The sequence below is a fragment of the Algoriphagus aquatilis genome (assembly GCF_042657405.1).
Taxonomy (GTDB): Bacteria; Bacteroidota; Bacteroidia; order Cytophagales; family Cyclobacteriaceae; genus Algoriphagus; species Algoriphagus aquatilis.
The window spans coordinates 1-57671 of the sequence record NZ_JBHSKS010000016.1; the positions used below are offsets into that span (position 1 = coordinate 1).

Sequence of the window (57671 nt, forward strand, 5' to 3'; positions counted from 1 at the left end):
TAATGTTCATGGTCAAAACCGTCTATTTTGACCTAATTTAAAGCAAGTTGAAACCCAACTAAAGCAATTGTCACTAACTGTCAGTAAGAACTTATTTGGCTACTGGTATCATTGCGGATATACATAATAAATTTTAATGACCTAGATTCAATTAATCTATTAAAATTTATTTCATCATAGGTATAATCAGGGGACCTCGTGTAAGTATAAAAGGAACTCATAAGCCTATCTCTTTCAGATCTATTTTCATATTTTTCAGGCAAATTAATTTCTTTTGGAAAGTCAGGAATTACACCTAAAACCTCGGTTAATTGCTTATCTCTAACCTCGAAATTGAAGCCTGAAAAAAACCTCACCGATTCATCTTGAATAAATTGCAGTTGACCTTCAATTTGATAGATTAATCCTGTTGGAGCACGAAAATCGCGTTGTTTAATTTCAATTCTTTGTGGGCTACCATCTTGATTTAGATAAACCTGTAATCTGTGACTATCCAAATTGAAAAGCTCTTTTGAAGAACCCTCCGAATTCACTCTACTCCAATCTTTGCTCTTGGATTTCAAAATTTCAAAAAGTAAATCTTGAGTCAGAGTGGAAACCACAGCAATTCGGGCACTAAAAGGAATTTGATCCTCATTCACAGCCCAAAATCTGGCGTATTGAGGCAAGAAGCCTAAATTTCCACCTTCAAAGCGGTGATCCTTCTTTGTTCGATCCTTCAATCCACCCAGTGTTATTACTCCCAAACTTTCCAAAAGAAAATCATCGGATTTTTCAACGACAAAAGCTCTTGATACATTGAACCTGTCAACCATTTCTGCTATATAGCGCTTTAATCGAATAATTAACTCTTCGTCCGAAAGACCTGTAATTGTAGCTTCAGGCAACTCAAGCATTCCTAGTTTGAGTAAAATCCTATTCTCCCCAGGTTTCAAATCACTCAAGCAAAAATGATGAACTTGATATCCCAAATAACGAATGTAAAAGCCACAATTATCTGTCTTTTTTAAACTTTCCAATGATATCCGACCGTCATTCCCTCCAATCAAAATCCTATTCTCATTTTTCAAAAAAACAGTAAAATGAGAAAGCGGATTACCTTTCTCATCTGATACAACTAATACCTGCCCAACTAACTCAGTACAAAATAGAAATGTAATTAAAAGTAGAAAGCTCTTCATTTCAAGTCCAGTTTAAATGTGTAGATTCCTAAACGGTCGTTTAGCTCTTCTATAATTCCGTCGGCATAATAAGTATCACCTATTTTGCCAATCACATGAAAACGTGCCGGAACCAAAACGTCTCCAATCAGCACGTTGTTTTCATAAATCTGTAATCTTGCATTTCCTGCTTTCGATCCTGTAGGATAATATGTTCTAAAAGTTAAACCATTAGATTCATCCGAATAAATAGCATGATAAAATCCCGCCTTTTCTAAATCTACCTTATAATTATCCAGAGCATCGTCAATTGTATTTGTGATGGGATAAGTTGACTGAATTCCTTCTCCTTCCACCCCAAATTTATATTTCAAAGTACCTTCAGAATCAAAAACATGAATAAGTGGGTCGATAGCAAAGGAAGCTAGGATTTCATCTTTCCGTTTGGTGAAAAATGAAAAATCAAAATTTGGAATATACAGATGTGACAAGTATTTCTCTGACCTGATTCCAAACCCTTCTATCACTTTTCTTTTTGAAAGGTCGTATCTTCCAAATACTGAAACACTCTTATAATATTCTTCAGAAATGTACCCATTTAACCTTGGGTGACTCATAGTGACAGGGAGTATAACTTCAGCAGCATTACCTAGAGTCAAAAATGAAGTATTATTTCCTTTAGAGGACCAAGCTATTTCATAAAGTCCAAGCATCGATCCATGTGGATTATTCAACATATCTTGATAGGACTCCGAATAGTCCCATTCAATCGGATAAGAACTTACTTTCTGGAAGTCTTGATCAAATACCACAAACTCAAAATTATCCAGCACCATATGATTATCTCCTGTTGCGTATGGAAGAAATCCATGAATATTATTTTGCTCATCAGGTCCATCCCCTTTACCTAAAAAGGTGCCTTTAGAGTGCCCATTTTTGTCAAAAGCGATCACTGTACTAAAAACTTGATCCACAAAGAATAACTCATCTCTACCAACTGAAAAAAAACCTACTCCAGAAAAGTAGTCTTTGTCAAAAATTAATGAGTCAAATTCTATTGAGTTGAGCGTTAGGTTCTTTTCTTGAAACAGAGGTACATTACTTTGGCTTTCTCTTTGGCAGGAAAAAATGAAAATTCCGATAACAACTAAAACAAACTTATTCATATAAATAAACATCATTAAAAGGCTAGGGAAATTCCTAGCCTTTGGATTAAACAATAAATCAATCTGGGCAATTTGAAGTAGATGCAGAACAATCCCCTTGGCCACATCGCGGCCTAAATGAAATTAAATTTCCTCCATAGCAGCCATCAGCTCTGCATCTACAAAGATTTTCCTCAGGCGTAGATGGCCATTCCGGTATCTCAATTGTTTGAGAATAAGAAGGGTAATAACCCATCTAACTCAGCGTAAGCATGAGTAAAATTAACTTTAACTTTTTCATTGAATTAAAATTTAAGTAAACAAATTGATTAAAAAGCTCGGCGCGCGTTGAACTTGAACTAAATATCCTGCCGACAATTCAAATTGTCAAGTCTTTAACTGAAAATTAATTCTTATGAAATCATAACTAGTTGATTTTCAATGAAATCATTTCTAATTTCTTAGTAGAACACAAATTACAACTTGCTGTTATACAATATGTTATTAAATAGTGAAATCTTAGTTTTAAAAATTAGATTTCTCCTAGAAATAAACACGAAAATCCCCGACCAAGGCCGGGGATTGGGATAAAAACCTTTGAGGTTTTAGAAGCCTCAAAGGTTTGATATCTAAAAAGACCTTCGGGTCCCGATACCTATCGGGACCCAAAGGTCTCTCACATCAAATCATCTCCACACTTCGCTTCACAAAGGCAGTCAAGTCCTTACCGGTCAGCAAGCCCTGAGACAACAAAGACAAATCAAATGCTTGCTTGGCTAGTTTCAGTTGGGCTTCTTCGCCATCCGCTTTGAGGATTTTGTCAACTACAGGATGGTTGCCGTTGATGGCGACTTTGTAGCTGTCCGGCAAGCTGCCGTAGAAGCTCATTGGTCCTCCTCCGGTCTGTGCCATGTCCTTCATACGACGCATCCACTCTTCCATGGTGATGGTCACGGGCATCTCCTCAGGACTTAGGCCTTCGATCTCCACGCTGTAGTTTTTGTTGTTGATCGCCTTTTCGAAGAGTTCCTTCACGGATTTGCTCTGATCTTCGGTGAGGAGATTGGCGTAGGTGGAGTCTTTTTGGATGAGCTTTTCCACCACATCGGCATCCACTCGCTTGAGTTGGGTCTTCTCGATCTTAGTCTCGATATGTTGGATAAAATGGCTGTCGATCGGAGAGTCAAGCACGAGCACATCGTAATCCTTCTTATTGGCCGAATCGATGAAGCTGTCCTGTTTGTTGAGGTCGGTGGAGTAGAGGAAGATGGTCTGCTCGTTTTTATCCGTTTGCACAGCTTTCACCTTTTCACGGTATTCATCCAGCGTGAAATATTCGTTTTTGGTGTTTTTGAGCAGGGTGAATTCCTTGCCTTTTTCGTAGAATTTCTCCTCGGAGATCATGCCGTACTTTACAAACAGTCCGATGTCGTTCCACTTTTCCTCGTAGGCTTTGCGATCCTTTTTGAAAAGTTCGGACAGCTTGTCGGCTACTTTTTTGGTGATGTAGTTGTTGATTTTCTTCACGTTGCCATCGGCCTGCAGGAAGCTTCGGGACACGTTGAGCGGAATATCCGGAGAGTCGATTACCCCGTGAAGCAGCATGAGAAACTCCGGAACAATGTCCTTGACCTCGTCGGTGATGAACACCTGACGGCTGAAGAGCTTGATTTTATTGCGCTGCAGTTCGAATTCGTTTTTGACCTTGGGGAAATACAGCACTCCCGTCAGGTTAAACGGATAGTCCACATTGAGGTGAATCCAGAAAAGCGGATCCTCACCCATAGGATACAGACTCTTGTAGAAAGCCAGGTAGTCTTCGTCCTTCAGGTCGCTTGGAGACTTGGTCCAGATCGGAGAAGTGGTATTGATGATGTTGTCCACTTCGATGGACTTCCACTTTTTATCGCCTTTGTCATCGACTCCGTCTTCTACTGATTCAGATTTGGTGCCAAACTTGATCGGCACGGGGAGGAACTTGCAGTATTTGTCCAGAATTCCCTGCAGCTTCCATTTGTCGAGGAATTCTTCAGAATCCTCGTTGATATGAAGAATAATTTCAGTACCTCGTTCTTTCTTCTTTCCTTTTTTGATTTCAAACTCAGTGCTGCCATCGCAAGTCCAGATGGCAGGTTCTGCGCCATCCTGATAGGAAAGGGTGTGGATTTCCACGTTTTTGGCCACCATAAAGGCGGAGTAGAAACCCAAACCAAACTTGCCGATGATCTCATTGGCATCTTTGGCATCTTTGAATTTCTCCACAAATTCTGTTGCGCCGGAGAATGCAATCTGATTGATGTATTTTTTGATCTCCTCGGCGGTCATCCCGAGGCCTTTGTCGGAGATGGTGATGGTCTTCTTTTTCTCGTCAAAAGCCACCTCCACGGTGATGTCACCGAGTTCGCCGGTGTACTGACCAAGGGTAGCCAGTCTTTTTATTTTCTGCGTAGCGTCTACCGCGTTGGAGACGAGTTCCCGAAGGAAAATCTCATGGTCGGAATAGAGGAATTTCTTGATAATCGGGAAAATGTTCTCGGTATGAATCGAGATCGTGCCTTTTTCCTGCATGGGTATAAATCGGTTTAGTTGAACACAAAATTTGACAAGAGGGAGGTATCAATGCCCGTTCCAAGAGTAAAAAAGTGACAAGATGGCATTTGAATGTTGCCACAAAGACACGAAGGCGGAAGGTAAAAGTGATCAGTAAGCAGTCACAGTTGGCAGAATAGAAAAAGAGATATGTTGCACGAGATACAATAGAAATATGCTCCCTGCGGTCGCGGGATATGATGGAGATATTATTATTGAAAGATGATTTGCGAAATAAAGCGTAGATAGGCTGCATGAAATACTATGGAAATAAGCCCTCCTTCGTCGGGCGAAAAAAGAGAAATAACTATCTATAAAATTCAAGTCCAGAGGTGCTAGTGACAAAAATAGTTAGCTACCGCAGGTAGCTTTATTTCAAATGTATTTCAACCATGTTTCAACTGTATCTAAATCCCAAAGGATCAGGATAATCAAACTCAAACCCTGTCTTAATGATCTTGCCGGAATCGATCAATCGGTCATTGCCTTCAGGTTCATTTTGATAACTGGCAGGCGGGGCAATGCCAAGATCAATGGCATTTTTCTCATAAATCTCCCTTCGCAGCGGATGGATTGGAGCTACTCCATTAAAGGTCTTATTCCAAAGTTCTTCTTCCATCACCCAGGCCAGCATGCGAACGGCATCTTGACGGTGGATAAAATTGACCCGGGTATGTCCTGCTACGTTTTCCTTTACAGAAAAATACTTACCCGGTACTCTGTCATCTCCCATTAAGCCTCCAAAGCGAACGATGGTCAAGTCGTACTTTCGCCTTTTCTCCATCAGTTGCTCTGCCTGGAAAATCGTGTCATTACCAGTATTTACCAAGGAAATCGGGAAATCCTCCCCATATTTTTCGGGAGAAGTCACTTCAGGATACACTCCAGTACTGGAAACAAAAATCACTTTCTGAATCGGCGAATTATCGATCAAGCTTCTCAGGTATTTGAGTTGTTCCAAATGAAAAGCACCGTTTACACTTCGAGTTCTCGGAGGAATATTGACCACCAAAATTTCGGATTGAAAAAGTGCATTAAATCCTACCCCTTCAGGATGGGGATTGAGTAAAAAACGAATGGCTTGAAGTCCTTCCTTCAAAAGCTTTTCCTGCTTTTCTGATGAGGTCGTGGAGCCAATGACATGCATGCCTTTTTCCTGCAGGTAAAAAGCCAATGGCTCGCCAATCCAGCCTAGACCGATGATGGATATTGTTTTCATGCTATTTTCTTCATCATTCGATGTTCGAAGTTCAGTGTTCGGTGTTCTGTCAACCTTCATTATTTGACATTTAAAGTTCGGAGTTCGAAATCCACTATTCAATCTCGAATGTCGAACATTGAATAATGATTTTCGAAGTCTTTACACCTTCCTTAGAGTCCTTGCGTCTTTGTGGCTGATCCCAAAAACAAAAAACCTCCCCGAAGGGAGGCCATTTTTAGTCTTTTTTAGGCATGGTACCCAGGAGGTAGTCCCAAAGCGGAGAACTTACTCCAAATGAAGTATCCGGATCTTTATAATGATGGATGGCATGATTGACCCATAGAATTTTCAGGAAGTTCTTTGGGGGGTTGTACGCATGCACAATGTAATGCACACCCAAATAGGCCGAGTATCCTATCAAAAAACCAGGAAGAAAGTACAGGGAGTAGTCTCCCATGATCAGCTGAAACACCAGATAAAAAATCGCTGCATAGGCGGCACTCACAAATGGAGGCATCGCCAAGCGATCTTTGTCCTTAGGATAATCGTGATGCACACCATGTATAGAATACTGAAGCTTATCCTTGAAGGGTGTGTCAGGCTCCATGTGGAAGAAGTGCTTATGCATCATATATTCCACAAAAGTGAAGGCAAAGATTCCGAGGAGCATGACTGGTAATCCTACTGAAAGGCCGATGGAAGTTGCCGTCAATGCATAGTAAAAAGATACCGAAGAAATCGCGAAAAAAAGCGTGATCGGAACCATAATGTGGGTTCTGGAAATTCTTTCCAAAATCGGGTTAGAAAACATCTGGGCTGAACCGAAATTATCCGGTCTGTCCAATCGCCCAATCTTTTTCATGTTTGTAGTTGGTTTAACAGTTGCTTGCATGAGTTCGTGGGTTAACTTCAATCCGTAAACTGCAACGCAAAGATAAGGGTTTCAAAAAACCAAAGAATATTCTTAAAACTGATTTAGCTCAGAAAATCAAACTGCACTCAGGGTAGTCGCAATGGTTTTCTCATAATAAGCTACATACTTTGGTAGGATCTGATCGATATCAAATTCCTTAGCTCTAGCCAAAGCACGCTCTTTGAATCCGGGGAGATTTTCATCGGAAAGGATGAATTTGGCTTTTTTGGTCATATCCTCTACCTCTCCCACCTCACAGGCAAAGCCTGTAATTCCGTCCAAATTAAGCTCGGGTATTCCTCCTGCATTGGAAGATAAAACAGGGACTTCGCAAGCCATAGCCTCCAAAGCCGCTAATCCAAAACTTTCTTTTTCCGAAGGCATCAAAAACAAATCGGCAACCGAAAGCACTTCCTCTACGGCTTCCAACTTGCCCAAAAACCGAATATCATCACAGGTCCCCAAAGTACGGCATAGACGCTCCATACGATCCCTTTCCGGTCCGTCACCGACCAAAAGAAGTTTCGCAGGAATTTCCTTTCGGACATTGTAAAAGACATGAATAACATCCTCCACCCGCTTCACTTTTCTAAAATTGGAGGTATGGACGAGGAGTTTTTCTCCATTAGGGCAGATGGCCAGCTTGAAATGCTCTTTACGCTGCTTCTTGAAACGCTCCAAATCAATAAAATTTGGAATCACCTCAATGTCCCGCTTGATGTCGAAATGCTCAAACGTTTCCTTTTTCAAATCTTCTGAAACGGCTGTCACGCCATCGGATTGATTGATAGAGAAGGTCACCACTGGCTCGTAGCTTGGATCTTTTCCCACTAGGGTAATATCTGTACCATGTAGTGTCGTCACCACAGGAATCTGAATTCCCTCGGTCTTTAGAATTTGCTTGGCCATGTAGGCAGCCGAAGCGTGCGGAATCGCGTAGTGCACATGCAGCAAATCCAGGTTTTCGTATTTCACCACACTAACCATCTTACTGGCCAAGGCGAGTTCGTAAGGTGCAAATTCAAACAATGGATAGCTCTTGATATCCACTTCATGGTAGAAGAGATTTTCGCTGAAAAAATCCAATCGCATGGGCTGCTTGTAGGTGATAAAGTGAACCTCATGCCCCACTTTGGCCAGACCTTTTCCAAGCTCAGTAGCCACTACACCACTCCCACCAAAGGTGGGATAACAGACAATTCCTATTTTCATTTAATGCCGGGATAAGGCGGATTCGATTTGCACTTTAACACGCTTGTCCTGTGTTTTTGTTCAAAATAAAAGATTTTTATGATTCGAATTATGAATGAAAGGTTGTTGCATCCTTCGAGCGGTTCTTTTTGCATGTCAAAATCCTGATTAATTTACCAAAGAATTACAGCCAATCTATGCAAAAGAAACTTCTACTCTTTGGGTTTATGGCAGCTCTTTGGGCCTGCCAACCCAACGCGGAAACCACCTCGGAAAAACAGGAAAAAATAGACCCTGTCACCTATTGGGGAGAAAATCCTTGGCCTGAAATCCGAAAAAAACGGATTAATCATCTCCTACCCACTGCGCTGAAAAACGCAGGAGTGGATGTATGGCTGGTCGTCTGCCGGGAAAATTACAATGATCCTATTGCTACCCATGTAGGAGGTGAAAATGCAAGCGGAACTGCCGCATTCTTGTTTTTCAATGACGAAAGTGGGTTTCATTCCTTGGTATTTTCTCCCGAGGGAGAAGCTACGGCTCTTGATGATCTCGATATTCACGAAAAGGTAGAACGTGTTCCGCGTGGAGAATCTGCTGTCGCCAAAGCTGTGGAATTTATCAAATCCAAGGGCTTCCAAAAAGTAGCCATCAACTCCTCCGCTAGCAATGAAATGGCGGATGGCATCACACACAGTCAGTATCAAGAACTAGCTGGTCTGATGGGCGCGGATGAGAAAAAATTGATTTCCTCAGACGAACTCGTGTACGAATGGCTATCCATTAAACTTCCTGAAGAAGTGGAAATCCTCACCAAAGCAGCCCAGTTGGCTTCCGACTTCCAGCATGAAGCCTATGCGATGATCGAGCCTGGAAAAACCACCGACGCTGACGTAGCCAAATTTCTCAAAGCCAAGATGGCCGAGTACGGAGTCACTGACGCTTGGCATCCCGACCAAAACCCCAATGTCAACTCAGGGCCTGACCGTGGTCACTCCCATGCCACAGACAAAGTCATCATGCCCGGAGATGTGATTCAAACCGACTTTGGAGTAAAACTTTACGGCATTTGGGTGTCAGATATTCAGCGATTTGCTTATGTCTTGAAGGAAGGAGAAACTGCCGCTCCAGCAGCTATTCAGAAATATTGGGGAAATGGAAAAGCCGGCAGCCGTGCCGCACTCGGTGCGATGAAGCCGGGCGTGAAAGGGGAAGATGTAGACCGGGCCCAGCGCGACTTGATGGACGCAGCGGGTTCCCTCTATGTGCCTTGGAGTACCGGTCACCCGGTCGGCTACGTGGCACACGACGTAGGACCAAACCTAGGCGGTGCCCGACTGCCTCAACCACGACCTGCAGCACAAAAGCTACTCAAAGAAGGAATGGTCTTCGCATTTGACGGATTTCATTGCTGGAAGCAGCCTGATGGTACAGAAAAAACCATCTCAGTCGAAGAAATGGCGGTAGTCACAGCTGACGGGGCGAGATACCTGATTACTCCTCAAGAAGACTTGATCTTGGTTGGAAAAAAATAAAGATCGCAAAGATTGAAAAGGCTGGGCAACCACCCTTTTTGATTTACGAATTTCGATTGACAAATTACGGCGTTAAAAGAAAGATTGATCCTTTTGAGGATTCTCGATGTTTTGAAATTCTAAAATAAAAATCTGTGCTATGCTGTGGCAAAAAAGTTTTGATTCTTGTGTCTTGATTCTAATGTCTTGAAGATCTCATTTCGTCCAAATTTCCCTCCCATTTAAACTTACCTCTAAGCTCTTTGATTATTTCCTGCTTTTTTAATGATACCATTTGTCGTAGCGCTTCTTCCACTGCAGCTTTTTTGGTGGTGATCCCGGTAAGCTTCATCGCCTCCTGAATCAGGTTTTCATCAATATCGATATTGGTTCTCATGTGTATGTTTTTGATAAATACACACCTCATTCGGAATTAAAGTTTTGACAGTTAAGTGCAATAATCAACTTAAACCATCAAAGGCAGCCAAACCCTAGAATTTTCGATTATTTCCCTCTTTCAATTTTTCAACCCGGATTTTGCATTAGGGTCCGTTTTGAGAGGAAAAAATGCAAGAAAATCAAGTATTTAACGAATGAGGCATAGCCACGCTATGGTGAATGAGTTAAATGCAGCGCAGCGATTGATTTTAAAGCATTTTTGCCTCGTAATAGGAATTCTAATGCATATTCCGGGTTCCATTGGCTACCTTTGCCCCAACCAAATCTTTCCTCCGCTATGAACGAGCGCTACATGCAGCGCGGTGTTTCCGCATCCAAAGAAGACGTCCACAACGCCATCTCCAAGTTGGACAAGGGCCTTTTTCCCAAGGCTTTCTGTAAAATCGTCGAAGACACGCTAGGCAATGACCCGGACTTTTGCAATATCATGCATGCAGATGGGGCGGGCACCAAGTCCTCTTTGGCCTACCTCTATTGGAAGGAAACCGGCGACCTCAGCGTGTGGAAAGGCATCGCGCAGGACGCCATTATCATGAATACCGACGACCTGCTGTGTGTAGGCGCCATCAATAATATTCTCGTCTCCTCCACCATTGGAAGAAATAAAAATCTGGTACCTGGCGAAGTCATCTCTGCCATCATCCAAGGCACAGAGGAAGTACTCCAAATGCTCCGAGACAACGGAGTCAATGTCGTACTTACTGGAGGGGAAACTGCCGACGTAGGAGATTTGGTAAGAACCATCATCGTGGACAGTACGGTGACTTGCCGAATGCGCCGCGATGAGGTCATCTCCAATGACAAAATTCAAGCGGGTGACGTGATCGTAGGGCTTTCCTCCTATGGTCAAGCCAATTACGAATCCGAATACAATGGCGGTATGGGGAGCAATGGACTAACTTCCGCCCGTCACGATGTATTTAATAAATTGCTGAAGACCAAATACCCTGAAAGTTTTGATCCGGCTGTTCCGGACAGTTTGGTTTACACCGGCAAATACAACCTCACCGATCCGGCTCCAGGTGCGCCGGTGAACATGGGTAAATTGGTGCTTTCGCCTACCCGAACCTATGCCCCCATCATGGTAGACGTGCTGAACTACATGCGTCCAAACATCCACGGCTTGGTGCATTGCTCCGGAGGTGCACAGACTAAGGTGCTGCACTTTGTGGACAATGTCCATGTGATCAAAGACAACCTGTTTGAGACGCCGCCCTTGTTCCGAATCATCCAGGAAGAAAGCGGTACCGATTGGAAAGAAATGTACAAGGTCTTCAACATGGGCCACCGCATGGAAGTGTACCTAGACGAGCGCTATGCCGAGGAAATCATCGACATCGCCGAGTCTTACGGGGTGGAAGCACAAATCATCGGCAGAGTGGAACCTCATGAAGGCAAAAAAGTCACGATTCAGAGTCCACACGGGACGTTTGAGTATTGATCCCATCGGGGTTCTACATTCGATGTTCGGAGTTCGACATTCGACATTCGATATTCAGTTATTGGTTATTGAGTTATTTGTTCGGCGTTCAATAATCTGTTGCTTTAAGTAGCTCAACAATCCGTGAGTGAGGACACTCACTGGGGCATTTAGTATTGATCCGTTCAGAGTTTAGTATTCGATGTTCGGCATTCGATATTAGCTATTGGATAAAGGTTAATAGTTATTGATTTATTGGTTCGGAGTTCAAGGTTTGTTTGCTATCCTTGAGTGAGGGCACCCTCGGAGGCGTCTAAGTCAAAAATCACTTTCTAAGTTTAATGATGTTTGATTTCCTAAAAATGATCTGAAGTTCAAGCAAATGTCGTCACTCGTAAATCGTAATTCGTAAATCGTAATTCGTAAATCCCTTGCCTCGTCTACTCAAATTCCTCGCCTACTTCCTTGGAGTGATCGGTTTGATCGCCTTGGCGACGATCACCACGGTGGACCGAAGCCCGATAAAAGAGCAGGATTTTTACCGGGAAACCTTCGACAGACTATCTTCCACACCATGGGAAGGATCGGAAGGCGAAACTTGGCTTGCAGGATGGTCCAAAGCCAATGTCACTCCCCCCAAACCCGTCGATCTGGTAGGTTACGCCCCGAGAGGGCCCTATGAGTTTGTTCAAGACTCCAGCTATGTCAAAGCTATTACGCTGAGCAATGGCAAAACCCGGATCGCCTGGCTCAATTACGAGTTACTGATTGTTCATCCTGCCTTGGCTCAAGCGGTAGAAAATGCGGTAAAAGAAGCAGGAATCCCGACTAACCAAATCATTTTCACTGCCACGCATACCCACTCCGGAATGGGTGGCTACATGCCAGGCCCCTTGGGAGAGTTGGCTTTTGGCGGATATGATCAAAAAGTAGTAGACCTCTTAGCTGCAAAAAGTGTCCAAGCCCTCCAAACAGCCCTTGCTTCCGAGGATTCGGTGTCGATGAGCTTTCGAAAAACCAAAGCAGAAAACTTTGTCGCCAACCGATTTGTCAAAGACGGACCATTTGATCCCTTTGTCCGGCAGGTCATTTTCACCAAAAGGGATGGAAAAAAGGCGGTATTCTTCACCTACGCTGCACATGCTACTTGCTTGAGTTCGAAGTTTATGGGACTGTCAGGAGACTACCCCAAGGCACTTACTCAAAAAATGGAAGCTCGGGAATACGAACTCGCCCTTTATGCTGCGGGAACGGTGGGAAGTCACCGGCCACTTTCGAAAGGAAACACACCCGAAAAAGTAGAGGAATACGCCACAGCACTGGACTCGGTCATTTGGTTGCGGATGACCAATTTTGCTTCCAACAAAATCCCAAGAGTCCTCCATTCCCGATTGGATCTTTCCCTTCGCGAACCGCATTTGCGGATTTCGGATAACCTGAGAATACGACCTTGGCTGTTCAACTACTTATTAGGCGAGACCAATGCTCACTTGGACATTACCCAAGTGGGTCGGATTCTATTTATCTCCTCAAGCGGCGAACTGTCAGGCGTCTTCTATGAAGAATGGGAAAAACTCGCCGATCAACAGGGCCTTAAGCTCATGGTGACAGTCTTCAATGGAGGATACATCGGGTACATTACCCCCGATGAACTCTATGACGAGCACTTTCATGAAGTCCGAGAAATGAACTGGTACGGCCCCGGAAATGGAGCTTATTTCGATCAACTCATCCGCCAAATCATCACCAAAGCAGGCAAATAAACCCCATGCTCAAGTCCATTTTCACCTTTCAATGTCCCCGCTGTCGAAAAGGCAACCTTTTTCAAGAAGGAAACCTCCTGCGTCCGGGAAGCTTGTTTAAAATGCATTCCCATTGCCCGCATTGCCAGCAATCCCTCGAGCCAGAGCCCGGTTTTTACTTCGGAGCCATGTTTGTAAGTTATGCGATCAACACCGCGTTATTCATAGCAGCTTGGGTGGCCTTAACAATCCTTTATCCTGATTACACGCTCAGCATGTTGCTGGGCTTACTTACTGCCGTGGTGACCTTGGCACTTCCGCTGACCTACCGCCTAAGCCGCTCGATTTGGCTGGCGATTTTTGTGAGATTTGACCCTCAGGCTTCGCAAAAAAAGAGTTCAGAGTAGCATCAAAAGCCAAGGAATTGAAAATGCGAGTTCCATTCGTTGCCTTTTCTGATGAACCGGTAAACCACTTTGGAAAAAGCTCACATAATGAACCAAAGCCATCAGTACTACCACACAAGAAAATGGCCGATAAAAAGAGGGTAAAAAGATAAATCCTGCCAAAGAAAGGAAAATCAACCCAAAGGCGACTTGACGGATGAGTTGGATGATTTTTTGGGTAGGAAGCGTGCTTGCCACAGAAAAAAAGCCCGACTTCGCATCTTCATCCCGATCCAAAAAGGATAACATCAGCAGATTCAAAAATGCCAACAGGATATAGCCCGGCAAAAAAAGCAGGGAACTCCTGGTAATATCGATTGCCTCAGCCCGCAGGATGGGCAGCCAAACAATGCCTACCACATAGAAGACAGCAATCGAAAATTCTTTCATCCATCCGGGACCAATTTTGCGGATCATCACCCGGCTTCCCAATATCAGCAGGGCCAGAATCAAGGTAAGCTGAAGCTCTTTTCCCCATCCAAACCAAGTAAACGCACCAACCAAGCCAATTAAAACTGACAAAATCAACAGGCCACAAAGCGCTTTTCTGAATTTTCGGTGAAATTCCCTTCTAGGGACTAATTCAGTCCGTACAGTTTGCACATCGATCAAGTGATCAAGCGTATAGATACTCCACACAGCCAATCCAAGCAAGGCAAAAGCGGGCCATTGCAAATGCACATGAAATAGATCCATAAAAAAATACATCCCCGCCATCGCACCGACCACCACGTCAAGCGATAGCCAAGAAAGGTATTGAAATGTCCTTTGCAAAAATCCCATGGACGAAATTACACGGGAATTTTAAAATGAAAGGAATTGCCACAGATTCACAGATAAATCTTTTATATCTGTGCATCTGTGACCACTTACAAGATTTCCTTTTTCCTTTGGTAAAAAATCTCCGCGTTCTCTGCGCCTTCGCGGTGAATCAAAAAAGCTTTAGCTTTTCTCAGTGAGCTCGGTAGTTAACTAACCCTTGGGGTCCTATTCATTTCACTTTGTGGCCAAAAAATCCTTCGTGCCCTCCCATGTCCTTCGTGACCTTCGTGGTTAAAAATCCTTTGCGCCCTCTGCGTCCCTACGGTGAATAAAAAAGCTTTAGCTTTCCCTCTGAGACCTTTAAAATGGTAGTTAAAAAGATAAAGGATTGAAGTTCAAGAAATGTCTAATTCTCCATCTTCCTTGGTGGCCTTTGTGGTAAAAAATCACCAATTTCCCTATCCAAACCCCAAAAAACCATGCATAAACTCTCCCTCCTATTCTTGGCGCTTTTCGCCAGCTTTTCCGCTTTTTCCCAAAGCCCCATCAAAGTAGCCTTCGTCGGCAACAGCATCACCCAAGGCCCCGGTAGGGACAATCCCGATTCCTATCCTCTTCAGGTAGCCGCCCTACTCGGGGATTCCTATGAAGTCAAAAACTTCGGCGTCAGCGGTCGTACCCTGCTCAAAAAAGGAGACTATCCTTATTGGAACGAGCCCCAATTCCAGCAGGTCAAGGATTTCCAACCCGATGTAGTCGTCATCAAGCTGGGCACCAACGATTCCAAACCTCAAAACTGGGCTCATAAAGCCGATTTTGTGAAAGACTACCTTGATCTAATCGCGGAGTTTCGTGCACACATGCCCAAGGATGGCAAAGTCTATGTCGTGATGCCTGTGCCTGTCACCCGGGTCAACTTTGGCATCAATCCCGAGGTGATGAACAACGAACAGCGGCTCATGCTGATGGAGATCATCCAAAAATCCGGTGCGGAACTGATCGATCTCTACACCCCGCTGATGGACAAACCCGAACTCCTGCCCGATGGTGTTCATCCCAACAATGAAGGCCTCCGCATCATGGCTGCTGTGGTCGCGAGAAGGATTAGGCTGTAAGGGGAAAAACCAAAAAAAAACCTGTCAGGTCTTGAAGACCTGACAGGTTTAATCTAACCTTCCCCTCAATTAACTTTTAGTAAATTACCTTTGGTAAATCACTTTTGGTGAATTACTTTTGAGTGATACCAAAAGAGAAGCCATGGCCATGCTATACAAAAAACCTCTGAATCCGTTTCCCACCTCGGGATACTATGGCCCTGCATATTTTTGCAACCGAGAAAAGGAGACACTACAACTCACACAATTCCTGCAAAACGGGCAGTCTTGCCTGCTGATGGGAATCAGAAGGCTTGGAAAAACGGCCTTGATTCAGCATGTGAGGCATTACTTACCAAGCAATTGGGAATTTATCTACCTCGATATCCTGCCTACAGAAAATGAATCCCAACTCCTCAACTCCATCGGTACAGCCTTGCTTCAGCACTTCTCTGAAAAAGACAAGATCGGAAAGCGGGTTTGGGAATTTGTGAAAACACTTCGACCCATCATCTCCTTCGATCAGCTAAGCGGCATTCCTCAGGTGAGTTTTCAACTCTCACAGGCCGAACGGCCCGTAATTGATATCCTGACCTTTCTTTCCCAATTGGAAAACCCTGTAGTCATCGCTATCGACGAGTTTCAACAAATTCACTCCTATCCGGAAAAAAACACCGATGCTTGGCTTCGGGCAGCCATTCAACAGCTGCAAAACGTGTTCTTTCTGTTTTCGGGAAGTCAACAATCGATTCTTAACGAACTTTTCTCTAATCCTTCCCGACCTTTTTACCGAAGTGCCAGCCCTATCCAATTGGGTAAAATAGACGTTTGGGAGTACCGGAAATTTATCGTGGGCCAATTTGCTTCGCATGGAAAAAAGCTAAGCGAGCAAACCGCAGAGCAAATCCTCGAATGGACCAAGTGTCACACCTACTACGTACAGCTATTATGCAATCGTCTGTATCAATTGCCCGCGACTGAGTACTCGGCAGAGGATTGGCAGACTTGTGCCCAACAAATCCTGAAGGAAAGCGAAACCTTCTTCCTTCATTACCGCACCCTGCTGAGTACACAGCAATGGAAACTCGCCGTGGCAATAGCCAGAAGCGGTCGCGTCTCTGCCCCGACCTCCAAGGACTTTATCGGTGCCTATCAGCTAGGAAGTGGCGCTACGGTACTCAAATCCCTGCACGCTCTTTTGGAAAAAGAACTGATCTACAAAGAACACGATGCAACAGGCAATCCCTATTACCAAGTCTATGATGTCTTTTTTGAACGATGGATTCAGGGGATATATTAAACCTGAAATAGGCATTAGAAAATCTACTACGAGCCCAAAATAAGTCAAAATCAGCCGTTTCACTTCACTTTTCGATCTCACCGTAGCGGTCCTACGACTCGATCTCCAAAGTGCCTAATTTTCTTTCATTTTGAATTCTCGCTACGAATTCTAATGCATAATCCAGGTTAAAAAAATTCTAAAACAAGTCCCTGATAGTCGCTGCGCCTAAACAATACGCGCACCACAAGCCAAAAAAACAGTCTACAAACCCAAGGTCAGCTGATCTACCACATCGTAGGTCACCGGTGTGCGCTCGTTCCTTCGGGTCATGGCTTTTAGGTTACCATTTGAGTCGTAACTCATCCCATGGACGGAATCTGCGAAAATCCGCGACTTTTTCAGTGGTAATCTGCGGGAGTATTTTAAAAACAAAAAAACCACAACCCTTTCGAGCTGTGGTCCTGATTTGGGATCTATTGTTGGTTACTTACCGGCAAGGGCATTGGCACCAGCTACGATCTCGAGGATCTCGTTGGTGATAGCCGCCTGACGGGTACGGTTGTACATTAGTTTCAGTTCTTTTAGCAATTCCCCGGCGTTTTCAGTCGCCTTGTCCATTGCAGTCATTCGCGCACCATGCTCGGAGGCGTTGCTTTCCAATACGGCCTTGTAGAACTGAATCTTCAATGACGTAGGAACCAACTCTTCGATGATGTAAGAACGAGAAGGTTCAAGGATATAGTCAGTCTCTGCAGCTTTTACTTCGTTGGACTCTTGAGGTGCCATCGGCAAAAACTGCTCGGTCCGTACGATCTGCGTTGCTACGTTTTTAAACTCGTTGAACACCAAAAATACCTGATCATAATCCCCTGCCACGAATCCGTTCATCGCAAACTCCGCCGCTTCCTTTACCACATCAAAGGTTAGGTTATGATACACGCCGTAGTAAGCATCTATCAAGGTGTAAGAAGACTTCTTGAAGTACTCGTAGGACTTTTTGCCCAAAGGAAGAATGCTGATCTCAGCACCTACAAACTGCTCCTTGATGGCAGCATTGGTGGCCTTGATGATGTTGGTATTGAACGCACCGCAAAGTCCCTTGTCTGAAGTCACAGGCACCAAAAGCACCTTTTTGCCTTCACGCTTTTGAGCATAGGCAATATCCGCTGCACCTTCACTAGCTGCAGAGACATTGTTGAGAATGGTGGTCAACTTTTGGGAATAAGGACGCATCTGTACGATCTTGTCCTGTGCCCTTCTCAGCTTGGCAGCGGAAACCATCTTCATGGCTTTCGTAATCTGCTGCGTGGAGATTACCGAGTTGATCCTTTGCTTTACTTCCTTAAGATTAGCCATCAGCGAATGCTTTGTCAGGTATAATGACCCCGTCGGACCGAAGCCCAACGGGGAATGAAATCAAATTACTTAGCGTATTTAGGAGCGAGTTCAGCAGCTGCAGTTGCCAAAATCTTACCTGCGCCGTCGATGTCTCCCTTGAGAATCAACTGCAATGCTTCAGGATAAGAGGCATCCAACAAGGTGTAGAATTCTTTCTCGAATGCTCTTGCCTTTTCTACAGGCACGCTATCCATCAAGCCCTTGGTAGAAGCGTAGATGATCGCTACCTGATGTGCAACAGATACCGGAGAGTACTGAGGCTGCTTCAGGATTTCCTGATTACGACGACCTCTCTCGATGGTACGCTTGGTAGAAGCATCAAGGTCAGAACCGAACTTAGCAAACGCTTCCAATTCACGGAACTGCGCTTGGTCAAGCTTTAGGGTACCTGCCACTTTCTTCATGGATTTGATCTGCGCGTTACCACCTACTCGGGATACAGAGATACCCACGTTGATCGCAGGACGGATACCGGAGTTGAATAGGTTGGTCTCCAAGAAGATCTGACCGTCGGTAATAGAGATCACGTTAGTCGGGATATAAGCAGATACGTCACCTGCTTGCGTCTCGATGATTGGAAGAGCGGTCAACGAACCACCACCTTTTACCAACGGACGGATAGATTCAGGAAGATCATTCATCTGCTGCGCGATAGCATCAGACTTATTGATTTTCGCAGCTCTTTCGAGCAATCTTGAGTGTAAGTAGAACACGTCACCCGGATAAGCTTCACGTCCCGGAGGTCTTCTCAAAAGCAGAGACACTTCACGGTAAGCTACTGCCTGCTTAGAAAGGTCATCATAAACTACCAAGGCAGGACGGCCGGTATCACGGAAGAATTCACCGATCGCAGCACCGGTAAATGGCGCAAAGAACTGCATGGGTGCAGGGTCTGAAGCAGCAGCAGAAACTACTACCGTGTAAGGTAGGGCTCCGCCTTTTTCCAAAGCAGCAACTACACCGGCCACAGTAGAAGCCTTTTGACCTACGGCCACGTAGATACAGAATACTGGCTCACCTTTGTCGTAAAATTCTTTTTGGTTCAGAATGGTATCGATTACCACAGCAGTCTTACCCGTCTGACGGTCACCGATGACCAATTCACGCTGGCCACGACCGATTGGAATCATCGCATCAATAGACTTGATACCTGTTTGAAGCGGTTCAGTTACCGGCTGACGGTAGATTACGCCCGGCGCTTTACGCTCCAAAGGCATTTCGTATAGGTTGCCTGCGATAGGTCCTTTCCCGTCGATAGGGTTACCCAAGGTATCCACTACACGGCCAAGCATGCCTTCACCCGCCTGGATCGAAGCGATCTTTTTGGTACGCTTTACGGTATCTCCTTCTTTGATTTCTTTGGAGTCACCAAAAAGTACTGCACCCACATTGTCCTCTTCGAGGTTAAGCACCATGGCCTTGAGACCATTGTCAAACTCCAGCAATTCACCAGCCTGAGCCTTGGAAAGTCCATAGATACGGGCTACACCGTCACCCACTTGGAGGACTGTACCCACTTCTTCTAGTTCGGCTTCGGTTCTGGCACCGGAGAGTTGTTCTCTCAAGATGGCCGAAACTTCATCAGGTCTTACTTCTGCCATGATATGATACGATTAGATATATTCGTTAAAACTGTTTTTCGTAATGATTTTGAGAAAACTGAACGCGAAGTGCTTTCAGTTTGCTGCTGATGGATTCGTCCAGCTGACGGTCATTGACCTTCAGGATAAAACCTCCGATCAGATCAGCATTGATTTTCTCTACCAACTGCACGGTTTTCATTCCGCTGATTTGCTTTACAACTTCTACCAATTGGGTGCGCTGTGCCCCTGTCAACGGAGAGGTGGTAGTGACTTCAGCCACTTGGATAGACTTGTACAGATTGTACTGTGCGACAAACTCCTTAGCAATGTCTACGAGGATATTCTCCCTGTTTTTGCGGGATACGATCTCAAAGAAGGGAATGGTGAGTGCACTGGATTTTTTTGCAAAAAGAGCCTTAAGGACTTTAAGCTTTTTATCTGAACTCAATACAGGATTGCTGAGTGCTAGCCCAAGTTCACGGTTTGCCTTGGCCATTGCAGCCAACGCGTTGAAATCTTCAAATACCTCCTCCAGTAGTCCTTTCTCTATGGACAGATCCAAAATAGATTTGGCATATCGGGATGCTACTCTATGATTTGACATGGAGGAGATTAGTTAAGCTTTAGGTCTTTGATAAACTCATCTACCAGCGCAGACTGTGCTTTGTCATCAGACAAGTTCTTTCTGAGCAATTTCTCCGTTACTTCCAGGGTAAGCATCGCCACCTGATTTTTCACCTCAGTCAAGGCAGCCTTCTTTTCAGTTTCGATGACAGCTTTGGCATTCTCGATCATGAGCGCACCTTGCTTACCGGCTTCAGTCTTAGCGTCTTCGATCATTTTGGCAGAAGCCTCTTGAGCTTTTCTCAAGATGGTATCTCTTTCGATTCGGGCATCTTGAAGGAGCTTTTCATTTTCAGCCTTCAATGTAGCCATCTCGTTTCTTGCTTTTTCGGCTGCTTTGAGGGCATTATCGATGCTTGCCTCACGCTCCGCCAAAGAGGCCAAGATTGGCTTCCAAGCAAACTTGATAAGGATAAACAACAGGGCTAAGAAGCCGAAAAGCTGCCAGAAAACCAGACCGGCACTAGGTATAATCAGATCCATGGTAGGGAGGATTAATTTCGTTTTTGTTCAAAAGGAAGGGATTGGCCTAGCGCCAATCCCCATTCATTTGTTCTTAGAAGGTAAGACCGCCTGCATTCAATGCAATAAGTAGACAAACTACTACTGCAAACAGGGAAACTACCTCGATCAAAGCTGCAATGATCAACATGGCAGTCTGAACCTTACCAGCAGCCTCAGGCTGACGAGCGATAGATTCCATTGCCTGGCCACCGATACGACCGATACCAAGACCTGCGCCAATCGCAACAATTCCTGCACCGATACCAGCACCCATAAGAGCCAATCCAGCAGACAACAAGATAGAAGTTAACATAAACGTTAGATTTATAAATTGAACAAAGAAATTTCTAATTAATGGTGATCGTCATGATGGTGCTCAGCCACGGCACCGCCAATGTACATCGCTGTAAACAGCGTGAACACATACGCCTGAATCGTGGCTACCAACAATTCGATCATATTGATAAAGGTCACCATCAGCGTGGATACCACCCCGATCGCGTAAGATTCGAAAATGAAGACTAGGGAAATGAAGGCCAAAATCACAATGTGACCTGCCGTGATCGCTACAAAGAGACGAACCATCAAGGCAAATGGCTTGGTAAACAACCCGATGAATTCCACCACCACGATGATCGGCAACAAGGCTACTGGCACACCCGGAGTGGCAAACACGTGCTTCCAGTAATCTTTATTGCCATTGACATTGACAATGATGAAAGTCAACATCGCCAAGGTGAAGGTCACCGCGATATTTCCGGTCAAGTTGGCTGCACCCGGAAGAAGACCGAGGAGGTTACCAATCCAGATAAAGAAGAAAAGTGTCAACAGATAGGGAACAAACTTCATGTACTTAGGACCGATTGCTTTGTGGGCAATCTCGTCTCTGACGAAAATCACAATCGGCTCGACCAAGGAGGCTGCGCCTTTCGGAGCTACTGCACCGTGCTTTTTGTAGTGACCTGCAGCAGATAGCGCCATATAGAGGACAAGTGCAATGACAATGAGCATCATTGCCACGTTTTTGGTCAGGGAGAAATCCAGGATAGCACCCCCGTCTACACGTCCTAGGTGCTCATGATCATCGATGTAGATTCCGTTGTGCGCGTATTCTTTGCCAAACTTGTGTGTCTCCGGATTTTGAAAATCAGAAGACTTGTAGAATTCCAAACCACGGTCTGCGGCATAGGTAATGACCGGCAAAGGAAGGGTAATGTGAGTATGGCCAATATTGAAAAAATGCCATTCATGCGAATCCTTGATGTGGTGCATGATAAAACCTGTCGGGTCTTCTTTACCTTCCTCAGTCTCAGCACCAGCCGCAAATGTTGCAACTGAAAAGTTCAGCAAAAATGCTGAAAGTAAAAGACTTAGAACCAGAAATTTGCGCGTCATCAACTCGTTTTTTTGAGGGCTACTTCGAAATCGGGCGCAAGTTAGAAATAAAGGTGTAGATATCAAAAGTCAGGTAGAACAAAAAAAGAATAAAGAAATTGGCGATAAACAAAATAATATTTTCCACGCCCATTACCACCAAAATGGCAATAAAGCCCAAGGAACTCAGAATCCGAATTACCATTCCGAGAAGTTTGATTTGGAGAAAATTTTCTGGAGACTTTTTGTAAAGCCACAAGGCAAATGCGCTGACCAAATAAGAAAGCCCGACAACAAAACCATAGATTCCCCAAATATTGGAGTGGATGATTTGGGGTAAAAAATTCTGGCAAACCAAGATAGTTCCTGCGATCAAAACGGACACAAGGAGGAACTTGACGTGGAAGTTGCTGAGCAATTTCATAAGCAGGTGGTTTTTGACTGATGCAAAAGTACCCCGTTTTTTTCAAAATGGTCTAACGGTCCTGTTGGATGCTCTTCCAAAGCTGATAAAAAGCCAAAACGATCGAGGCAAAGCAAAAGAGAAGCAACCAAACGGGGAATTTCATGGCACTTTTTCCCTGAATCCACCAGCCCAAGGCAGTCCCTCCTCCTATGACAGCAAAGAGTTGGAAGGAAAGCCCCATGTACTTTGCCCAAGAAGGAGCCTCATGTTGCGTTTGTTTTTTTTTCTTTTCTGAATAGGACATTCTCAAATATAAGCTGATCGAATCTTCGATCTTTGTCACTCTTCAAATAATCCCTTCGGTAATTCGTTCGGTAAGTACACTAAAAGCCCTATTTTGGTACCTTAATCTGTAAACATCAGAAATGAGAAAAAATGCAATCCTTTTTGGAATAGGATTCCTCATTTTTTTGGGGGCATGCTCCTCCGAGCGCAACACCTTTACCAACAGGGCTTTTCATAACCTAACGGCTCATTTTAATGCCTATTACCTGGCCGATGTTAAGATCAGGGAGGTTCAAAACCAGGTTGAGAACAATTACAAAGAGGACTACACCCAGGTCTTGCCTGTGTTTATTCCCATCGACTCCGCCACGATTCAACAAAATAAGGCGATGCTGGATTCGGCAAGAGAACTTTCCTCCAAAGCCATTGATTGGCACCGAATCTCCAAATGGGTCGATGACAGTTATTTTCTGATCGGAAAAATCGATTACCTACAAGCCCATGTAGATGACTCAAAAAATGCCTTCAGATACGTCAACAGTCAAAGCAAAGACAAGGACTTGAGGCATCAGGCGCTCATCAGCCTGCTGCGACTTTACATCGATCAGAAAACGTACGAAGACGCCAACTTTACCATTGACTACCTTTCCAAAGAAACAGAAATCAGCGAAGAAAATCGCTACGAGTTGTTTAAGACACTTGCCTACTACTACGAAAGCAGAGCGGATCAAAGTGGTGTGATTGGAGCATTAGACCGCGCCACTACTTATGCTAAAGACAAAAAGGAACTTTCCCGAATCCATTTTATACTTGCCCAACGCTATCAACGGGAAGGCTTGGATGCACTTGCCTATGATTACTATAAAAGATCATTGGAGGGCAATCCCCCTTATGAAAGAAGCTTTTATGCCACCCTGTACGCACAGCAAGTCGCAGAACTCAATGCATCTAAGGACCTGCGGAAGGTTAGAAACTATTACGAAGATCTCTACAAGGATCCCAAAAACAAAGATCTGAAAGATGTGGTGGTATATGAACAGGCACTTTTTGAAGAAAAACAGGGAGACATTCCACTCACATTGAAACTCCTACATCAAGCCGCCAAAGAGCCCGGCAGTAATCCTCGCCTCAAAGGGTACATCTACCAAAAACTGGCGGATCTCAATCTCAGCGAATTCAAGGACTACCGGGCTACCAAATATTACCTAGACAGTGCGCTGACGTTTATCAAAGAAGGAGATCCTATCGCTGCAAAGATCAACGATCAAAAGGCGACCTTGGATCAGTTTGTATTCCACGTTGAGCGATTGCAAAAAAATGACAGCTTGATTTTCCTCGCAGCATTGGGTGGAGAAGAGCAGCGAAAACGTGCAGAGGCATTTTTGGCTTCTGAAGAAGAGCGACTGATCAAGGAGGCCGCTTTGAAAAACCAACCCAAAAACACCAGCATTTTTGACAACCTCTTGGCATTTAGCGGAAAAACAAGCGGTTCAAGCTTTTACTTTGACAACTCAGCCGCCATGCAGCAGGGCACCATTGAATTTAGCCGCACTTGGGGAAATCGACCGCTTCAGGACAATTGGAGAAGGAGATCAGCACTGTTTCAGACTTCAGGTCAGACAAGCCCCCAAGCTTCCAAAATGGATTCGGCTTCGCAAAAAGAAGATGCAGCCCTTGCAGGTTTACCTTCGGTGGAAAGCTTGCTAAATGCGATCCCAAACACCCCTGAACAGCTTCAGGTTGCCAATTCAGAAATGGAAGAGTCCTATTTTGAATTGGGTAAGCTGTTGTACTTTGACCTGAAAGAAACCAAAATGAGCATCGACAACCTGGAGACGCTCATTCGTAACTATCCAAACACAAGCAAAAAGCCTGAAGCCTACTACATGCTTTACTTGGGTCAGAAGGAATTGAACGGTAATGCTGACTTCTATGCAAACAGGCTAAACAGAGAATTCCCAAGCTCGCCGTATACCTATTCTGTGAATAATCCCGATGCTGCTTCAGGTAATTTGGCCTACCTCGAATCTTCAAAAAGATACGAACAAGCCTATGATGCCTATTACCGCGGGGATTTTGAAGCGGCCAAGGGAATAATCCGATCAACGCTGGCCGAATTTCCACTGACCAGAAATACAGAGAAGCTACTCCTCCTCGATGCAATGGTCACCGGGAAACTAGATAGCAGAATAGCCTTCCGAACCAAATTGGAGGAGTTTATTCAAAACTCAAAAGAATTAGAGCTCACAGATTTGGCAAAAAAAATGCTTCAACCCCTACTTAGTCAGGAAGAGCTAGCGGCCTTGAAGGAAGAAAAATTCACTCAGCCTGACTCTAGTCAGCTTGAGACAGCACCGATAGCTGATGTGAAAAAAACAGAAGTGCCTGCCGATTCTCCTTATAAAGTCAATGAGTCGCAAACCCATATTTTTGTCATTGCTTTGACTCCCTCAGAAGTAGAAGCGGCCAAGAATTTGCTAGGAGATCTGGAGAATTTCCATGCGCAAGCTTTCAGCAATGCAAGACTTCGCACCGGAAACATGAACATGAACCAGGAAAATTCCATTTACATCATTAGCCCTTTCAGCAATTCGGAAAGAGCGCTTGAGTACTATAAGAAATTTTCTGAGGAGTTTAAATCGACTGGATTGTCTCAACAGGCTAAATCAAAGGCATTCTTCATCTCGATAGAGAATTTTCAAACGCTGAACAAAACCAAAAATCTGGAAGAATATCTCCTTTTCTTCAGGTCCCTTTATCTGTAACTTATGTCTAAAGCTGCCAAACCCACCATTACTTCCTGGGCCGGTAAAACTATCAAATACCTCTGGATCGCCTTTTTAGGAGGCTTAGTCCTATTTATTCTTTTTGTCTGGATGGTAAGCATCAATTTCTTGGGGCTGTTTGGATCCCTTCCTGACTTCAAAGCATTAGAAAATCCAGACAGCGAACTTGCTTCAGAGCTCTATTCTGCAGATGGATTGCTCTTGGGAACTTATGCACGTGAAAACAGGAGCCCTGTTACTTACGAAGAGCTTTCTCCGAATTTGGTGAATGCCTTGATCTCTACTGAAGACGAGCGTTTTGAAGATCATTCGGGCATTGACTTGCAGGCTATGATCCGCGTTTTCGTCAAATCTATTCTCCTGGGTCAAGATGCCGGCGGTGGATCTACATTGAGCCAGCAAACTGCAAAGAACTTGTTCAAAACCCGAACTGATGCAAGTCAGGGAATCCTAAGTTCCGTGCCAGGATTGCGCATGCTGATCATCAAGACCAAAGAGTGGATCGTAGCAACCCAATTGGAAAAAGCCTACACTAAAAATGAGATCCTGACACTTTACCTCAATACCTCAGAATTTGGCTCGAATGCCTACGGAATCAAAACGGCGGCAAGAACATTTTTCAATAAAACACCTGATACCTTGAACATACAGGAAGCAGCAGTGCTGGTTGGATTATTTAAAGCTCCAACTTACTACAGCCCTGTGTTCAATCCGGAAAATTCGCTAAGAAGACGAAACACCGTCCTTTACCAAATGGTCAAAAACGACAAGCTGACCGAAGAGGAGTTTGACTCCCTATCCAAGTTGCCAATCGAACTTGATTACCGGGTCCAAAATCAAAACCAGGGTTTAGCAACCTACTTCAGAGAAATTGTAAAAGCAGACCTGATCAAATGGACCAAAGAAACACTCAAATCCGACGGTTCTGCTTATGACCTTTTTGGAGATGGATTGAAAATCTATGTGACCATAGACAGCCGAATGCAGCGATATGCCGAGGAAGCCATGAAAGAGCACATGGCTGATCTTCAAAAGGCATTTTATAAAGAAATGGGTAACCGTGATCCATGGATAGATGAAAACTGGCAAGTCATACCCAACTTCATTGAAACCACTGTAAAGCGTACAGAAGCATATCGACTCCTCAAACAGCGATACGGAGAGAATACTGACTCCATTGACATGAAGCTCAACGAGAAGAAGAAAATGAGGATTTTTTCTTGGGAAGGAGAGAGAGACACACTCATGAGTACCATGGATTCGCTGCGTTATTACAAAAAATTCCTTCAAGCAGGATTTATGAGCATGGATCCTCACACAGGCCATATCAAAGCTTGGGTAGGTGGAATGGACCACAAGTATTTCAAATTTGACCATGTGAAGCAAGGAAAAAGACAACCTGGCTCTACATTCAAACCTTTTGTCTATGCTGCTGCAATCGAAAACGGCTACAGCCCTTGCTATTCGGTTATCGATCAGCCTGTAGAGGTCTATATCCCAGGCCAACCTGCATGGAGTCCATCCAATGCTGATGGAAAATTTTCATATGAAAAAATGACCATCAGAAAAGCCATGGCTCAGTCTGTAAACTCTGTAACGGCTTATATGATGAAAAAATTAAGCCCGAAAATTGTCATTGAGACTGCACGAAGGCTAGGAATTACAAGCGATTTGGAAGAGGTTCCTTCTTTGGCACTTGGGGTAAATGACGTTTCAATTTTTGAAATGGTGGGAGCATTCGGAACCTTCGTCAACAAAGGAGAACACACCACGCCTTATTACATCGACCGAATTGAAGACAAAAATGGGAACGTAATCCAGCAATTCACACCAAGAAAAAAACCGGCGATGAGTGAAGAGCATGCCTACCTGATGACTTACATGCTCCGAGGTGGTTTCGAAGAAGAAGATGGCACCAGTCAAGGCGTGCCCTGGACACTAAGAGAAGGAAATGAATTGGGAGGAAAAACCGGAACTACTCAGAATGCTTCCGATGGCTGGTACATGGGAATCAGCAAAGATCTCGTATCTGGCACTTGGGTCGGTGGCGATGACCGTGCGATCCACTTCCGTAGCTGGACAGCCGGGCAAGGATCAAGAACAGCAAGACCAATTTGGGTCAAATACATGGCAAAAGTCTATGCAGACCCAACTCTAGGTTATACCAAAGGGCCATTTCCAAGACCGGAAAGACCACTAAGTATCGAGATCAATTGCGACAAATACGAACAGGAAAGTCAACGGTTTGCAGATTTTGATTACGACGCAAAAAAGAATGACTTTTAATGATCAATCGATTATAATCCCAAGAATGAAAACAGCCCTAATCTGGGGCTGTTTTTTTAATTTCACCTCATGCAATCCTCCTCATTTCTTCCAGAAGATCACTTGACTCTGCCTGACCATCCAGGAGTCTACAAATATTTCAACGAAGAAAATGAACTCATCTATGTAGGTAAGGCCAAGAGTCTTAAAAAGCGTGTCAGCAGTTATTTCAACAAAAATACCGGAGTAAATCTCAAGACTAAGCGGATGGTCAAAGAAATCCGAAGAATTGAAATTACACTGGTAGATTCGGAATTGGATGCACTTTTGTTGGAAAATAATTTGATCAAAAAGATCCAACCTAGGTACAATATCCTTTTGAGGGATGATAAGACTTACCCTTACCTTTTGATTACCAAAGAGAATTTTCCCAGAATTTTTCCCACAAGAAAACTGATCCCAAAGCGGGGAACCTACTTTGGACCTTTTGCAAGCGTCAAAGCGATGAATAACGTACTTGACCTTATCCGGGAGTTATTCACCATTCGAACCTGCAATCTTGACTTATCCTATCTTAAAATCAATGAAGGGAAGTACAAAGTCTGCCTGGAATACCACATCGGAAATTGCCAAGGTCCATGTGTGGGAAATCAAATGGAATCTGCCTATTTAAAAGATCTTGAGCACGCTAAGCACATCCTCAAAGGCAATCTGGGTATAGCAAAAACTTATTTCAAACAGGAAATGCAGGCCTTTGCCGAAAACTTGGAGTTCGAAAAAGCCCAACGGATGAAAGATAAACTTGATCTTTTGGAAAAATACCAAGCCAAATCGCTGATCACCAATCCGAGCATTGCTAATCTTGATGTCTGCACACTTGTATCAGATGAGAAAACTGCCTATGTCAACTACATGCGAGTGAAAAACGGGGCCATGATCACTTCCAAAAATGTAGAGCTGAAAAAGCGCTTGGATGAAACAGAGGAGGAATTGTTAATTACTGTACTTGTCAGACTCCAAGATCAATTCCAAAGCGATGCAGAAGAAGTCCTAGTCAACATTGAGTTGGAAAACCCGATTGAAGGATTGAATTTGACTCTACCAAAGATTGGAGATAAAAAGAAACTTCTTGACCTATCGCTAAAAAATGCACTTTATTACAAAAAGGAAAAGGCTTTACTCATTGGTTTAAATCAGGACAAAAAGGACAGAGTGATCAAACAGCTTCAGCAAGATTTAAGCCTTCAGGAAGTTCCCGATCATATCGAATGTTTTGATAACTCAAATATTCAAGGTACCAATCCTGTTGCCAGCATGGTTTGCTTTTTAAGTGGTAAACCTGCGGTGAAAGAATATCGGCATTTTCATATCAAAACGGTAGAAGGTCCAAATGACTTTGCCAGCATGAAGGAAATCGTAGGGAGACGGTACAAAAGGCTTATTGAGGAAGGAAAACCCTTGCCAAAGTTGGTGGTGATAGATGGAGGAAAAGGCCAACTATCCTCAGCAGTAGAAGCTCTTCAAGAGTTGGGAATTTATGGCAAAATGCCAATTATCGGGATCGCCAAAAGATTGGAAGAAATCTATTTCCCTGGAGATTCCTACCCGATTCATATTGACAAAAAATCTGAAAGCTTAAAATTACTTCAGCGCATTCGAGACGAAGCACACCGATTTGCCATAACTTTTCACAGAAATGTAAGGAGTAAAAATGCATTTAAGAGCCAATTGATCGAAATAGCCGGGATCGGGGAAAGCACACTTGAGAAATTGCTCAAGCACTTTAAATCCGTTAAAAAAATTCAAAATGCCTCAGAGGAAGAGATAGTACAATTACTCGGCGCCTCTAAAGCTAAGATTTTGACAGAATGGATAGAAAAAAATAAAGGGGCCTAAGCCCCTTTTATATTTACCACTCCCAAAGGGAGTTTTCGAATTCTAATAATTTGTATTCAAAAGCTAGAGCATCAATGTATGCTTGCATCGCTGGATTAGCGTTATCTGCTTTAACCATATCAGCTATGAGCGCCTCATCTGGATTAGTAAACCTCCTAACCACGGATCTGAACAATCTGGATTCAAATGCCTCATCGTATGTTAAGCTCTTTGAAATATTTTGAAAATTGATCCATCTAGCTTCAGGATGATTTTTAAAGTAATTCACAAAGTCTTTATACCTGATATAGGCAACTGTTTTTTGTCCAGCATTAGCATTAGTCACTGAAGGCATAACCAATTCAATGAATTTAATGTCGAAAACCAGGTCAGAATGGTGACGATCAAATACAAAATCCTCCTTGAAATCTAGGTAGTAAAGTTGCTTTACGAAAATGGAGTCTCCATTTGCTGACAACCAGAAATTTTCCTGAAACTCAGATATAGAAAGAGGCTTTGTAAAATCTTCATCTGCGAAAACTTCAAGAGCATTTTCATCAACCACTGCTTTGTAGATATGATTTACGATTCCATTGGATTTATTATCCCCTGAACCATAAAGAGAAAGATTGTATTTTTCTCTAAGATCTATCCTTCTCCAAACAGAGATTTGATACATCTTGTCATCCTCACGAATACGCTTATTTGAATAAACTGTATCCATAGCGAATTGTCTATCTCCAAATCCAGAAGGATTTACAGAAGTTGCCACTTGAGCCTGAGCATTTAAGCTAAATGCTGCAAGAATAATCAAATAGACGTATTGGACAAATCTTTTCATATCTAGGTAGTTTAAGACCTCTTTTTACTTAATAGCAATTCGAAGAATCTCTCTTTGCTCAGAATTAATTTTATTTCCTCTAAAGTTAGTCCGAGTAACTTGAGTAACTCTTACTACGATGTCGTCACCAGGTTTTGCACTTTCTAAAAGAGAACGCATACCTGAACCAATTGGTACTGTAGCTCTTGGCACTTCACTTCTCAGCAAGATCAGTTCGCCTCCTGTTACTTCAAAGTTCGCATCCTTTGCCATAGTCCTGGCAAATGTTGGCTCTGCTTTGGCTACAATCTTCATTCCACTCAATACATTGATGGCCTGTGCCTGGCTCATATCCAGCTCGGCACCATTTGAGCCTACAGCACGAATGGTTGGTGCAGGTACCGGTTTGATATCAAATACGACATCACCGATTTTATTACCTCCACTGTTCACCCCGATGGTAACTTTACCTGAAGCTCCAGGGATGATGGTAACTTGACCTGGTCTGCTTCCTTTGATAGGTTGACCATTTGCCACATTAAATTCAGGAGAATACGTATTTCCTAAAGCAGGTACTTCGATCAAAAGCTCGTTAGCACAATCAGCATATAACTGCTGCACAACTTCAGAAGAAACTTTAATTACTGGTTGAGCAACAAAATATTCGTATTCAACAGGTAGAACTTTGTCTTCTCCCCCAACATTCGTTACGATCTGACCTTTAAGTACCTTCTTGGCGAGTCCTTTGTCGTCATATTGTCCTGCTGGAGTAGCAGTAAATTCGATTTTACCGAAACCTTTCTCATCTACTGGAACAGAGCGGCCATCAATGGACATGGTAGGAATAGCCGAAGAGGATGAGGATGCTATAAACATAGTACCTTCAAATTTGGTACCTGCAGCTACAACGTTAGAAACCGCAGAAATTTTAGCCTCAGTAATATCCGCTTTGAAATAAAACGAGCCGATCGTATTTGCAATTGTGGTTAATGACTCACTTTCAATGTTCAAAACTTCATTTTGAAATTGAGAAATCAACGCGATAACCGCACCCACTGGAGATTTAACAAAGTTCAAAGCAACAAAGCTTTTGTTTTTTGCCTCTCTATCGTTTGCAAAAAGCTCTATTTCAGAAGCATCTCTTGCAATAGGTCTAAATGTGAGATCAGTAATACCCAAACCTGAAAGAATGCCTTGGATTGTTTGAGGATATTCATTGAGTTTTTGCTTCAATTCTTCCCCTTTGCCATTATTGGCAAACATATTACCGGGTACTTCAGTGTTTTTTAGGGAAGCATTGACGAAATTACCCTCTTCATTTTTAGCATTTGACTGGGTTATCAACTCCTGCTTCAATGCTTCAAGGTAATCATATATTTCCTTAGTGGCTTCTCTTACTTTTTTTGCAGCTGCTACTTTTGGAACATCTTTCTCGTTATTCCCTTGCTGCTGTACTGTATATTCTATTGATCCAACTGTGGATTCATTCTTCAGAATATAATTTTTCGATGTCCGTTCCATCCCATCATTAAGAAGAACGAACTTTTGAAGGATCTGATTACTTACCTGCAAAGCCAGCAATGCTGTCAATACAAGGTACATCATTCCGATCATCCGTTGTCTAGGTGACTCTTTAGCTCCTGCCATCTTTTCTTATTATATCAACTTAGATGTGAGAGATCCGATTAACCTTTCATGGCAGAAAGCATTCCGCCATAGATTTTATTTAGAGAGCTTACATTTTGGTTCAACTTGGCCAGTTCATTTTTGAAGGCCTCTGTTTCTTTGCCCGCCTCTGTAATGCCTGCCATTGCTGCAGACATATTGCTGTAGAATTTATTCAAGGTCTTGACATGGCTGTTGGCATCCTGAAGTTCCATTTCATAAACTGCGTTTAATGCAGATAAATTCTTGGTGACTGTTTGGATTTGGGTGTGATAGGCTTTTGCATCAGTTGAAGCGGAAGACATTTCCGTAAGAGCAGCAGCAGTTTTGCCATAAGACACATTCATGTCTGCTAGAGTTTTGGCAGCAGATTTTACATTTGTGGCGTATTCATTAGTAGCAACAGCAGCATCAGATAGGTTACCCATTTTTTCAGCTGAAACTGCTAGATTTTGCATTCCTTTACCCAAGCTTTCGATCAATTCAGGACCTATTTTAGCCTTGGTAAGCATCTCGTCAAGTTTTGCAGAGACCTCATCACCTCCTTTAGATTTCTTAGCAGGCGCTCCGTCAGCAAGTTCAGGATAGATTTTACTCCAATCCATTTCTTCTTGTCTTGGCTCAAAAGCAGAAAGGAAGAAAATGATTGCTTCTGTAGTCAAACCCACACCAATCATGAGGTTTGCCCCTTGCCAATCTAGAATTTTGAACATCGCACCAAGAATTACGACAGCAGCACCAATACCGTAAATTTTGGGCATGACACTGGAATAAAAGAAGTTGCCTTTGCTAGCCATTTTTGTAATTTGAAATTAAAGGTTAAGGTTGTTTTGAATTATCTTTTGGTTCTTTTTGAAGTTTTTACGTCCATGGATCCAGATCTCCCAATGAAGGTCATCGCTGTTCTGAATCCGATATGAGCTTGAGCCACATCCTGATACTCGTAAGTACGAGTTGATGTCTCCAAGTAATGAGCAATATCTTTCCAACTACCGCCACGTACAATTTTTCTTGGCTCATTGGGATCATTATATACAGGATCTAAATCCCAAGTATCTACAGCTGCAGTCGCTTTGTAAGCATCCATCACCCACTCTGCAACGTTGCCTGACATATTAAATAATCCAAAACCATTTGGAGCAAATACATCAACAGGGGCGGAATAGGCAAAACCATCATCAATGTAGTTACCTCTTCCTGGTTTGAAGTTTGCCATCAAACAACCTCTTTTATTCTTTAAATACGGTCCCCCCCAAGGATATTTTGCAACATCCTTACCTCCTTTTGCAGCATATTCCCATTCTGCTTCTGTAGGAAGTCTGAAAGCTGGAACATCAAAATCGGATTCATCATTTGCTCTTAGATGGTAGGTTCTCCATTCGCAATATTTCTGGGCTTGATCCCAGGAAATACCTACCACCGGGTAATTATCAAAAGCTGGGTGGTCAAAATAAAATTCCATTAATGGATCTCCATAATGATATGAAAAGCTAGTTGACCAAACAGTTGTATCTGGTCTCAATTCGTCAAAATTAAAAGTCGGTGGATCCTTAAGTGTAGTAGGAGTACCTGTAGCCAATTCCCCACTCTTAACTGCTTCTAAAAACTGTCTATACTTGTTATTGGAAACCTCATATTTATCCATGAAGAACTCAGATATTGTAATCTGCTTATTCATGGAAGATTGGGTATAAGCAATATCCTCGTCAGATTGTCCCATCCAAAATGTTCCTGCCTTGACAGGGACCATGTCTATAGGTAAATTTTGTTGCCAGCTAGCTCGCTTGGCTACACCAGTCACCTCACCCCTTCTATTTGCCTTGTCACTGGCCGCCCCCTTTTTATTAAAAAGTCCACAACTTGGAAGCAAAGTCACTATTGCAAGGCCAACTGCCAATGGCACAACGTGGAGTTTCATTTTTTTATACATAAATGACGTTTTTAAATCATCAATTTTTTTAACCTATCTAAATCTTCCAAATACTTCGAAATTTAACGGATTAAGCCACAATTCTGCAAATAACCTGCCAATTTTAAACCTTTTTGTAAATCAACCGTAAGTGAGGCCTTTAGGTTTATTTTTAGTCTCATAATGAGGCATTTAAAACCTAAATCTTGGAGTCCTTTGAATAACTCTCTCTACTCCTCTGCTCATTTCTTGCAATGTATACCTGAGCATAAGTTCATGTGAAGTAGGAGATTTTGCTTCCAACCCACCCACTACTAAATCAAAGGCATATCCTAATTTCAATGAATTATCCTTTAAAAGACTATATCCAAGTATTAAGGAAATCGATTCCTCACCTCTATAGGCAAATCCTCCGTTTATCCGATTTTGGTGAGTAGCCATAACGCTGAAATTGTATGAAAAATTATTTATCCCGACAGATTTCAGTAAAAAACTCGGCTCAATTCGTAATTGGCCGATTGGCCTTACTCTATATCCAAAAAGAAAGTAATTGTGTGTTTTCAATTGGTTTGCATAAGAAGCATCTCCAAAATCAAATGAAGGCTGATTAAGGTGCTTTGAGCTCAGTCCCAAATAAAAATTTCTGTGATCCAATAATATCCCTGCTCCGAAATCCATGGCCATTTGACTTTCTTTCCCAGTAAACGGCAAATTCGGCTCGGGATTTACCACGATAAGTTCTGCATAATCCAAAGAGCTGGAAAACATACCTAGGTATCCACCTAGGCTAAGCGTGGCCCTATTTATTTTTTTCTGAAAACTGCCTTGAAAATTAATCTCTAGGTTATTGGTAGCACCTATATTGTCATTAACGATCGTCAAACCATATCCAATGTTCTTGGAATCCAGTCTTCCTTGAGCCGTAATTAGCTGGGTAATAGGTGCTCCAGTTGTTCCTGCTGCCGTGGTATAGTTAAGCCATTGGGACCGATGAAGTGCAGAAAACCTGAATCCAGATTCTCTGCCTACCATTGCAGGATTATAAAACGGCCCATTGAACATGTATTGGGTGAATTGGGCATCCTGTTGTGCATACACCAAACCTGAAAAACAAAGAAGGATCAGTGTTATTGATATTTTGGAAAAAAATTTGGCAATGCCCTGTCTGATCATTTTTCTATGGCGTAGACTTCCTTAAAGTTAATTAGAAAATTAAACTGAAAAACCACAGAAAATGATTCCTAGAATCATAAATTATTTGCTTTTTTTATATAGAGCTCAAGTGCGCCAGTCATACTTGGTGCATTCGGCATAGGGGCCTCAATATCCAATATCAAATCCATATCCCTAACAGCTTGAGCAGTAGTTGGGCCAAAAGCGGCTATTCGAGTGTTCCCCTGTTCAAAATCTGGAAAATTTTGCTTGAGGGATTTAATTCCCGAAGGACTGAAAAAAGCAAGAATATCATATTTCACATCTGCCAAATCAGAAAGATCAGCTGCAACTGTATGATAAATGATAGCCTCAGTGAAAGAAATACCGTGCTTCTCCATATACCCCGGAATATCATCTTTTCTGATATCAGAGCAGGGAAATAAGTACTTTTCGCTTTTATGCTTTTTAAAATAGTCGAATAAATCTTCAGCCGTCTTTTGGCCTACAAACAATTTTCGTTTTCGTATTACGATATATTTCTGAAGATAGTGGGCTGTCTGATCTGAGATACAGAAGTATTTCATCTCAGCCGGCATTTCAATTTTGAATTCCTTGCATATAGCGAAGAAATGGTCAATTGCATTTCTACTGGTGAAAATGATAGCGGTATGTTTGAGTATATCAATTTTCTGCTTCCTGAACTCCTTTGGGGGCACAGGTTCCACTTTAATAAATTGCCTAAAATCTATCTTCAACTTATACTTCTCGGCCAAAAGAAGGTACGGAGAGTTTGCGTCTGTAGGTTTGGGCTGGGAAACTAGGATACTCTTTACAGGCTTAAAGCGGTCTTTTGGAGCTGCACTCATGCTAGTATTTCCTTTTTTTTAGTTCGAAAACATCACTGAACTAGCACCATAATCCATTTAGACAGGATTAAAAAAGGTACTATTTCCGCGATGCAAAGGTAAGTAAATAAATGGTATTTCTTAAAACTCAACCTATTCATCATAATCATGAACAGGGCTGTTACACCAATGATGTAAAACCAGAAAAACGTCTGAATCAAAATCTCAAAAACGATTTGAAGCGATGAAAAATCATTGATCACGAAAAATAAAGACATCAAAATCACAACAGTAAATCCGAAAACAATCAACCGTAGTAGATAAAAAAAGTGGGCAAAGTCAGATTTACCCATATCAAATAAATAACTAATTACCCGGATACCAATAAATTTCAAAATAGTCAAAATCAAAATCGTGAAGGAAGATGTCACCCATAGCAACATGATCGATGGATAATCCCAACCAATCAAGCCTTCAATCCATTCCTTTTTGAAAATTATCATTCCTGTCACCAAGCATTGGGCCATCATGGTGGAAACGATAAATAGGTAAAAGAGAATATCAAATGAAAAGACCTTTTGCAAACTCCCACTTTCGGAGAAGTCCTCAGCGTTGATTACCGCCAGGGGCTGAAGGAGAACTCCTAATAAGTAAGGGTAGGCAATTTTATAAATCGCAAAAAGAAATAACGTAATGAACAAAGAAGTAAAATAAAAATCCTTCACGGGTTGCGGCAAAAACCGAGTTTTTATGACTTGGTCTACTTTTGCAAGTTCTACTCCCTTGCTAAAACCAACTTGGGCAACCTTGGAAAGAGTTAAAGGATAACTACCGAAGCTATTTCTAGGACCAATTACTGATACTTTGACCGAATCACTGCCAAACTCATCAGAGATCTGTCGCGATGAAATAGTAAATGCAGTATCTGATGGAAAAAGCCTCCACAATTTCCCGTCGATAAAGATGGTTGAGCCTTTAGGAACTTCAAATTGAAAATGGGATTCAGGAAACGAATGCAAATCAACAATTACATCTCTCTGTTCCATTCGCTCCCAAAATGCTACATCAGATTGATCAACCCAGTTTGCTTTATAATTCTCCAAAATCTGAGAAACACCAATGAATGGTAGGAGAAGGGTGCATATAAGGGCAAGCAGACGGATCATTATCAAATCAATTCAAAATCTGGCCAAATAACCAAAGTGAATTCTGGACTGGGAAATAGTCGCCGGCTGAAAAGCAGACTTGCCCATTCCAAACACAAAACTGAACAATCCTCCGTCAGTGTCCAAATTGATTCCTAATCCAAATGATCTAGGACGATCTATTTGCGGTGAAGTAAAAGGATTATTTATTACTCCAAAATCACCAAAAGCCATTAGATAGGACCCTTTCCCGAAAAACAATCTTTGCTCAAAATTGAGGAAGGCATAGCGATCAGCAAAAAAATACAGCTCATTAAATCCTCTGATTGACCTCAACCCGCCTAATCTTGAAAGCTCGTTTAAAAACAGGTTGTCATTTTTCAATACACCACTTTTCATTCTAATCCACATGCCCCAAACTGGGGTCAAATAGACATGCTTCTCTGCATGAAGTTTGGCTTGAAGTTGGGTAGATGATTTGTCAAATTTTTGATACACCTCTCCCGGAATCGCTGTATTCTCGACCAAATTCTTATTTCCTATAGAAAACTCTGCCTCTATTGTAGACCCTTTTCTGGGAAAAATCGGATCATCGAGCATGTTCCAAGCGGCACCTAATCCATAGCTGTTCCATCTGAAGTCCAAATAGGAAGGAAGCACTTCAGCTGATTCAAAGCCTCCAATCAAGTCCCCGGCTTGACGTCTGTTGAAAAACCGAATATTTCCAAACTCTGAAATAGAATAACCAAACTCAATACTCACTCCCCGGTTTACAAACGTAGTGTCTTGCTTCAGAAGCGAAAAATCAAGTTCAAAGCTCAGTGGAGAACCAAATAAATAAGATTCCTTAGCCGATAAATCCAGGTTTTGGGACTGGAAGTTTGGACGCTGCCAATGCAGAGAAATATCCCTCCCTTTGCCTCCCAAGTGATACAGTTGGAGATTGATATCTCCTGTGAGCAGCATTGAATTGGGCTGATTTTGATTGGGAATCAATCCCACCACGCCGTCAAATACATTTATCCGTCGATCCTTGAGCCTGAAATGCGGCGCAGCACTCTTTAACTGAAAACCTAAATATGGGATGGAGTCAAGCTGAAAATAAGGAGATCTGCGGATTCTTCTCACTCCACTTTCAAACTCCTTTTGGGAAAATGGCTTTCCCGGTACCAATCCTGAGTATAGCTGTAGATACTTTTGAGTCGTTCTACTTTCACCCGAGACCTTCAGGCTATCCCACAAGATCAAAGGGCCTTTATCCAATTCCAAAACGCCTGTCAGGTAGGTATCTTCAGTCTCTATGCTGTCTATCCTGACAGCGGCAAATGGAAAACCCTCATTTTCCATTGACTTTACCAAGGTCTCCATCCATGTATAAGGACCGGAATAATAAAGAGGTGGAGAACCCAGTTTTTTCCACCATTCCTCAGGTACATTGCCCTGCTTTATTGCTTTCCAACTATGCTGATTACCCGGTTGAAGTTGGAATGTGAGCGTATCCTTTTTTTCAATTTCCTCCCAATAATGCATCAAGTATCCGAGAGACCTAAACTCCACAGACACTGAATCCATTAGCTCCGCTGCTCCTCCACGTGAAGAAAATGTGCGAAACTGATGCGAAGTGCCCTGAGGGTTGTTCCAGTTTACCCTAAAAAAATCCTGAGCGGGGCAATGACCCACACCGACTATCAGAAAGGCAAAGAGGATCAAAAAACAGACTCGCAAGTGATGATGTTTTGATTAGTTATCTTCGCAAGATAATCGATTAAAAGTGGCAGGCATCTATATCCATATTCCATTTTGCAGGCAGGCTTGTCATTACTGCGACTTTCACTTTTCTACCAATCTCAAAGGAATGGAAGAAATGACTGAAGCCTTAATCAAGGAGCTGGAACTTAGAAAAGAATACCTGAAAGCAGAAGCTGTGGAAACGGTTTATTTTGGAGGTGGTACTCCTTCACTTCTTTCTGTCAACCAATTGGAATCAATCCTTGGAAAAATTGATCAGCTTTTCCCCGGGACAAAATCAGAGATCACGCTGGAAGCAAATCCTGACGACCTAGCGCAGGAGAAACTTTCAGGGTGGAAAAGCCTTGGAATAGATCGATTGAGCCTGGGTATTCAGAGCTTTCACGACCAAATACTTAAAGAATACCACCGAGCGCATACTGCAAAAGAAAGCCAACAAGCCATTGAGTTAGCCCGAAAGGCCGGATTTGAAAAATTCTCGATAGACTTGATCTATGGCTTTCCCCATGATGATCATAGCCTTTGGAAAAGTGATCTATCACAAGCTCTGAATCTTGATCCTGGGCATATCTCGGCTTATGCACTTACGGTAGAACCTAAAACGGTCCTTGGCAACTGGACCAAAAAAGGAAAATTCAAACCGGCAGATGAAGATTTTGTGGCTGAGCAATTTGAATGGCTGCAGGAGCAAACCGACCGCTTTGGATATGTGCAGTATGAAATTTCCAATTTTGGGAAGCCGGGGCAATTTGCCCTTCACAATACCAACTATTGGATGGGAAGTTCCTATTTGGGTATCGGTCCGAGTGCCCACTCCTTTGATGGTGTTGATCGGGGATTTAATCCTTCTTCAAATCCTGTTTATGTCAAAGCCATCTGCTCAGGTCAAATTCCCTTTGTCATCGAACCCTTAGAACCTGTTGACCAGATCAATGAAAAGATTCTGACCAGTCTTCGTACCATCTGGGGATTGAATATGGACCTAATCAAAGACCAATTTGATGTGGATATCCGAACAGAAAAAAAACAGGAAATTCTTTCCTTGGAAAAACAGGGATGGCTGATCACCCAAGGCAATACCCTATCTTTAAGTCGAAAAGGGCAACTGCTGGCAGACAGTATTGCATCAGAACTTTTCTTTTGATTCATGAAGTACGAACCCCACACAGGCAGAAAAAAAGAGGCTGCACCTCTAGAATCTGCTTTCAAAGAACTGCTCAAAGCCTATCGCCTTGAGGATAAATATCAAGAGAAGCTACTCATCAGCTCCTGGGGAGAGCTAGTGGGTAAAACCATCGCTGACCGAACTGGCAACATCTACATCCGCGACAAAAAACTATTTGTCACCATCACCTCCGGCCCGATCAAAAAAGAACTACAGCTGAGCAAATCCAAGTTATTGGTTTTGATAGAAGATAAAGTAGGAAAAGGCGTGGTGGAAGATTTGGTATTTATTTGAGGATTTTTTGATAATTTTTAACACTGACGGCTGATTTGAGCAGACATCGCCTGACTCAGGATTAGTCTACATTATTTATTATTGCGAAAGCAATTCGATGGTAAAGCTCCCCTCAATCCATATCGGCAAACTCAGCCTTCTACTAGCCATTTTGGTATGGCTATCTCTGTTGTTTGTGGATTTGGTGAGGATCTTTGGAATGATCAATGAGCTGGACTCCGGAATATCGGAAGAGATCACCTGGATTCTGGAAATCCTTTTCTTCTTTACCCTTTATGCATTTTACAACTATTCCATAGGCAAAATATCCCAAGGTGACTTTTTAAATCTCATCTGGAGAGGTGCCTCTACGGGATTGTTTGCTTCTGGAGTGGGACTGGTCATTGAATTATTTTATCTCTCTTTGGGAGAAAGCAAAATAGGTACGGAGCCTTTTCTTCAGAACTTTTTCTACCATGTCAATTTCGCCTGGACATCTATTTTCCTGATCTCCACTGCCCTGCTTTGGAAGCACCTGATTCTCTACCAAAAGAGCAAGCAAGTAGTCAAGCAATGGCAGGCATTCGAGTTTGCTATGCTCGTAGCTGCTTTCTTTGTCTTTTTCAATAAAAACAATTTTGACTACAGCTTCCTGTTTGGATTAGTCATCCTGCTCATCCTGTCTATTGTCCTGTCGGGCAATCTGAAATGGATTCCCTATTTGACATTTAAGGAAAAATGGAAGTCGCTCCTTTTCCTCTCCATCATCTTGCTGAGTGCAGGTTTTCTGTTCAGAAGACTTATTTCCTATGGGACGGATGATCGCTTGCAGATCAACCTGACTGACAATCTTTTCCTGATGGCCCTGTTTGGGTTTATTTTTATTTATGCCCTGTTCAGCTTTTTGGTGACCTTATTCAACCTACCCACCTCCTCAGTTTTTGAACAGAAATTGACCGAGGCGATTAATTTTCAGCGGCTAAGCCAGTCTATCCAACCCGAAGAGAACGAAGAACAAGTTTTGGACATCTTGATGGACTCCTGCATGAGCGCCTCTTATTCCGATGGGGCATGGCTAGAGCTCAACGAAGAGGAACACAGTCACCAAGAGCAAGTACGGTTCATGGATCTGGAGACCAAAAAAGAAATCGCAGAATGGATCAAAACCCAAAAAACGGCTGAAGTCTGGGCAATCGGAGAAAAGCCGGAACAGCTAAATCCTCTAAGTATCCGCTTGGAGCATCCCAAATTTGAATCTGCCTTGTTGGTTCCGTTGGTCATAAACAAGGCCGTAATCGGTCGGATGGTGCTGTGCAAAGAGGTCAAAGACGGCTTCAACAAAGAAATGGTGAATATCATCAGCACGTTTACCCGTCAGGCATGCATTGCGGTAGAAAACCACAGGCTGCTTAACCAGGCCATCCAAAACGAACGCTATCAGGAAGAACTGAAAATCGCCCAACGGGTCCAAAAAGCCCTCTTGCCTACGAGATTGGATCATCCCAAGTCTTTTGCCATTTGTGCATACTCCAATGCTGCTGATGAGGTGGGAGGAGATTATTATGACACATTCAAGCTGGATGAGTCTCGCTATGTCCTGATCATCGGTGACGTATCCGGCAAGGGCACCTCGGCGGCATTTCACATGTCGCAGATGAAGGGCATTTTCCACAGTCTGATCCAACTTGGTCTCTCTCCTGCAGAATTTATGATCAAGGCCAATTCTGCCTTGAGCAAATGCTTGGAAAGAAACCACTTTATAACAGCGTCAATTTTTATCATCGATCTCGAAAAAAAAGAAATCTGCCATTCCCGAGCGGGCCATGTACCCACCCTAGTCTACGCTGCCAAAGAGCAGAAATCTGAGTTTCTGATGTTTGATGGACTTGGTTTGGGAATTTTAAGAAACAACCTGTATGAAAATCACGTACAGGAAAAAACCTTCCGGTATGAACCCGGAGATATCTTGGTATTGATCACCGATGGGATAGTGGAAGCCAAAAACCAAAAAGGGCTTCAGTTTGGATTTGAGAGAGTAAAAAGCTTGGTAGAAATCAATCACACCAAAACTCCAAAAGAAATAGAGCAAGTATTGATCGATTCTCTTCACTCCTTTGTGGGGGGAGATGGTATGATCGATGATGATTACTCGTTGATGGTTGTAAAATTTGAATGAATACACGTTAAGTGAACAAAAATGCTTCGGTTAGAAAAATCAAAAGAGACCCAATTTGACATACTTAGCCTCCATGGAGAAGTGGATGCCAGCAACTCTGTGATCTTGGATAAAGCGATTCAGGAGCTTTCGGATGGTGGGGCTAAACTTATATTAATAGATGGTAGTCAATTAGAATATATTTCCTCGGCAGGATTGGGAGTCTTTATGTCCTATTTGGAAGATTTTTCTGAAAAGGGAATCCAACTTTCCATTTTTGGACTTTCTCAAAAAGTTTATGAAGTCTTCAAAATCCTAGGTTTGGATCAACTGATTCCGTTATTCTCAACTAAACAGGAAGCCATAGCAGGTACTCATGAAGTCTAAGTTGAATTTATCCTGTCAAACCTCTGCACTTTCAGAGCTAAGGTCCTTTTTGCAAAGGACGCTGACAGGATTTCAGTTAAGCGAGATAGAAAAGCACCAAATTACTTTGGCAGTAGAAGAAGTCTGCGCCAATCTTATCATTCACTCTCACGGGTGCAACCCTGAAGATGAGATTGAGCTGGAAGTAAAAGATCTCAGTGAAGCATTGATTTTTGAAATTACCGACCAAGGCCTTGCTTTCAATCTCTTGGAATATGACGCACCTGATCTGAAAAAAGTAATGGTAGAAAAAAGAAAAGGAGGCTTGGGCATCATTTTGGTAAAGAAAATCATGGATAAAATCGAGTTTGAATCCAACAACGGCAAAAATACCTGCCGACTTATTAAAAAATTCCGTTCCTAATTTTGGTTAAATCCCCTGTACGCAAGGCATTCCACCCGAATTCCTGATAAATTTGTAACATTGCATTTAAAATCTGCTTTCCAATTCATGATTTACCGAACCCTTTCGGCTCTCCTCGCATTTGTTTTTGTAGCATTTCCGGGTTCACACGTAACCCTCGCCTCGGCCCAAGACCAAGGAGAAATTCTCTTGACCATTGGCGGCAAGGCTGTTCAAAAGGACGAGTTGGTCTACCTGATCTCCAAAGGGAAAGGAACGGAAACTGCTATACCCGGACTAAGTAGAGAGGAATTTGAAGAAAATTTCGAGCTTTTTGTCAATTATAAACTCAAGGTCAGGGAAGCAGAATCTTTAGGATTAGATCAATCAGAGGAGTTTCAAAATGAGTTTGGATCATTCAAAGAGACGCTAATTGCACCATTTTTAATCAAAAATTCCCTGGAAGAAGGAGAATTGAGAAAGACCTACTCCAGAATGCAGGAGATCGTCCGTGCAAGCCACATTTTATTCCAATTCCCTCCTAATGCCTCCAATGAAGACAGCTTGATTGTCCTCAAAATGGCCTTGAAAGTTAAAAACGAGATCGAAAATGGAGGTGATATCAATACACTTGCGGTGCAATACTCTGATGATCCATCTGCCAAAACCAATCGGGGTGATTTAGGCTATTTCACCAGCTTGCAGATGGTGCAACCATTTGAAGACGCCGCATTTGGACTTCAAATCGGAAAGGTGTCAGATCCTGTTCTGACCAATTTTGGATACCACATTATTCAGGTTAAAGACAGAAAACCAAATCCAGGACAAGTGAGGGTATCGCATATCCTGGTAAGATTTGATCCTCAAGTACCTGCACAAGAAGATAATGCCAGAAGGAAAATTTCCGATATCTATTCTGAGATCCAGAAGGAATCGACTGTTTGGGAAGATATTGTAAAAACCTTCTCTGAAGATCCCGGGACGAAAGAAAACGGAGGGCTTTTACCCTGGTTTGGAATAGGTGCCATGATCCCTGAGTTTGAGATGGCAGCATTTTCATTGAATGAAATCGGTGAAATATCCCCCCCACTCAAAACCCAATATGGATACCATATTTTGCGCTTGGAAGGCAAGAAGCAATTGGAGTCCTTTGAAGAATTGGAGGAAAGTATCCGGTCCAGAATTTTGAGGGATTCCAGGTCAAGCATGATTCAATCCCAAGTGGTGGCTGTACAAAAAGCCCGATATGGATTCAAGGAAAACGAAGAAAACCTCTCAAAATTCTCACAGGCTTTAAATGAAACTCCAAAATCCAGTTTTGGTGCTGTACTAGAATCATCTAATTTTTTGTCCACCGAATTATTTACCCTCCAAGGCAAAAAATTCAATGGTTCGGATCTTTGGAGATTCATGCAGGAAGATGAATACATTCCTAGAGGTAACGGTGGTACGTTCGATGTGTGGTATGAAAGGTTTGTATCTCAAGTCCTGTCCAAAACGGAAGAACAAGACCTGGAAGCAAACAATAAGGAATACGGAATGCTACTTAAGGAGTATAGAGATGGTATTTTGTTATTTTCCCTCATGAACCAGGAAGTTTGGCAGAAAGGGATTTCTGATTCATTAGGCCAGGTTGAGTTTTACAGAAAAAATATAACAAACTACCAATGGAAAAATCGGGTAGAGGCTTCCATTGTCAGAGTAATCGATCAGACCAAACTTGAGTCGGCAAGAAAAGCACTCCAAAATTCAGGCTTTAATCCTACCGTATTCCAAAACTTTGAATCAAACTTCAAAGCCAATTCTCCTTTGGCATTCACCACCGAATCGGGCACCTTTGAATACCAAGACCACCAAGTTTTGTCAAAGGTAGACTTAAATTTGCCCTACCAAGAACTAGTGGTGGACGGTAGTACCTTTCTGGTTAACCTTGGTCAAAAAATACCAGCAGGTCCACGCAAATTCGAAGAATCCAGAGGACTTGTCATCCGAGATTACCAAGAATACCTCGAAAATACCCTTACCCAAAAACTGAAAGGAAAATATCCTATTCAGGTCAATAATACCGTTAAAGAAGAAGCTTTTGTGGCATTGAATCAATAACATTTGATCCATACATCTTCACTGAACAGACATTAAGCACTTATGAACTTATTACACCGACTTCTTCCGAGCCTTTTGGGTTTCTTGATTTTGGCAAATGTGTACGGCCAAGAAACTCCTCCGACGGGACAGGTTGTGGATAAAATTGTAGCCAAAGTTGACAACAATATCGTGTTGGAATCTGAGGTTCAAAAGACCTACATTGAAGCTATCGCCCAATCCCAACAAGGAATGGAAGCTCCAAACAGATGCTCAGTCTTCGAAAGTTTACTGATCAACAAACTGATGGTGGCCAAGGCTGAGATTGACTCCGTGGTCGTCACAGATGCTGAGGTGCTTGTACAGACAAATAATCGGTTCAGTATGGTCATGCAGCAATTTGGTGGCGATGAAAATATGCTTGCTGAAATTTATGGTAAGACGGCAGACCAATTGAAAGCTGAAATCGAAGATGTGATTCGAGAGCAGCTAATCGTGCAAAAAATGAGATCAAAGATTACAGAAGGAATCACGGTTTCACCGGCTGAGGTTAGAGCATTTTTCAATGCGATTCCAAAAGATTCACTTCCTCTTTTTACCTCAGAAGCTACGGTTGGGCAAATTGTCCGAAAACCTACACCAAGTCTTGACCTTAGGGATAAAATCATCAGCCAGTTATTGGGATTCAAACAAGATATTTTAAGTGGAAAATCAACGTTCGCAGAGTTAGCTACCAAATATTCCGAAGATCCGGGATCGGCAGCTCAAGGAGGTGATCTTGGTTTTTTCCGAAGAGGCGAATTGGCTCCTGAATATGAAGCAACTTCATTAGGACTAAGACCGGGTGAGATCTCGGATCCGGTGGAGACCCAATTTGGTTTTCATATGATTCAGTTGTTGGAGATCAAAGGAAACACTTATAACACGAGGCATATCCTTCGAATTCCCAAAGCAACCGAAGAAGATATCCTAAAGGCTGAACGATATTTGGACAGTCTCAAAAAGGAAATTATTTCAGGTAAAATCGATTTTGCAAAGGCGGCTAAGGAATATTCAGACGATAGAGCGACTTCGGATGCAGGGGGTTTTTTTACTGACCCTGCTACCAATTCAAATAGATTATCTCTAAGAACTTTAGAAGATCCTGTGCTTTATTTTACCATCGACACAATGAAAGTAGGAGACATAACTCCTCCTCTTCGTTTTGAAGATCCTAGAGAAGGCACCAAAGTGAGGATTCTGTTCTACAAAGCCAGATATCCTGCACACAAGGCGAATCTTGAGGATGACTATGAAAAGTTGAAGGCCGCCACACTCAGGAGAAAAGAAGATGAAATACTGAGTAAATGGTTTGTGACGGCAAAAGAAGATGTGTTCATTGACATTGATCCATCTTATGACCGATGCAATGCCCTACAGGATAAATGATAAACGCCCCGCTTGAAATTTAAGCGGGGCGTTTTTTTCATTTACTTCTTCCAAAGAGGACTTTTGCTCCTTCAATCAATAGACCCAATCCTTCTTTGAATAGTCCCTTAGACTCTTCCAAACGCGGTTCGAGTCGCTCTTTTTGTTCTTGGTATTCTCTTTCCAGGATCTCTTTGGCTTTTTGAAGTTCAGCCTCTAAGGTGGTTTTGTTCTCCTTGAGCTCACTGATTTTCTTTTCGAGTTCGTCTTTGAGCTCAGCCCCTGCATCAGCTCCTTTTTTCAAAAGCTCTTCGATCTTCAAGCCAAGTTCTTGAAGTATTTCTTCTAATTCCTGGGTGGATGTTTTCCTTTCAGACATAGCCAAGTATAATTAGTTGAAAAACCAAGATAGCAATTCTTTATTCAATGGAGGCATGAAAATCATCCTTCAATTGGTTCCCCTGAATTAGTCTGTTTTTCAAACAGGTCGGCGTAAACCCCTTTTTTGGCCATCAAACTCTCATGATTTCCCTGTTCGATGATCCTTCCTTCATCCAATACAATGATTTGATCTGCTAGTTTGGCTGAAGAAACCCGATGAGAAATAATGATGGAGGTCCGATTCTCCATTATTTTCTTCAAAGCTGTAAGAATCGCATTTTCTGTCTTCGTATCGACTGCAGATAAACAGTCGTCCAGAATCATAATTTTAGGCTCCTTGGCAATGGCTCTTGCGATGGAAACCCGTTGCTTTTGCCCTCCCGACAGCGTAATTCCACGCTCTCCAAGCATGGTTTCAAACCCTTTCGGAAAATCGATAATGTTTTGGTAGACATCCGCATCCTTGGCTGCTTTTTCGATCAAAGCCATATCCGGATGATCTAAACCAAAAGCAATGTTATTGGCAATGGTATCTGAGAACAAAAAAACATCCTGGGGTACAAAACCCATTTGCTTACGCAAGCTCGAGATCGAATACCGTTGAATATTTTTCCCATCGATAAGAATCTCCCCCATAGTGGGATCATACATTCTCAGGAGCAGGTTGGCGATCGTAGATTTTCCTGAACCGGTGGTACCTATGATACCTAGGGTCTGACCCGCTTTGATTTGGAAGGAAACATCGTTCAATGCCCTAATCCCCGAATCAGGATAGACAAAAGAAAGGTTACTTACTTCAATATCTCCTTCCAGTATTGCCTCCAAGTTTTCCTGGCTTACAATATCATTTTGGATATCCAAAAACTCGTTAATCCGGGTCTGGGAGGCCGCTGCCCGCTGCACAATACTCGTCACCCATCCTAGCGAGGTCACGGGCCAAGTCAAAATATTGACATAAAGAATAAACTCAGCGATGACGCCATACCCAATCTCTCCCTGAATGACCATCATACCACCTGCATAGACCGTGATGATGGTAGAAATTCCGACCAAAGCCATAATCAATGGGAAAAATAGAGCATTGACTTTGGTAAGCTCAATGGATTTATGCTTGTATTCCTCACTCGCTTCGGCAAATTGTCTGGCAGAATCCTCTTCTCTAACAAAAGCTTTTAAAACCCTGATTCCTGAAAAGGCTTCCTGCACAAAGGTGCTGAGACTGGAGAGACTTTTTTGAATTTTTTCAGATCGCTCATTGATCAGGTTATTGACAAAATAGATGCTCAGTGAGAGTACAGGTAGAGGTAGCAAAGAATAAAGGGTTAATTCTGCATTGACCGAGATCATGTAAGAAATAACCAGAGGAAACAGAATGAGCAGATTGAGCCCGTACATGATTGCTGGTCCAAGGTACATCCTCACTCGGCTGACGTCCTCCGATATCCTAGCCATCAGGTCTCCTGTACTATTTTTCCTGTAAAAGCTAAGAGGGAGATTTTGGTAATGTTCAAAAATCTCATTCTTCATATCATATTCCACGTGACGGGACATGATGATGATGGTCTGTCGGATAAGAAAGAGAAAAAAGCCCCTTAGCAAGGCCATCACAAGGATTAAAATCCCAAAAACAAAGACAAATTCCAGAAAAATTCCCCTGGCGATTTCCCCCATTCCACCCTTGGTCAAGGGCCGAAAAAGGGAGAAACTCTCCACCACATAATCTATGGCGATTCGGACCAACTGGGCAGGAATAATTACGAAGATGTTGGAGATCACAGTAAACAGTATCCCCAAAAGCAATAAACCCTTGTATTTGTATAAATACTTATTGATTCTCCAAAGCGGCTTCACCAAATAAAAACTTTTAAATGTAGGATAAACTTGCAGAAACTTTTGACAAGGAAACTTTGAGGGCCGATAAAAGTATTTAATTTTGTATCAGCCTCAAGTAAGGCAAGACCCAAATATAACATAATCTAAAAAGGTAAGTTCACATGTTAGAGATTAATGCAACTGAAACTGTTCGAGAGGGTTCAATTTTTGGTCAGATCACGACCATGGATCATGAGCAGCTAGTGATCTGTCAGGACCAAGCCACAGGCCTTAAGGCGTTGATTGGAATTCATAACACCGTATTAGGACCGGCATTGGGAGGGACTCGTATGTGGCCATATGCTACGGAAGAAGAAGCCATCACTGACGTACTTCGTCTTTCCAGAGGGATGACCTTCAAAAATTCCCTCGCAGGTCTCAACCTCGGCGGTGGAAAAGCAGTAATCATCGGAGATCCAAAATTGAAAAGTGAGGCGTTTTTGAGAAGATTTGGTCGATTTGTAGAGAGCCTCGGAGGAAGATATGTCACAGCTGAGGATGTGAACATGAAGACCTCTGACATGGAATACATTGCGATGGAAACGCGTCACGTGACCGGACTGCCCCAAATCAAAGGTGGAGCAGGAGACCCGTCACCTGTCACTGCATTTGGCGTGTACATGGGAATGAAAGCCGCTGCGAAAAAAGCTTTCGGTTCAGATTCTCTTGCAGGCAAAAAGATCGGAGTACAGGGAGTCGGCCAAGTCGGTAAATATCTGATCAATTATTTGGTTAAGGAAGGCGCAGAGATTCTTGTCACTGATATTTTCGAAGACAAGCTTCGCGAAGTAGCCAATTCTACCGGTGCCACTGTGGTAGATCCTCACGTGATCTACGACCTGCCAATGGATATCTATGCCCCTTGCGCACTGGGTGCTACTATCAATGACCAGACCATTGACAGACTGAAATGTGCTGTTATTGCTGGAGGCGCAAACAATCAGCTGAAGGATGAAGCCAAACACGGAAAGATGCTGATGGAAAAAGGAATCATCTATGCTCCTGACTTCCTGATCAATGCTGGAGGAGTGATCAATGTCGGAGCCGAATATTATGGTGACTACCATGAGGAGACTGTCTTTGCTCAGACAGAGAAAATTTACAACACATGTCTTTCTATTTTGGACAAGTCTGAAAAGGAAAACATCCCCGCGCAGCAAGCGGCTATCGAAGCCGCCAAAGCAAGAATAGAAGCAATAGGAAGGGTTAAACTACCTTACTGATAACTAACTGAAATTCATAATCAAACCACCGGGAGTCGCCTTTCGGTGGTTTTTTTGTCCTTTTCAAAATGGGGCGAAGCCCATTCTTATTCCCTATATTTGCAGCTCTTAAACGAATCTATGCTAAACAGAAGAATCCTCAGGGTCAAGGCATTTCAAAACCTTTATGCCTATGAACAATGCAAAGGATCAAATCTCAATCTGGCTAAAGACTTCATACGGGAGTCTTTTCTACCTGACCTCAACAGTATGGAGGTGCAGGACAAAGCCGCTCTAAATCGAGACGCTGAGGAGGCTGTCCGTCTTTTTGACCAAAATCTGGAAAGTGATCAGCTTTTGAAATCTTCTGACTCAAGTCCAAAAATCAAGAAGGTAGTCCTTGAGGCACTCAAGCAGTTTAATGCGGCCAATGAGAAGGACAGACAATTTTTGCTGAAAAACATGATTGCATCGGCAGAGCGTATTCCTCAGCTATTTCTCACTGCAATCGAACTGCTCTTGGCATTTGCGAAGCATATTGAAAAGGATCTCGAAAAGAAGAAAAAACTCGCCGGAGATCAACCCTTTGCTTTTGGAAATGAGCTAAATCTCGCCCAAAACAAAGTCCTCCTGAAAATCAGAGAATCTCAAAGCTACCGGGCTGCAATTGCCAGAAACAACGTACATCTGGACGATTTGGAGCTGGAAATCAGAGAATGGTTTCGAGACTACATCAAGCCCTCTGAGACCTATCAGGAGTACCTTCAGGTCGCGGATCCTAGTTTGGAACAAGACTTTGAAGCCGCTGACGATCTATTGAAGAAAATCATCTTCAAAAATGAAGTGATCCTCAATTACTTCTCGGAGAAAGATCTCAACTGGACGGAAAACAAATCGATCGTACGCAGCCTTGCTTCCAAAGTCTTGAAAAATGCAGCTACCGAGCCCGAAGCAGATCCAGTACCCGAAATCGCGATCAATTGGGATGAAGACAAAGAGTTTTTTCAAAATATCTTTAACTTCACCATCGAAAATGATTCAGCCAGTAAGGCACTTATCACTCAAAAAACCAAAAATTGGGATATCGAGCGACTTGCATTTACAGACAAAGTAATCATCTCCATGGCGCTTGCCGAAATGAAAAACTTTCCAAGCATCCCCGTGAAAGTAACCATCAATGAATACATTGATATCTCCAAAACCTACAGTACACCCAAGAGCAAGCAGTTTGTGAATGGACTATTGGATGTTTTGGCAAAAGAATTAACCGACAGCGGCCAAATTCGTAAAAGCGGACGAGGACTTTTGGACAATAAATAACTTTACCATGAGCAAAAGCACAAACACCTTATTAGCATTTGTCGTCGGCGCAGGAGTGGGTGCCGCACTTGGAATTCTTTTTGCCCCTGATACAGGTGCAAATACCAGAGACAAACTTTCTTTCAAATTGTCCAAATACAAAAAAGAGCTTGAAGACTTGATCAGCGAGCTCGTAGACGGAAAAGAGCTCCACCTCAATGAAGCCAAATCAGAAGGAAAGCGAGTGATATCTGAAGCCAAAAACAAGGCTGAAAATCTGCTTAATGATGTGAATAAATTAATCGATCAAATAAACCAAGGTAAAAACTAATATGAAAATCAATCTGTTGAGCGCTGTCGCCTTGTCGGCAGTCATGATGGTTTCCTGTTCCCAAAAAGGTGACGACCAAGCTGAAAAAATCAAAGCGTTGGAAGACAAAATTGCGGCTTTGGAAGGCGCAAACACTGCTGTAAATCCTGTCAACGCCCAAACCACAACTGAAGCAGATCCAAGCACCTTGGGCAGCTTCCAGTTTGCTGAGATGGAATATGATTTTGGTACAATCAACGAAGGTCAGGTAATTGAACACCTGTTCAACTTCACCAACAACGGTCAGGCTCCTTTGGTCATCTCCAACATCACCGCATCTTGCGGATGTACCAGCCCTGACTGGACCAAAACACCTGTACAGCCAGGAGAACAAGGATTTGTAAAGGTAGTATTCAACTCTGCTGCCAAATCCGGTGCACAAGCTCCTACGGTGACCATTCAGGCAAACACCAATCCAACCGTGACTCGTCTGAGAATGAAGGGAAGTGTTACACCTAAATTAGCCGGCGCTGCTGCACCTGCGGGACCTTTGAAAAGATAAATGATGATTAACACAGTATTAGCCCAAGCCGCTGCTGGCGGAGGCGGGATTCTTGGACAAGTATTTCTGTTTGGATCTATCATTTTGATCATGTATTTCTTTATGATCAGACCGCAGCAGAAAAAGCAGAAAGAAACCAAGAAGTTTATCGAAGAAATCAAAAAAGGAGATGACGTAGTCACTATTGGCGGTATACACGGTAAAGTGTACAGTGTAGATGGGGATACCGTACAATTGGAACTGGATAGGGGACTGAAAGTCAAAATAGAAAAATCAGCCATCTCTCTGGATTTCTCCAAAAAGACAAGTCCAACCAAATAATTAAGCCTTGCCTGAACACAAAAACTCCTCTTGGAGGATTTCTTCAAAAAAACTCTCAAATCTAAAAGTGGTAGTTCTCTGCATTCTTGCAGCTACCACTTTTTGGATTTTAAATGCCCTCAACAAGGACAATTACAATACTATTGTCGATTACCCGATCCAATGGGAGTTTGACAGAGAAAATTTTGTGCCAGTCAAGCCCCTGCCGGAAAGTGTCCAAATCCAAATCTCAGGAAATGGATGGGACCTGCTCAGGAAATATTTTAACCTGAACGAGCCCCCATTTTCAATCATCTTGGCCGAACCCTCCTCAAGGAGTTTTATTCTCACCTCCGAGTTAAAAAGACCCCTCGGTGAATTTATCACTCCTACCCAATTGGAAGGCCTTTTAGAGGATACGATCCATTTTCAGATAGACAAGATCATTACCCAAACCTTGATCCCGGTTTTGGATACAGCCGGATACAGTCTGGCCAAAAACATTGAGATAGAGGAAGAAGTACAGTTTCTCCCGGCAAAAATCACACTGAAGGGTCCTTCCTCCATTCTGGAAGCTTTTAATGGTAAATTCCCGGTTCAATTAAATGAATCGAAGATTGATTCCCGCTTTTCAAAAAAGGTAGCGCTTACACTCAACAAAAATCTGGAAGAACTGATCCAAATAGAACAACCGGAAATTGAAGTCAATTTTGAAATCGTTCGATACTTGGAAGGTAACAAAAGATTAAAAGTAAAAAAGATCAACTTCCCAAGGTCAGTGACGCTGGAAAATGAAGAAATTACCCCAATGATGACCTACTTGGTGGATGAGAAAAAAGTCGGAGAATTGAAAGATATGGAGTTCGAAGCTATCCTCAATTACTCCACTCGAAACCGAGAGGACAGTACCATTACCCTGAGTATATCCCCAAAGCCTACTTTTCTGAAGGATCTGAAAATCGATCCTCCACTGATTAAACTGAAATATGAATAAGCCAAAGCCATTTTTGGTAGGTGTCACAGGGGGTATAGGTTCGGGAAAATCGACCGTTTGCAGAATATTCTCGATTTTAGGGATTCCAGTATACGCTGCAGATGATCGGGCAAAGTGGCTGATGGCAAACGACCCAAACTTGAAAAAAGAAATTTCCTCCCAGTTTGGAGAAAAGTCTTTTTTGGAAGACGGCTCGCTCAATCGGGCATTTTTGGCTGAAGAGGTATTCTCAGACCCTGAAAAAGTAAAAAAAATAAATGCCTTAGTGCACCCGGCTGTAGGGGAGGATTTCAAAAAATGGACAAAGGAACAATCGGCACCTTACTTGATCAAAGAAGCTGCTTTGCTTTTTGAATCCGGATCTTACAAAGAGCTTGATTACATCATCAACGTAAGCTCTCCACTAAAGATCAGAGTTGCTCGAGTTCTGCTCAGAGACCCACACCGCTCAGAAGATCAAGTAAATCATATCATCGATCAGCAGATGCCCGATGAGCAGAAAAATGAATTGGCTGACTATGTGATCAAAAACAATGACAGCAAACTCATCCTTCCTCAAGTATTGGAGATTCACCAAAAACTTTGCGCGCTACAGAAATAAATTCTGAAAAGGCTTAAGGGAAGAATTGAGATGCATTTTCCAATCTAGTCCAGAGGCTTTTCATCCCAAGACTTATGGACAATTTTCCATTTCCCGTCCATTTTTAGCAAAGTCAAAAAATCATAGTAGTAAATCCCAGGCCAGTAAAGCTCGGTTTCGACCAAGGCCATGTTTCCGACAATCCGAATAGCTTTGATCTCATTTTTATAGAGACTTGGATCACGGGGACTACCCATGGAGGTACCTGCAGCCCACTCCTCAAATGGTGTGACAAACAGCCGATCTCCCCTATACCCGATCAGGCGAGCTTCTGAGAAAAAAGCCTCCTCCAGTTTGCCCCGGTCTCGCTGAATCATGCCATCAAAGTACAACTGCACCGTGTGCGATACTGCTTCGAGCTCGGCTGACTGAGCAAAACTCCACGAGGGAAGTAACATTAAGAAAAAGAAAAGAAACCGTTTCATTAGAGTCTAGCATAAAAAACCCGCCTCGATCGATCGAGGCGGGTTTGAATCAGATTTTATCAAATCCCAAGTAAGGTTGAAGCACCTTCGGCATCAAAATACCCTCCGGTGTCTGATTATTTTCCAAAATAGCAGCTACAATTCTGGGCAAGGCCAAGGCGCTTCCATTTAATGAATGAGCCAATTGCGCCTTTTTATCTTCTCCTTTGAATCTCAACTTCAGGCGGTTGGTCTGATAAGTCTCAAAATTGGAGACAGAACTCACCTCCAGCCAACGCTCCTGAGCAGCAGAGAAGACTTCCATATCATAAGTCAAAGCGGATGTGAAGCCCATATCGCCTCCACAAAGCCTGAGTACACGGTATGGCAATTCGAGCTTTTGAAGCAATCCCTGCACATAGCTACTCATACTCTCCAAAGCCTCATAAGACTGGTCTGGGTGGGTAATCTGGACAATTTCGACTTTGTCAAATTGATGGAGTCTGTTCAACCCCCTCACGTGAGCACCCCAAGAACCTGCTTCTCTTCTAAAACAAGGGGTATAACCCACGTTTTTGACCGGCAAATCTGTCTCATTCAGGATCACATCCCTGTACAAGTTGGTCAGTGGCACCTCAGCTGTAGGAATTAAATACAAATTGTCAGCTGAAGCAAAGTACATCTGTCCCTCTTTGTCAGGCAGCTGTCCTGTACCATAGCCCGAATCTTCATTCACTAAAATCGGCGGCTGAACTTCCAAGTATCCAGCAGCCAAGGCCTGATCGAGGAAAAAGTTAATCAAGGCACGCTGAAGTCTTGCTCCTTTTCCTTTGTAAACCGGAAAGCCTGCCCCCGTAATCTTCACTCCAAGATCAAAATCGATGATATCATACTTTTTGATCAGTTCCCAATGAGGCAATTTCCCTTCGAAAAGCGCAGGAATCTCACCGTGACTGAGAACCACCTCGTTGTCTTCCGCGGATTTTCCTGTGGGCACGGACGTATGAGGCACATTTGGAATGGTATACAGAAGCGCCTTCAGATCTTCTTCAGCTTTGGCATTTTGCTCGTCCAATTCCTTGATTTGAACCTTGATTTCTGCGGTACGCTCACGGATGGCAGACGCTTCATCGGCTTTGCCCTCCTTCATCAAGCTCCCGATTTGCTTGGAAATCGTATTGGCCTCTGCCTGAATCTGATCTCGCTGTGATTGTGTGGATTTTCGAAGATCATCCAAGGCAACGAGTTGCTCAAGGATAGTTTCAACGTTTGGAATATTTCGCTTTTGCAAACCGGCCAGCACTTGGGCGTAGTTTTCCCGGATTTGATTTACTAAGAGCATGATAAAATCGAAGTTTGAAGGGCCAAAGATAATTACTTATCGGACAAAGACAGTTTTTGAGACGGTGGAGAAAGGTCCCTCCAGTTCTTTATTGTCTGATCTCAAGAGTTGGATTTTCAACTGATAATCTCCTTTGGGAAGGTTGGAGACACGGACAGGGGACATTCGGTTTACTTCGCAGGAAAACTCATTAACAAAAATTTTAACCTTTAATCCATCCAATTTCATGTCACCACCAAGCACCAAAAAATCAATCACCAATTCCTCTCCCAAAGAGACAATCTGGGCATTTTTGGGTTGATGTAGTGCCAAATAGGGTTCTGCTGAATAAGGAAACGGGCGTGAATCACCGACCAAAAAATCCCTATCTATATAATTGCCAAAGCTTTTCAGGGCAAAGCCATCGTCATCCACCAAATAAGCGACTGTCCGATAGGTTCCTACAGTAAGTTCTCTTTGGAAAATAGGAGAAAGGTATCCAACGGGATCCCCCCCATTGAGAATCATGAAAAGCCGAGCATTTCCGCCTCCGGTATTCTGCAGATCAAAGTTTTTCACATTAAACTCAAAGGGGACCTTTCCAGGCTTGAACACTTGGTTTCCCAATGGAGTGTATAACTCCAAAATAGCATCTGGATAATTGGAAGAATCTTCGTATTGGTAAAAAGATACACTTGGCAAGGCAGCACCTTGTTCCCCGATTACCTGGTTTTCATCAGCTGCTGATTCATTGATTTTTTTTTTGTCCTCACTGCAAGAAAGCATCAACAGGCCAAAGAGTAGAGGGATAATCAGGAATTTATTCATGCCGCACCAAGATTGAGTCTAAAGATATTTATTTTTGAAGAATTCAAGGAACTCATAACTAAACTACACCCACAATGGAAATCTTATTCGATGAAATTCCAAGTTTGGATTTGGCTGATTTTACCTCAGGAAATCCGGAGCAAAAAGCAGCTTTTGTCAAAAAGCTGGGAGAGGCCTATCAGAATATCGGATTTGTTGCCATCAAAAATCATGGTCTTTCCAAAGACCTCCAAGATAGACTCTATGGATCAATCAAATCCTTTTTTGCTTTGCCTGATGAAGTGAAATCCAAGTACGAAAAACCTGAAATCGGATATCAGCGAGGATATACAGGAAAAGGAAAAGAGCACGCTAAAGGGAGAAATACAGGGGATCTGAAAGAGTTTTATCACGTCGGTCAA

Annotated in this window: 53 protein-coding genes (1 of these 53 running past the window's edge); 24 read left to right on the forward strand and 29 right to left on the reverse strand. The window is 42.9% G+C overall.

Annotated features, from left to right (window positions below; translation table 11 throughout):
• Positions 1-80: 80 nt before the first annotated feature.
• From ACFPIK_RS15850 to bshA, 6 genes are all read right to left on the reverse strand, one after another.
• A complete protein-coding gene (locus tag ACFPIK_RS15850; protein WP_377917014.1) occupies positions 81-1181 on the reverse strand; it encodes a hypothetical protein in 1101 nt (366 codons plus the stop codon).
• The gene (locus tag ACFPIK_RS15855) at positions 1178-2431 is read right to left on the reverse strand and encodes a hypothetical protein (protein ID WP_377917015.1); all 1254 of its coding nucleotides are present in this window, start codon (positions 2429-2431) and stop codon (positions 1178-1180) included. Before ACFPIK_RS15855 ends, ACFPIK_RS15850 begins: the two co-directional genes overlap by 4 nt.
• A gap of 555 nt (positions 2432-2986) precedes the next feature.
• Positions 2987-4873, reverse strand: coding sequence for a molecular chaperone HtpG (gene htpG, locus ACFPIK_RS15860; RefSeq protein WP_377917017.1), 1887 nt, complete (start codon positions 4871-4873; stop codon positions 2987-2989).
• A gap of 418 nt (positions 4874-5291) precedes the next feature.
• Positions 5292-6113 (reverse strand): NAD(P)-binding domain-containing protein, encoded by an 822-nt coding sequence (locus ACFPIK_RS15865; RefSeq protein ID WP_377917019.1) that lies wholly within the window; start codon positions 6111-6113, stop codon positions 5292-5294.
• Between the two features lie 217 nt (positions 6114-6330).
• Positions 6331-6957, reverse strand: coding sequence for a sterol desaturase family protein (locus ACFPIK_RS15870; protein WP_377917021.1), 627 nt, complete (start codon positions 6955-6957; stop codon positions 6331-6333).
• 126 nt (positions 6958-7083) lie between these two features.
• Positions 7084-8220 carry an N-acetyl-alpha-D-glucosaminyl L-malate synthase BshA gene (gene bshA / locus ACFPIK_RS15875; protein ID WP_377917023.1) on the reverse strand — a complete coding sequence of 379 codons (1137 nt, stop codon included), beginning with the start codon at positions 8218-8220 and terminating at the stop codon, positions 7084-7086.
• A 176-nt stretch (positions 8221-8396) separates the two neighbouring features.
• Between bshA and ACFPIK_RS15880 the strand changes: the two genes are divergently transcribed.
• Positions 8397-9734, forward strand: a complete 1338-nt coding sequence (locus tag ACFPIK_RS15880; RefSeq protein ID WP_377917025.1) for a M24 family metallopeptidase — start codon at positions 8397-8399, stop codon at positions 9732-9734.
• Positions 9735-9912: 178 nt separating this feature from the next.
• Here the strand turns inward: ACFPIK_RS15880 and ACFPIK_RS15885 are convergent, their stop codons facing one another.
• The gene (locus ACFPIK_RS15885) at positions 9913-10110 is read right to left on the reverse strand and encodes a type II toxin-antitoxin system VapB family antitoxin (protein WP_377917027.1); all 198 of its coding nucleotides are present in this window, start codon (positions 10108-10110) and stop codon (positions 9913-9915) included.
• A 339-nt stretch (positions 10111-10449) separates the two neighbouring features.
• On the opposite strand from ACFPIK_RS15885, the gene ACFPIK_RS15890 reads away from it, so the two are divergent.
• The 3 genes from ACFPIK_RS15890 (at position 10450) to ACFPIK_RS15900 (ending at position 13741) form a co-directional block, all read left to right on the forward strand.
• Entirely contained in the window at positions 10450-11613 is a 1164-nt protein-coding gene (locus ACFPIK_RS15890) for an AIR synthase related protein (RefSeq protein WP_377917029.1), read from the forward strand.
• Positions 11614-12023: 410 nt separating this feature from the next.
• On the forward strand, positions 12024-13355 hold the full coding sequence (locus ACFPIK_RS15895; protein ID WP_377917031.1) for a neutral/alkaline non-lysosomal ceramidase N-terminal domain-containing protein: 1332 nt from the start codon (positions 12024-12026) through the stop codon (positions 13353-13355).
• A gap of 5 nt (positions 13356-13360) precedes the next feature.
• Entirely contained in the window at positions 13361-13741 is a 381-nt protein-coding gene (locus tag ACFPIK_RS15900; protein WP_377917032.1) for a DUF983 domain-containing protein, read from the forward strand.
• On the opposite strand, the gene ACFPIK_RS15905 is transcribed toward ACFPIK_RS15900, so the two are convergent.
• A complete protein-coding gene (locus ACFPIK_RS15905; protein WP_377917033.1) occupies positions 13733-14563 on the reverse strand; it encodes a UbiA prenyltransferase family protein in 831 nt (276 codons plus the stop codon). The two genes, ACFPIK_RS15900 and ACFPIK_RS15905, sit on opposite strands and share 9 nt — an antisense overlap.
• A gap of 458 nt (positions 14564-15021) precedes the next feature.
• Between ACFPIK_RS15905 and ACFPIK_RS15910 the strand changes: the two genes are divergently transcribed.
• Positions 15022-15657, forward strand: a complete 636-nt coding sequence (locus ACFPIK_RS15910; protein WP_377917034.1) for a GDSL-type esterase/lipase family protein — start codon at positions 15022-15024, stop codon at positions 15655-15657.
• Positions 15658-15775: 118 nt separating this feature from the next.
• Complete coding sequence (locus tag ACFPIK_RS15915) at positions 15776-16936, forward strand: AAA family ATPase (protein ID WP_377917035.1); 1161 nt, start codon at positions 15776-15778, stop codon at positions 16934-16936.
• Positions 16937-17401: 465 nt separating this feature from the next.
• On the opposite strand, the gene atpG is transcribed toward ACFPIK_RS15915, so the two are convergent.
• The 8 genes from atpG to ACFPIK_RS15955 all read right to left on the reverse strand — a co-directional run bounded on the left by atpG (position 17402) and on the right by ACFPIK_RS15955 (position 23111).
• Positions 17402-18274, reverse strand: coding sequence for an ATP synthase F1 subunit gamma (atpG, locus tag ACFPIK_RS15920; protein WP_377917037.1), 873 nt, complete (start codon positions 18272-18274; stop codon positions 17402-17404).
• A gap of 65 nt (positions 18275-18339) precedes the next feature.
• Positions 18340-19917 carry a F0F1 ATP synthase subunit alpha gene (gene atpA / locus ACFPIK_RS15925; protein ID WP_377917039.1) on the reverse strand — a complete coding sequence of 526 codons (1578 nt, stop codon included), beginning with the start codon at positions 19915-19917 and terminating at the stop codon, positions 18340-18342.
• Positions 19918-19942: 25 nt separating this feature from the next.
• Positions 19943-20503: an ATP synthase F1 subunit delta gene (gene atpH, locus ACFPIK_RS15930; protein WP_377917041.1), complete on the reverse strand. Its 561-nt coding sequence runs from the start codon at positions 20501-20503 to the stop codon at positions 19943-19945.
• A gap of 8 nt (positions 20504-20511) precedes the next feature.
• Positions 20512-21006: a F0F1 ATP synthase subunit B gene (locus tag ACFPIK_RS15935; RefSeq protein WP_377917043.1), complete on the reverse strand. Its 495-nt coding sequence runs from the start codon at positions 21004-21006 to the stop codon at positions 20512-20514.
• A gap of 73 nt (positions 21007-21079) precedes the next feature.
• On the reverse strand, positions 21080-21340 hold the full coding sequence (atpE, locus tag ACFPIK_RS15940; protein WP_026955099.1) for an ATP synthase F0 subunit C: 261 nt from the start codon (positions 21338-21340) through the stop codon (positions 21080-21082).
• Positions 21341-21378: 38 nt separating this feature from the next.
• Positions 21379-22422, reverse strand: a complete 1044-nt coding sequence (gene atpB / locus ACFPIK_RS15945; RefSeq protein ID WP_377917045.1) for a F0F1 ATP synthase subunit A — start codon at positions 22420-22422, stop codon at positions 21379-21381.
• Positions 22423-22441: 19 nt separating this feature from the next.
• On the reverse strand, positions 22442-22825 hold the full coding sequence (locus ACFPIK_RS15950; protein WP_377917047.1) for a hypothetical protein: 384 nt from the start codon (positions 22823-22825) through the stop codon (positions 22442-22444).
• A gap of 52 nt (positions 22826-22877) precedes the next feature.
• Entirely contained in the window at positions 22878-23111 is a 234-nt protein-coding gene (locus ACFPIK_RS15955) for an AtpZ/AtpI family protein (RefSeq protein WP_377917049.1), read from the reverse strand.
• A gap of 121 nt (positions 23112-23232) precedes the next feature.
• Between ACFPIK_RS15955 and porW the strand changes: the two genes are divergently transcribed.
• From porW to uvrC, 3 genes are all read left to right on the forward strand, one after another.
• Positions 23233-25857, forward strand: a complete 2625-nt coding sequence (gene porW, locus ACFPIK_RS15960) for a type IX secretion system periplasmic lipoprotein PorW/SprE (protein WP_377917051.1) — start codon at positions 23233-23235, stop codon at positions 25855-25857.
• A gap of 3 nt (positions 25858-25860) precedes the next feature.
• Positions 25861-28164 carry a penicillin-binding protein 1A gene (locus ACFPIK_RS15965; protein WP_377917053.1) on the forward strand — a complete coding sequence of 768 codons (2304 nt, stop codon included), beginning with the start codon at positions 25861-25863 and terminating at the stop codon, positions 28162-28164.
• Between the two features lie 69 nt (positions 28165-28233).
• Positions 28234-30039: an excinuclease ABC subunit UvrC gene (gene uvrC, locus ACFPIK_RS15970; protein ID WP_377917055.1), complete on the forward strand. Its 1806-nt coding sequence runs from the start codon at positions 28234-28236 to the stop codon at positions 30037-30039.
• Between the two features lie 13 nt (positions 30040-30052).
• Here the strand turns inward: uvrC and porN are convergent, their stop codons facing one another.
• The 8 genes from porN to ACFPIK_RS16010 form a co-directional block, all read right to left on the reverse strand.
• On the reverse strand, positions 30053-30859 hold the full coding sequence (gene porN / locus ACFPIK_RS15975; RefSeq protein ID WP_377917057.1) for a type IX secretion system ring subunit PorN/GldN: 807 nt from the start codon (positions 30857-30859) through the stop codon (positions 30053-30055).
• 24 nt (positions 30860-30883) lie between these two features.
• Positions 30884-32485, reverse strand: coding sequence for a type IX secretion system motor protein PorM/GldM (gene porM, locus ACFPIK_RS15980; protein WP_377917059.1), 1602 nt, complete (start codon positions 32483-32485; stop codon positions 30884-30886).
• Positions 32486-32523: 38 nt separating this feature from the next.
• Entirely contained in the window at positions 32524-33300 is a 777-nt protein-coding gene (gene porL, locus ACFPIK_RS15985) for a type IX secretion system motor protein PorL/GldL (RefSeq protein ID WP_377917061.1), read from the reverse strand.
• 38 nt (positions 33301-33338) lie between these two features.
• Positions 33339-34433 (reverse strand): T9SS ring complex lipoprotein PorK/GldK, encoded by a 1095-nt coding sequence (gene porK, locus ACFPIK_RS15990; RefSeq protein ID WP_377917063.1) that lies wholly within the window; start codon positions 34431-34433, stop codon positions 33339-33341.
• A 171-nt stretch (positions 34434-34604) separates the two neighbouring features.
• On the reverse strand, positions 34605-35585 hold the full coding sequence (locus tag ACFPIK_RS15995; protein ID WP_377917065.1) for a PorP/SprF family type IX secretion system membrane protein: 981 nt from the start codon (positions 35583-35585) through the stop codon (positions 34605-34607).
• A gap of 74 nt (positions 35586-35659) precedes the next feature.
• Positions 35660-36433 carry a uroporphyrinogen-III synthase gene (locus tag ACFPIK_RS16000; RefSeq protein WP_377917067.1) on the reverse strand — a complete coding sequence of 258 codons (774 nt, stop codon included), beginning with the start codon at positions 36431-36433 and terminating at the stop codon, positions 35660-35662.
• 32 nt (positions 36434-36465) lie between these two features.
• Positions 36466-37578, reverse strand: coding sequence for a DUF4271 domain-containing protein (locus ACFPIK_RS16005; RefSeq protein ID WP_377917069.1), 1113 nt, complete (start codon positions 37576-37578; stop codon positions 36466-36468).
• 12 nt (positions 37579-37590) lie between these two features.
• A complete protein-coding gene (locus ACFPIK_RS16010; protein WP_377917071.1) occupies positions 37591-39282 on the reverse strand; it encodes a BamA/TamA family outer membrane protein in 1692 nt (563 codons plus the stop codon).
• 46 nt (positions 39283-39328) lie between these two features.
• Here ACFPIK_RS16010 and hemW point away from each other — a divergent pair, with 46 nt between their 5' ends.
• The 7 genes from hemW to ACFPIK_RS16045 all read left to right on the forward strand — a co-directional run bounded on the left by hemW (position 39329) and on the right by ACFPIK_RS16045 (position 47178).
• Entirely contained in the window at positions 39329-40450 is a 1122-nt protein-coding gene (hemW, locus tag ACFPIK_RS16015) for a radical SAM family heme chaperone HemW (RefSeq protein ID WP_377917073.1), read from the forward strand.
• 3 nt (positions 40451-40453) lie between these two features.
• Positions 40454-40765, forward strand: coding sequence for a DciA family protein (locus tag ACFPIK_RS16020; protein WP_377917075.1), 312 nt, complete (start codon positions 40454-40456; stop codon positions 40763-40765).
• Between the two features lie 97 nt (positions 40766-40862).
• Complete coding sequence (locus ACFPIK_RS16025; RefSeq protein ID WP_377917077.1) at positions 40863-42920, forward strand: GAF domain-containing SpoIIE family protein phosphatase; 2058 nt, start codon at positions 40863-40865, stop codon at positions 42918-42920.
• Positions 42921-42941: 21 nt separating this feature from the next.
• Positions 42942-43286: an STAS domain-containing protein gene (locus ACFPIK_RS16030; RefSeq protein WP_377917079.1), complete on the forward strand. Its 345-nt coding sequence runs from the start codon at positions 42942-42944 to the stop codon at positions 43284-43286.
• A complete protein-coding gene (locus ACFPIK_RS16035; RefSeq protein ID WP_377917081.1) occupies positions 43276-43689 on the forward strand; it encodes an ATP-binding protein in 414 nt (137 codons plus the stop codon). The genes ACFPIK_RS16030 and ACFPIK_RS16035 overlap by 11 nt, the downstream gene beginning before the upstream one ends.
• An 87-nt stretch (positions 43690-43776) precedes the next feature.
• The gene (locus ACFPIK_RS16040; RefSeq protein WP_377917083.1) at positions 43777-45771 is read left to right on the forward strand and encodes a peptidylprolyl isomerase; all 1995 of its coding nucleotides are present in this window, start codon (positions 43777-43779) and stop codon (positions 45769-45771) included.
• A gap of 42 nt (positions 45772-45813) precedes the next feature.
• On the forward strand, positions 45814-47178 hold the full coding sequence (locus tag ACFPIK_RS16045) for a peptidylprolyl isomerase (RefSeq protein WP_377917085.1): 1365 nt from the start codon (positions 45814-45816) through the stop codon (positions 47176-47178).
• 37 nt (positions 47179-47215) lie between these two features.
• Here the strand turns inward: ACFPIK_RS16045 and ACFPIK_RS16050 are convergent, their stop codons facing one another.
• The gene (locus tag ACFPIK_RS16050; protein ID WP_377917087.1) at positions 47216-47536 is read right to left on the reverse strand and encodes a hypothetical protein; all 321 of its coding nucleotides are present in this window, start codon (positions 47534-47536) and stop codon (positions 47216-47218) included.
• Between the two features lie 62 nt (positions 47537-47598).
• A complete protein-coding gene (locus ACFPIK_RS16055) occupies positions 47599-49389 on the reverse strand; it encodes an ABC transporter ATP-binding protein (RefSeq protein WP_377917089.1) in 1791 nt (596 codons plus the stop codon).
• Between the two features lie 143 nt (positions 49390-49532).
• Between ACFPIK_RS16055 and ACFPIK_RS16060 the strand changes: the two genes are divergently transcribed.
• The 7 genes from ACFPIK_RS16060 (at position 49533) to coaE (ending at position 54678) form a co-directional block, all read left to right on the forward strand.
• The gene (locus tag ACFPIK_RS16060; protein WP_377917091.1) at positions 49533-50633 is read left to right on the forward strand and encodes a Glu/Leu/Phe/Val dehydrogenase dimerization domain-containing protein; all 1101 of its coding nucleotides are present in this window, start codon (positions 49533-49535) and stop codon (positions 50631-50633) included.
• A 120-nt stretch (positions 50634-50753) separates the two neighbouring features.
• A complete protein-coding gene (nusB, locus tag ACFPIK_RS16065) occupies positions 50754-51932 on the forward strand; it encodes a transcription antitermination factor NusB (RefSeq protein ID WP_377917093.1) in 1179 nt (392 codons plus the stop codon).
• A gap of 7 nt (positions 51933-51939) precedes the next feature.
• Positions 51940-52242 (forward strand): YtxH domain-containing protein, encoded by a 303-nt coding sequence (locus tag ACFPIK_RS16070; RefSeq protein WP_377917095.1) that lies wholly within the window; start codon positions 51940-51942, stop codon positions 52240-52242.
• A gap of 1 nt (position 52243) precedes the next feature.
• Positions 52244-52783 (forward strand): DUF1573 domain-containing protein, encoded by a 540-nt coding sequence (locus ACFPIK_RS16075; RefSeq protein ID WP_377917097.1) that lies wholly within the window; start codon positions 52244-52246, stop codon positions 52781-52783.
• A gap of 3 nt (positions 52784-52786) precedes the next feature.
• Positions 52787-53104 (forward strand): preprotein translocase subunit YajC, encoded by a 318-nt coding sequence (gene yajC / locus ACFPIK_RS16080; protein WP_377917142.1) that lies wholly within the window; start codon positions 52787-52789, stop codon positions 53102-53104.
• A 7-nt stretch (positions 53105-53111) separates the two neighbouring features.
• Positions 53112-54077, forward strand: coding sequence for a YbbR-like domain-containing protein (locus tag ACFPIK_RS16085; protein WP_377917099.1), 966 nt, complete (start codon positions 53112-53114; stop codon positions 54075-54077).
• On the forward strand, positions 54070-54678 hold the full coding sequence (coaE, locus tag ACFPIK_RS16090; protein ID WP_377917101.1) for a dephospho-CoA kinase: 609 nt from the start codon (positions 54070-54072) through the stop codon (positions 54676-54678). The genes ACFPIK_RS16085 and coaE overlap by 8 nt, the downstream gene beginning before the upstream one ends.
• A gap of 44 nt (positions 54679-54722) precedes the next feature.
• Here coaE and ACFPIK_RS16095 read toward each other — a convergent pair whose 3' ends face one another.
• Genes ACFPIK_RS16095 through ACFPIK_RS16105 form a run of 3 tightly spaced genes read right to left on the reverse strand, consistent with a single transcriptional unit; the run spans position 54723 to position 57270 of the window.
• The gene (locus ACFPIK_RS16095) at positions 54723-55142 is read right to left on the reverse strand and encodes a nuclear transport factor 2 family protein (protein ID WP_377917103.1); all 420 of its coding nucleotides are present in this window, start codon (positions 55140-55142) and stop codon (positions 54723-54725) included.
• Between the two features lie 49 nt (positions 55143-55191).
• Positions 55192-56463, reverse strand: coding sequence for a serine--tRNA ligase (gene serS / locus ACFPIK_RS16100; protein ID WP_377917105.1), 1272 nt, complete (start codon positions 56461-56463; stop codon positions 55192-55194).
• A gap of 36 nt (positions 56464-56499) precedes the next feature.
• Positions 56500-57270: a hypothetical protein gene (locus ACFPIK_RS16105; RefSeq protein WP_377917107.1), complete on the reverse strand. Its 771-nt coding sequence runs from the start codon at positions 57268-57270 to the stop codon at positions 56500-56502.
• A gap of 74 nt (positions 57271-57344) precedes the next feature.
• On the opposite strand from ACFPIK_RS16105, the gene ACFPIK_RS16110 reads away from it, so the two are divergent.
• On the forward strand, positions 57345-57671 hold the beginning of the coding sequence (locus tag ACFPIK_RS16110; RefSeq protein WP_377917109.1) for an isopenicillin N synthase family dioxygenase. 651 nt of this gene lie beyond the right edge of the window; only the first 327 of its 978 coding nucleotides appear in the window; its start codon is at positions 57345-57347; the stop codon falls past the right edge of the window.

Coding starts and splice junctions, on each gene's coding strand:
- ACFPIK_RS15850 (WP_377917014.1), bottom strand. CDS start 1,181: ATGAAGAGCTTTCTACTTTTAATTACATTTCTATTTTGTACTGAGTTA.
- htpG (WP_377917017.1), bottom strand. CDS start 4,873: ATGCAGGAAAAAGGCACGATCTCGATTCATACCGAGAACATTTTCCCG.
- ACFPIK_RS15865 (WP_377917019.1), bottom strand. CDS start 6,113: ATGAAAACAATATCCATCATCGGTCTAGGCTGGATTGGCGAGCCATTG.
- ACFPIK_RS15870 (WP_377917021.1), bottom strand. CDS start 6,957: ATGAAAAAGATTGGGCGATTGGACAGACCGGATAATTTCGGTTCAGCC.
- bshA (WP_377917023.1), bottom strand. CDS start 8,220: ATGAAAATAGGAATTGTCTGTTATCCCACCTTTGGTGGGAGTGGTGTA.
- ACFPIK_RS15880 (WP_377917025.1), top strand. CDS start 8,397: ATGCAAAAGAAACTTCTACTCTTTGGGTTTATGGCAGCTCTTTGGGCC.
- ACFPIK_RS15885 (WP_377917027.1), bottom strand. CDS start 10,110: ATGAGAACCAATATCGATATTGATGAAAACCTGATTCAGGAGGCGATG.
- ACFPIK_RS15890 (WP_377917029.1), top strand. CDS start 10,450: ATGAACGAGCGCTACATGCAGCGCGGTGTTTCCGCATCCAAAGAAGAC.
- ACFPIK_RS15900 (WP_377917032.1), top strand. CDS start 13,361: ATGCTCAAGTCCATTTTCACCTTTCAATGTCCCCGCTGTCGAAAAGGC.
- ACFPIK_RS15905 (WP_377917033.1), bottom strand. CDS start 14,563: ATGGGATTTTTGCAAAGGACATTTCAATACCTTTCTTGGCTATCGCTT.
- ACFPIK_RS15910 (WP_377917034.1), top strand. CDS start 15,022: ATGCATAAACTCTCCCTCCTATTCTTGGCGCTTTTCGCCAGCTTTTCC.
- atpG (WP_377917037.1), bottom strand. CDS start 18,274: ATGGCTAATCTTAAGGAAGTAAAGCAAAGGATCAACTCGGTAATCTCC.
- atpA (WP_377917039.1), bottom strand. CDS start 19,917: ATGGCAGAAGTAAGACCTGATGAAGTTTCGGCCATCTTGAGAGAACAA.
- atpH (WP_377917041.1), bottom strand. CDS start 20,503: ATGTCAAATCATAGAGTAGCATCCCGATATGCCAAATCTATTTTGGAT.
- ACFPIK_RS15935 (WP_377917043.1), bottom strand. CDS start 21,006: ATGGATCTGATTATACCTAGTGCCGGTCTGGTTTTCTGGCAGCTTTTC.
- atpE (WP_026955099.1), bottom strand. CDS start 21,340: ATGTTAACTTCTATCTTGTTGTCTGCTGGATTGGCTCTTATGGGTGCT.
- atpB (WP_377917045.1), bottom strand. CDS start 22,422: ATGACGCGCAAATTTCTGGTTCTAAGTCTTTTACTTTCAGCATTTTTG.
- ACFPIK_RS15950 (WP_377917047.1), bottom strand. CDS start 22,825: ATGAAATTGCTCAGCAACTTCCACGTCAAGTTCCTCCTTGTGTCCGTT.
- ACFPIK_RS15955 (WP_377917049.1), bottom strand. CDS start 23,111: ATGTCCTATTCAGAAAAGAAAAAAAAACAAACGCAACATGAGGCTCCT.
- porW (WP_377917051.1), top strand. CDS start 23,233: ATGAGAAAAAATGCAATCCTTTTTGGAATAGGATTCCTCATTTTTTTG.
- ACFPIK_RS15965 (WP_377917053.1), top strand. CDS start 25,861: ATGTCTAAAGCTGCCAAACCCACCATTACTTCCTGGGCCGGTAAAACT.
- uvrC (WP_377917055.1), top strand. CDS start 28,234: ATGCAATCCTCCTCATTTCTTCCAGAAGATCACTTGACTCTGCCTGAC.
- porN (WP_377917057.1), bottom strand. CDS start 30,859: ATGAAAAGATTTGTCCAATACGTCTATTTGATTATTCTTGCAGCATTT.
- porM (WP_377917059.1), bottom strand. CDS start 32,485: ATGGCAGGAGCTAAAGAGTCACCTAGACAACGGATGATCGGAATGATG.
- porL (WP_377917061.1), bottom strand. CDS start 33,300: ATGGCTAGCAAAGGCAACTTCTTTTATTCCAGTGTCATGCCCAAAATT.
- porK (WP_377917063.1), bottom strand. CDS start 34,433: ATGTATAAAAAAATGAAACTCCACGTTGTGCCATTGGCAGTTGGCCTT.
- ACFPIK_RS15995 (WP_377917065.1), bottom strand. CDS start 35,585: ATGATCAGACAGGGCATTGCCAAATTTTTTTCCAAAATATCAATAACA.
- ACFPIK_RS16000 (WP_377917067.1), bottom strand. CDS start 36,433: ATGAGTGCAGCTCCAAAAGACCGCTTTAAGCCTGTAAAGAGTATCCTA.
- ACFPIK_RS16005 (WP_377917069.1), bottom strand. CDS start 37,578: ATGATCCGTCTGCTTGCCCTTATATGCACCCTTCTCCTACCATTCATT.
- ACFPIK_RS16020 (WP_377917075.1), top strand. CDS start 40,454: ATGAAGTACGAACCCCACACAGGCAGAAAAAAAGAGGCTGCACCTCTA.
- ACFPIK_RS16025 (WP_377917077.1), top strand. CDS start 40,863: ATGGTAAAGCTCCCCTCAATCCATATCGGCAAACTCAGCCTTCTACTA.
- ACFPIK_RS16030 (WP_377917079.1), top strand. CDS start 42,942: ATGCTTCGGTTAGAAAAATCAAAAGAGACCCAATTTGACATACTTAGC.
- ACFPIK_RS16035 (WP_377917081.1), top strand. CDS start 43,276: ATGAAGTCTAAGTTGAATTTATCCTGTCAAACCTCTGCACTTTCAGAG.
- ACFPIK_RS16040 (WP_377917083.1), top strand. CDS start 43,777: ATGATTTACCGAACCCTTTCGGCTCTCCTCGCATTTGTTTTTGTAGCA.
- ACFPIK_RS16045 (WP_377917085.1), top strand. CDS start 45,814: ATGAACTTATTACACCGACTTCTTCCGAGCCTTTTGGGTTTCTTGATT.
- ACFPIK_RS16050 (WP_377917087.1), bottom strand. CDS start 47,536: ATGTCTGAAAGGAAAACATCCACCCAGGAATTAGAAGAAATACTTCAA.
- ACFPIK_RS16060 (WP_377917091.1), top strand. CDS start 49,533: ATGTTAGAGATTAATGCAACTGAAACTGTTCGAGAGGGTTCAATTTTT.
- nusB (WP_377917093.1), top strand. CDS start 50,754: ATGCTAAACAGAAGAATCCTCAGGGTCAAGGCATTTCAAAACCTTTAT.
- ACFPIK_RS16070 (WP_377917095.1), top strand. CDS start 51,940: ATGAGCAAAAGCACAAACACCTTATTAGCATTTGTCGTCGGCGCAGGA.
- ACFPIK_RS16075 (WP_377917097.1), top strand. CDS start 52,244: ATGAAAATCAATCTGTTGAGCGCTGTCGCCTTGTCGGCAGTCATGATG.
- yajC (WP_377917142.1), top strand. CDS start 52,787: ATGATTAACACAGTATTAGCCCAAGCCGCTGCTGGCGGAGGCGGGATT.
- coaE (WP_377917101.1), top strand. CDS start 54,070: ATGAATAAGCCAAAGCCATTTTTGGTAGGTGTCACAGGGGGTATAGGT.
- ACFPIK_RS16095 (WP_377917103.1), bottom strand. CDS start 55,142: ATGAAACGGTTTCTTTTCTTTTTCTTAATGTTACTTCCCTCGTGGAGT.
- serS (WP_377917105.1), bottom strand. CDS start 56,463: ATGCTCTTAGTAAATCAAATCCGGGAAAACTACGCCCAAGTGCTGGCC.
- ACFPIK_RS16105 (WP_377917107.1), bottom strand. CDS start 57,270: ATGAATAAATTCCTGATTATCCCTCTACTCTTTGGCCTGTTGATGCTT.